This is a genomic window from Nocardiopsis chromatogenes YIM 90109 (genome assembly GCF_000341185.1).
Taxonomy (GTDB): Bacteria; Actinomycetota; Actinomycetes; order Streptosporangiales; family Streptosporangiaceae; genus Nocardiopsis_A; species Nocardiopsis_A chromatogenes.
The window spans coordinates 1-42,264 of sequence record NZ_ANBH01000032.1; the positions used below are offsets into that span (position 1 = coordinate 1).

Annotated in this window: 30 protein-coding genes and 1 pseudogene; 13 read left to right on the forward strand and 18 right to left on the reverse strand. The window is 73.2% G+C overall.

Annotation, left to right across the window (positions count from 1 at the left end):
• The 5 genes from D476_RS0102750 to D476_RS0102770 all read right to left on the reverse strand — a co-directional run.
• On the reverse strand, positions 1-773 hold a 773-nt coding region (locus tag D476_RS0102750; RefSeq protein WP_026123164.1), incomplete at its 3' end, for a metal ABC transporter solute-binding protein, Zn/Mn family.
• 77 nt (positions 774-850) lie between these two features.
• On the reverse strand, positions 851-1,519 hold the full coding sequence (locus D476_RS0102755; protein WP_017622458.1) for a potassium channel family protein: 669 nt from the start codon (positions 1,517-1,519) through the stop codon (positions 851-853).
• 20 nt (positions 1,520-1,539) lie between these two features.
• A complete protein-coding gene (locus tag D476_RS0102760) occupies positions 1,540-2,940 on the reverse strand; it encodes a TrkH family potassium uptake protein (RefSeq protein ID WP_051061566.1) in 1,401 nt (466 codons plus the stop codon).
• A 146-nt stretch (positions 2,941-3,086) separates the two neighbouring features.
• The gene (nhaA, locus tag D476_RS0102765) at positions 3,087-4,355 is read right to left on the reverse strand and encodes a Na+/H+ antiporter NhaA (RefSeq protein ID WP_017622460.1); all 1,269 of its coding nucleotides are present in this window, start codon (positions 4,353-4,355) and stop codon (positions 3,087-3,089) included.
• A 475-nt stretch (positions 4,356-4,830) separates the two neighbouring features.
• Entirely contained in the window at positions 4,831-5,748 is a 918-nt protein-coding gene (locus D476_RS0102770) for a cation diffusion facilitator family transporter (protein WP_017622461.1), read from the reverse strand.
• A 97-nt stretch (positions 5,749-5,845) separates the two neighbouring features.
• Between D476_RS0102770 and cmtR the strand changes: the two genes are divergently transcribed.
• The 3 genes from cmtR to D476_RS38150 all read left to right on the forward strand — a co-directional run bounded on the left by cmtR (position 5,846) and on the right by D476_RS38150 (position 10,290).
• The gene (gene cmtR, locus D476_RS0102775; RefSeq protein ID WP_026123165.1) at positions 5,846-6,193 is read left to right on the forward strand and encodes a Cd(II)/Pb(II)-sensing metalloregulatory transcriptional regulator CmtR; all 348 of its coding nucleotides are present in this window, start codon (positions 5,846-5,848) and stop codon (positions 6,191-6,193) included.
• Positions 6,194-6,625: 432 nt separating this feature from the next.
• Positions 6,626-9,892, forward strand: coding sequence for an efflux RND transporter permease subunit (locus tag D476_RS0102780; protein ID WP_017622463.1), 3,267 nt, complete (start codon positions 6,626-6,628; stop codon positions 9,890-9,892).
• Positions 9,893-10,113: 221 nt separating this feature from the next.
• The gene (locus tag D476_RS38150; protein WP_017622464.1) at positions 10,114-10,290 is read left to right on the forward strand and encodes a hypothetical protein; all 177 of its coding nucleotides are present in this window, start codon (positions 10,114-10,116) and stop codon (positions 10,288-10,290) included.
• Positions 10,291-10,582: 292 nt separating this feature from the next.
• On the opposite strand, the pseudogene D476_RS31875 reads toward D476_RS38150, so the two are convergent.
• Positions 10,583-11,041 (reverse strand): annotated as a pseudogene (locus D476_RS31875) (ATP-binding protein); the annotation flags it as partial.
• Positions 11,042-11,621: 580 nt separating this feature from the next.
• Here D476_RS31875 and D476_RS0102795 point away from each other — a divergent pair.
• The 3 genes from D476_RS0102795 to D476_RS0102805 all read left to right on the forward strand — a co-directional run bounded on the left by D476_RS0102795 (position 11,622) and on the right by D476_RS0102805 (position 15,619).
• The gene (locus D476_RS0102795) at positions 11,622-13,724 is read left to right on the forward strand and encodes a PhoX family protein (protein ID WP_017622466.1); all 2,103 of its coding nucleotides are present in this window, start codon (positions 11,622-11,624) and stop codon (positions 13,722-13,724) included.
• Positions 13,725-13,854: 130 nt separating this feature from the next.
• On the forward strand, positions 13,855-14,937 hold the full coding sequence (gene mgrA, locus D476_RS0102800) for an L-glyceraldehyde 3-phosphate reductase (RefSeq protein ID WP_017622467.1): 1,083 nt from the start codon (positions 13,855-13,857) through the stop codon (positions 14,935-14,937).
• Between the two features lie 112 nt (positions 14,938-15,049).
• Positions 15,050-15,619, forward strand: a complete 570-nt coding sequence (locus tag D476_RS0102805) for a GNAT family N-acetyltransferase (RefSeq protein WP_017622468.1) — start codon at positions 15,050-15,052, stop codon at positions 15,617-15,619.
• 179 nt (positions 15,620-15,798) lie between these two features.
• Here D476_RS0102805 and D476_RS0102810 read toward each other — a convergent pair whose 3' ends face one another.
• Positions 15,799-17,313, reverse strand: a complete 1,515-nt coding sequence (locus D476_RS0102810; protein WP_017622469.1) for a sodium/proline symporter — start codon at positions 17,311-17,313, stop codon at positions 15,799-15,801.
• Positions 17,314-17,889: 576 nt separating this feature from the next.
• Between D476_RS0102810 and D476_RS0102820 the strand changes: the two genes are divergently transcribed.
• The 5 genes from D476_RS0102820 to D476_RS0102840 all read left to right on the forward strand — a co-directional run bounded on the left by D476_RS0102820 (position 17,890) and on the right by D476_RS0102840 (position 25,890).
• On the forward strand, positions 17,890-19,035 hold the full coding sequence (locus D476_RS0102820; protein ID WP_017622471.1) for an NDMA-dependent alcohol dehydrogenase: 1,146 nt from the start codon (positions 17,890-17,892) through the stop codon (positions 19,033-19,035).
• A 970-nt stretch (positions 19,036-20,005) separates the two neighbouring features.
• A complete protein-coding gene (locus D476_RS0102825) occupies positions 20,006-20,989 on the forward strand; it encodes an ABC transporter permease (RefSeq protein WP_040725040.1) in 984 nt (327 codons plus the stop codon).
• 67 nt (positions 20,990-21,056) lie between these two features.
• On the forward strand, positions 21,057-21,968 hold the full coding sequence (locus D476_RS0102830; RefSeq protein WP_017622474.1) for an ABC transporter permease: 912 nt from the start codon (positions 21,057-21,059) through the stop codon (positions 21,966-21,968).
• Positions 21,969-21,982: 14 nt separating this feature from the next.
• Positions 21,983-24,109, forward strand: coding sequence for a dipeptide ABC transporter ATP-binding protein (locus tag D476_RS0102835; RefSeq protein ID WP_017622475.1), 2,127 nt, complete (start codon positions 21,983-21,985; stop codon positions 24,107-24,109).
• Between the two features lie 56 nt (positions 24,110-24,165).
• Positions 24,166-25,890 (forward strand): ABC transporter family substrate-binding protein, encoded by a 1,725-nt coding sequence (locus D476_RS0102840; RefSeq protein ID WP_017622476.1) that lies wholly within the window; start codon positions 24,166-24,168, stop codon positions 25,888-25,890.
• A gap of 126 nt (positions 25,891-26,016) precedes the next feature.
• On the opposite strand, the gene D476_RS0102845 is transcribed toward D476_RS0102840, so the two are convergent.
• The 11 genes from D476_RS0102845 to D476_RS35415 form a co-directional block, all read right to left on the reverse strand.
• Positions 26,017-27,036, reverse strand: a complete 1,020-nt coding sequence (locus D476_RS0102845) for an exonuclease domain-containing protein (RefSeq protein WP_017622477.1) — start codon at positions 27,034-27,036, stop codon at positions 26,017-26,019.
• 253 nt (positions 27,037-27,289) lie between these two features.
• A complete protein-coding gene (locus D476_RS38705) occupies positions 27,290-28,126 on the reverse strand; it encodes a hypothetical protein (protein WP_017622478.1) in 837 nt (278 codons plus the stop codon).
• Between the two features lie 814 nt (positions 28,127-28,940).
• The gene (locus tag D476_RS0102855) at positions 28,941-29,582 is read right to left on the reverse strand and encodes a response regulator transcription factor (protein ID WP_017622479.1); all 642 of its coding nucleotides are present in this window, start codon (positions 29,580-29,582) and stop codon (positions 28,941-28,943) included.
• Positions 29,583-29,806: 224 nt separating this feature from the next.
• Positions 29,807-31,153: an MFS transporter gene (locus tag D476_RS31885; protein ID WP_017622480.1), complete on the reverse strand. Its 1,347-nt coding sequence runs from the start codon at positions 31,151-31,153 to the stop codon at positions 29,807-29,809.
• 234 nt (positions 31,154-31,387) lie between these two features.
• On the reverse strand, positions 31,388-31,972 hold the full coding sequence (locus D476_RS0102865; protein ID WP_017622481.1) for a DUF5825 family protein: 585 nt from the start codon (positions 31,970-31,972) through the stop codon (positions 31,388-31,390).
• On the reverse strand, positions 31,969-33,840 hold the full coding sequence (locus D476_RS0102870) for a RiPP maturation radical SAM C-methyltransferase (protein WP_017622482.1): 1,872 nt from the start codon (positions 33,838-33,840) through the stop codon (positions 31,969-31,971). The genes D476_RS0102865 and D476_RS0102870 overlap by 4 nt, the downstream gene beginning before the upstream one ends.
• A gap of 79 nt (positions 33,841-33,919) precedes the next feature.
• Positions 33,920-34,117 (reverse strand): hypothetical protein, encoded by a 198-nt coding sequence (locus D476_RS0102875; RefSeq protein ID WP_017622483.1) that lies wholly within the window; start codon positions 34,115-34,117, stop codon positions 33,920-33,922.
• A 78-nt stretch (positions 34,118-34,195) separates the two neighbouring features.
• A complete protein-coding gene (locus tag D476_RS0102880; RefSeq protein WP_017622484.1) occupies positions 34,196-35,206 on the reverse strand; it encodes an aspartyl/asparaginyl beta-hydroxylase domain-containing protein in 1,011 nt (336 codons plus the stop codon).
• On the reverse strand, positions 35,203-36,345 hold the full coding sequence (locus D476_RS0102885; protein WP_017622485.1) for a cytochrome P450: 1,143 nt from the start codon (positions 36,343-36,345) through the stop codon (positions 35,203-35,205). The genes D476_RS0102880 and D476_RS0102885 overlap by 4 nt, the downstream gene beginning before the upstream one ends.
• 109 nt (positions 36,346-36,454) lie before the next feature.
• Positions 36,455-37,870: a hypothetical protein gene (locus D476_RS0102890; RefSeq protein ID WP_017622486.1), complete on the reverse strand. Its 1,416-nt coding sequence runs from the start codon at positions 37,868-37,870 to the stop codon at positions 36,455-36,457.
• A 603-nt stretch (positions 37,871-38,473) separates the two neighbouring features.
• Complete coding sequence (locus tag D476_RS35415; RefSeq protein ID WP_051061567.1) at positions 38,474-40,186, reverse strand: serine/threonine-protein kinase; 1,713 nt, start codon at positions 40,184-40,186, stop codon at positions 38,474-38,476.
• 740 nt (positions 40,187-40,926) lie between these two features.
• On the opposite strand from D476_RS35415, the gene idi reads away from it, so the two are divergent.
• Positions 40,927-41,478, forward strand: coding sequence for an isopentenyl-diphosphate Delta-isomerase (idi, locus tag D476_RS0102900; RefSeq protein ID WP_017622487.1), 552 nt, complete (start codon positions 40,927-40,929; stop codon positions 41,476-41,478).
• A 124-nt stretch (positions 41,479-41,602) separates the two neighbouring features.
• The coding region (locus D476_RS0102905) for a nucleotidyltransferase domain-containing protein (RefSeq protein ID WP_017622488.1) at positions 41,603-42,264 on the forward strand (662 nt) is incomplete at its 3' end.

Here is a 42,264-nt window from a genome sequence, read left to right on the forward strand (position 1 = left end):
GCGTCGGCCAGGTAGCCGAAGGCGGCGTGGTTGACCACCAGCTCGCGGCTGTCGCACTCGGCCAGCCCGTCGTCGTAGGAGGCGCCGATCTCCTCCAGCTCGCCGCGGACCTCCTCGGCATTGGCCCGGTAGGCGTCCGCGCCGTCCGGGTCGGCCTCGGCCAGCCGGTCGGCGAGCCCGTCGGCGGTCTCGGCCATCCGGTCGGTGTCCAGCCACATGTGCGGGTCCAGCTCGCCGTGGTCGTGGCCGTCGCCCTCGGAGTGCTCCCCGCCCTCCTCGGCGTGCCCGTCCCCGTCCCCGTGCTCCCCGTCCTCGTGGTCCTCGTGGCCGTGGGCCTCGTCGGCGTGCTCCCCGTCCTCGTGGCCCTCGTCGCCGTGGCCCTCCTCGCCGGTGTCGTTGTGGCGCAGCTCGACCAGGTCGGCCACGTCCAGCGCGGTGCCCTCGGCGGCGACCTCGGCGACGGCGTCGTCCACGGCCGGCTGCAGCCCGTCCACGTAGAAGACCACGTCGGCGTCGGCGACCTCGCCGGTCTGCCGCCCGGTCAGCTCCAGGTCGTGCGGCTCGGTTCCGGGTTCGGTGAGGTTGGAGACCTCGGTGCGGTCCCCGCCGACCTGCTCGGCCAGCCACTGCAGGGGGTAGACACCGGTGACGACGGTGACCTCGGCGCCGCCCCCGCCCCCGTCGGCGCCCCCGTCGGTGCTCCCGCACCCGGTGAGCGCGACCGCGGCGGCCGCTCCGGCCGCCATCACCTTGACCGTCGTCCTGGTTCTCATAGGACGATGATCGGGAAAATGAAAATGATTGTCAATTTTGCCGATTCGCCCGGTCCCGGGCGCGCATCCGCGGCGGCTCAGTTGATCTCGGCGAACCGCTCCACGTCGTCGGTCTTGCCTGCGACAACGATCACATCGCCCTTCTGCGGCACGGTGTTCTCGGTGGCGTAGGTGAACTGCTCCCCGTGGTGCTTGATGCTGACCACCGTGATGCCGTACTTGGCGCGGATGCCGGTGTCGCCCAGGCGGCGGCCGATGACCTCGCGCGGGGCGCGCGTCTTGCCCAGGGCGAAGCCCTCCTCGATCTCGACGTAGTCGAGCATCCGGCCCGAGACCAGGTGCGCCACCCGCTCGCCCATGTCGTGCTCGGGCAGCACCACGTGGTGCACCCCCACCTGCTGCAGGATGCGCCCGTGGCGGCGGCTGACCGCCTTGGCCCAGATGTGCGGCACCCCCATGTCCACCAGCAGCGAGGCGGCCAGGATGCTCTCCTCCAGGTGGGTGCCGATCGCCACCACCGCACGGGTGAACTCCTGGGCGCCGATCTGGCGCAGGGCCTCCTCGTCGGTGGCGTCGGCGACCACGGTGTGGGTCAGCGACTCGGCGTAGGCCTGGACCAGCCGCGGGCTGGAGTCCATGCCCAGGACCTCCCAGTTGTGCGCCACCAGCTCCAGGGCCAGGGAGCTGCCGAACCGGCCCAGCCCGATCACGAGGACGCGCTTGTCGTTGGTCTTGCTGCGCGGCACTGGCGTTTCTCCTTGTTCGACTATCCGATGATGGGGCGCGACTCGGGCAGGTCGTAGCGCTTGGCCCGCTCCCGCAGGGCCAGGGCCGCCGCGAAGGTCACCGGCCCGATCCGGCCGGCGACCATGAGCACGACCAGCAGGATATGCGCGCCCGGGGGCAGGTCGGCGGTGATGCCCATGGACAGGCCGACCACGCCGGAGGCCGAGATGACCTCGAACAGCACCGGCACCAGGTCGAAGGAGGTGGCGGCGACGAGCGCGACGGTGGAGACCACCACCACCGTCATGGACAGGAAGAGCAGGCTGAGCGACTGCCGGATGACCCCGGGCGAGAGCTTGCGGCCGAAGACGTGCACGCTCGGGTTGCCGCGGATCTCCGCCCACACCACGAGGAAGATCACCGCCAGGGTGGCCACCTTGATGCCGCCTGCGGTCCCGGCGCTGCCCCCGCCGACGAACATCAGCATCATGACCACCATCAGGGTGGACTGGTTCATCGCGCCGACGTCGACCACGTTGAACCCGCCGCTGCGCGGCATGATCCCGTGGAACGTGCCGTCCAGCACCCGCTGCCACCAGCTCATCTGTCCAAGGGTCGCGGGGTTGTTCCACTCCAGGGCGGTGACCGCGACCGCGCCGCCGACGAACAGCAGCGCCGTGGTGACCACGGTGAGCTTGGCGTGCAGGGTCCACCGCCGCGGGCGCGCCAGGTGGCGGCGGAGCTCCAGCAGGACCGGGAAGCCCAGCCCGCCCAGGATGGTGGCCAGCGCCGCGGGCAGGACCACCAGCGGGTCGGCGGCGAAGCGGGTGAGGCTGTCGGTGTACAGGGACAGCCCGGCGTTGTTGAAGGCCGACACCGAATGGAACACGCCCCGGTACAGCGCCGAATGCGGCTCCATTCCGTGCTCCAGCCAGAAGCGGGGCACCAGGACGGCGGCCACGGCGGCCTCGCACGCGAGGCTGACGACCACGACCCGGCCCACCACCCCGCGCAGGTCGCCCACCTGCAGGGCCCGCGTCTCGGCCTGCACGCTGAGCTGCATGCGCAGGCCGAAGCGGTGGATCACCACCACGCCCAGCACCGAGGCCAGCGTCATGATGCCGATCCCGCCGATCTGGATGAGGACCGCCACGGTGATCTGGCCGAAGTGGGAGAGGTCGGCGCCCAGGTCGATGACGGTCAGGCCGCACACGGCCAGGGCGGTGGTGGAGGTGAACAGCGCATCGACGAAGGTGAGCCGTTCGCCCTCGGCGTGCGCGGCCGGGAGCATGAGCAGTCCGGCGCCGACCAGGTCCACTGCCAGGAAGCACAGGACGAAGATGCTCGCGGGCCGTTTCCACAGGCTGCGCAAGGGGTCGTCGCGCCGGCTCCGGGGCTGCGATTCCTCGCCGAACCCAGAGGCGGCCGTTCTCCGTCGCATCGCTCGCTCCGTGTCCTGGTGGCCTGTGTCCCGGCCCGCCTCGGAGCCCGGTCCGTTCCGGCCGTCAGTGTCCTATGAAACCGCGTCGTGGGCGGGACGGGGGTCCCTCGCGGGGCGTGTCGGGCCGCGCCCGCCCGGCCCGCGGATCACTCCGCGGGCCGGGCGGGCTCGCCCTCGCCGTCGGTCTCGGCCGTCCGCGCCCCCAGGCGCCGGTAGTGGGCGCTGCGGGTGGCCAGCACGCAGGTGGCCAGCACGGTGGCGATGAGGGAGGCGATGATCACGCCGGACTTGGCGTCCTCCAGCATCTGCAGGTCGTCCGGGAAGCTCAGCTCGGTGATGAGCAGGGAGACGGTGAAGCCGATCCCGGCGAGCATCGCCATCCCGGCGATGTCGATCCAGCTCAGACTGGGGTTCAGTTCGGCGGAGGTGAGCTTGGTGGTCACCCAGGACCCGCCGAGGATGCCGATCAGCTTTCCGGCGACCAGGCCCAGGATGACGCCCAGCGCGGCGGTGTCGGTGAAGATGGTGCCGAACCCGGTGAAGACCACCCCGGCCGACATCAGCGCGAAGACCGGCAGCACCAGCCCGTGCGCCCAGGGGCGCAGCAGGTGCTCGGCGTGGTGCGAGGGCGTCTCGTACTCGTCGGCGTGGGCCGTGGTGCGCATGAGCATGCCCATGGCCACCCCGGCGATGGTGGCGTGCACGCCGCTGCCGTGCACCAGCACCCAGATGGCCGCGGCCAGCGGCACGTAGACGGTCCAGTTGGGCAGCCGGGAGGCGTTGAGGCGCGCGGCCAGGCCCTTGCCGCGCTGGAGGTAGCCGAACAGGGCCAGCAGGGCGATGGCGCCCAGCAGCGGGAGGAAGGAGACGTGGTCGGTGTAGAAGACCGCGATGACGATGATCGCGCCGAGGTCGTCGACGATGGCCAGGGTGAGCAGGAAGGTGCGCAGCGCCGGGGGCAGGTAGCGCCCGATCACGGCGAGCACCGCCACCGCGAAGGCGATGTCGGTGGCCATCGGGATGCCCCAGCCGCCCAGCGCCTCGGGGCGGCCCAGGTTGACGCCGGTGTAGATGAGCGCGGGCACGGCCATGCCGCAGACCGCGGCCACGATGGGCAGCACCGCCCGGCGCGGGTTGCGCAGCTCGCCGTGGACGAACTCCTGCTTGAGCTCGTTGCCGACGATGAAGAAGAAGACCGCCAGCAGGGCGTCGGAGGCCCAGGCCTCCACCGACAGGTCCAGGTGCAGCCCGGAGGGGCCGAAGGTGAAGGACCGGATGGCCTCGTAGGCGCCTCCGGCGGGGGAGTTGGCCCATATCAGCGCCGCCGCCGCGCCGATGATCAGCAGGAACCCCGCGACCACGTCCTCGCGCAGAAGCTCGGCGACCCCTTTGAGGCCGCGGCGTTGTGAGGCCATGTGTTGCGCTCCCCCCGAACCGGCTCGGCTTTCCTGCTGCGGCGTGTGCCGACGTCGTCCCGGAACCGGCCGTGCGGGGGGCGTCGCGGCCGCGGGCGTTCAGCCGCGCCCCCGGAACGCCGCGCGGCGCGCCGCGCGGATGCGCCGGGCCGCGTGGGCCTGCCGTGGACGGGGCGCCGTCGACCCGACCTCGTCGAGGATACTCACGGGGCGGTCCGGATCGGACCACCAGGGCGTGTTGCGCGGGATCAGTCCCGTAGAGGGCACCGGCGGCGCCATGTCCATCGCACGGCCGCCGTGGTCCCGGGAGGCAGGGGGACTGGGCCCGGTCGGCCGTCGACCGATGAGGACACGGCGAGGGGCGTGCCCGGGCGTTGCGCAGCAGGTCTGACCCGTGCGACTCGCCCTGGGCCAAAGAGGGCGGGCCCGGAAGTGTCGCGCCTCCGGCGGCGTTCCCGTCGGGGCCGCCGCCGGGCTACCGGTGGCGCGCGCCCTCGTGTTCGGCGTGGCCGGCGGGTTCGAGCTGGAGTGTGGAGTGCTCCACGTCGAAGTGGCCGTCCAGGCAGGCGTGCAGCTCGTCCAGCATGCGCCCGGCGTCGGCCAGGTGGTCGTCGGTGACCACCACGTGGGCCGAGAGCACCGGCACCCCCGAGGTGATGGTCCAGGCGTGCAGGTCGTGCACGTCGATCACGCCGGGCTGGCGCAGCATGTGCGTGCGGACCTCCTCCAGGTCCACCCCGCGGGGCACTGCCTCCAGCAGCACGTGCACCGATTCGCGCAGCAGCGACCAGGCGCGCGGCACGATGATGGCGGCGATGATGAGCGAGACGGCGGTGTCCACCGCCGACCAGCCGGTGGCCCAGATGACCACGCCGCCGACGATGACGCCGACCGAGGCCATGGCGTCGCCCATGACCTCCAGGTAGGCGCCGCGCACGTTCAGGCTCTCCTGCTGCCCCGAGCGCAGCACCAGCAGCGCCACGATGTTCATCACCAGCCCGAACGCGGCCACGCCGACCACCCAGGGTCCGGCGACCTCCCGGGGCTCGGTGATCCGCTCGATGGCCTCGTAGGCGATGTAGGCGCACAGCAGGAAGAGCAGCACCGCGTTGAGCGCGGCGGCCAGCACCTCGGCCCGCTGGAGCCCGAAGGTGCGGCGGCTGTCCGGCGGCCGGGCGGCGATCCACACCGCGAACAGCGCCAGCATCACCCCGGCCGAGTCGGTGACGGTGTGCCCGGCGTCGGCGAGCAGCGCCAGGCTGCCGGACAGCGCGGCGCCGGTGACCTGGACGACGGCGACGGACAGCATCAGCCCCAGGACCAGGGCGAGGCGGCCGCGGTGGGCGCCCCCGGCGGTGGCGTGCCCGTGTCCGTGTCCGTGGCCGGCTCCCATGGTGCCTCCTGGCGGTCGGGGGCGGCGGAGCGCCGCCGAACAGTTCAGCCGTCACTGTTTATACAGCTTCGGCTGTCTATACAGCAAATACTGTAAAATGGTTTTCATGTTGACCTCCGAGCAGCGCCTCTCCGCGATCCACCGCCTCGGCCGCGCCCTGGCCGACCCGACGCGCTGCCGCCTGCTGCTCGCCCTGCTGGAGGGGCCCCGCCACCCCGCCGGGCTCGCCGACACGCTGGGTCTTACCCGGCAGAACGTCTCGAACCACCTCGCCTGCCTGCGGGAATGCGGCCTGGTCCAGGGCCGCCAGCGGGGCCGCCAGGTCACCTACGAGCTGGTCGACGCCTCCCTCGCGCACGCCTTGGAGGACCTGCTGGGCGTGGTGTGGGGCGTGGCCGAGGAGCACACCCCGCCGGGGGAGACCACCCCCGTTCCCGCGGGCTGACCCGCCCGCGCGGCCCACCGGGCCGCCCTAGCTGTACTGACCACAGAGGTTGGGTACAGCCCGGCGGCCGGTCCCGGACCGGCCGGTTCCGGCCCCGGACACGGCCGGGTAACGCCAACCCTGACACAGGGCTGACACACCCCTGAGAGACCCCTGAATCCGGCCCGAACCGGCCCACCTTGCTCCGAGACGCGAAGTATCGTGTGGTTCGCGTGCCCGGCACACCCGGCGGCCCCGTTCCCGCCCGCGGGTGAGACCCAACCGCCCGGCGCGGCACCGCGCACGGTCGCGCGGTCCGGCGCGGCGGCGACCGCACGATCTGAACTTCCGTCGAGGAGCACCGACTCTCATGTCCTCATCTGCCGAGAACGCTCTTGGCGACCCCGCGACCGGCCGCCCCTCCCCGGGCGCGCCCGTGAGCGGAGGCGCCCGATGAACCGACTGGTCACGACGTCCTTGGGCAACCGGGCGCTGATCCTGCTGGTGACGCTGTCGGCCGTGGTCTTCGGCGTGCTCGCCGCCGGCTCGGCCAAGCGCGAGCTGATGCCCTCCATGGACCTGCCCATGGTCATGGTCGGCGCCCAGTACCAGGGCGCCTCACCCGAGGTGGTGGAGAACGAGGTCACGCTGCCGCTGGAGCAGGCGGTCAAGGGCGTGTCCGGCGTCTCCTCCTACACCTCCACCTCCGCCAACGGAAGCGCGCAGGTGGTCGCCGAGTTCGACTACGGCGACAGCACCGACGACGTGGTGCGCGACGTCCAGCGCGCCGTCGACCAGGTCGAGGGCCAGCTGCCCGACGACGTGGAGCCCAGCGTGCAGTCCTTCGGCCTGGACGACATGCCGGTGGTCATGCTCGCGGTCGGCGCGGGCGACGACGACGCCCAGGCACTGGCCGAGCCGCTGCAGGAGACCGTGGTCCCCGACATCGAGTCGATCGACGGCGTGCGCGCCGCGATGGTGACCGGCGTCGAGGAGTCCTCGGTCTCGGTCACCCCGGACGAGGACGAGCTGGAGGACGCCGGGCTCAGCGACGCCGACGTCACCGCGGCCCTGCAGTCCAGCGGCGTGCTCTCGCCCGGCGGCGACATCACCGAGGACGACCGCACCCTGACCGTCACCACCGGCTCGCGCCTGGAGTCCCTGGAGGACATCGAGGACGTCCGGGTGGTGCCCGGCGCCGGGGGCGGCGGGGCCGCCGCCGGCGGGCAGGGCGCCGGAGGCGCCGCGGGCGCGGCCGGTGCGGCCGGTGCGGCCGGGGCCCCGCAGGACGCGCCCGAACCGGTGCGCCTGGGCGAGGTCGCCGACGTCGCGCTGGAGACCGAGGACAACGGCTCCATCACCCGCACCGACGGCAAGCCCAGCCTGGGCCTGATGGTGCTGAAGACCCCCGAGGGCAACACCGTCGAGATCTCCGAGGCGGTCCAGGACCGCATGGACGGCATCGAGCAGGCCCTGGGCGGCGGCGCCGAGGCCAGCGTCGTCTTCGACCAGGCGCCCTACATCGACGAGTCCATCGTCGCGATGTTCGAGGAGGGCGTGCTCGGCCTGGCCTTCGCCATCGCGATCATCCTGGCGTTCCTGCTGTCGGTGCGCTCCACGCTGGTGGCGGCGGTGTCCATCCCGGTCTCGCTGCTCGTGGCGATGATCGGCATGGAGGTCTTCGGCTACAGCCTGAACATCCTCACCCTGGGCGCCATCACCGTCTCCATCGGCCGCGTGGTCGACGACTCCATCGTGGTGCTGGAGAACATCCGCCGCCACCTGGGCTACGGCAAGGAGAAGATGGAGGCGGTCGCCACCGGCACCCGCGAGGTCGCCACCGCGATCACCTCCTCCACGCTGACCACCATCGCCGTCTTCCTGCCGATCGGCTTCGTCGGCGGCATGGTCGGCGAGCTGTTCCGGCCCTTCGCGGTCACCGTCAGCATCGCGCTGGCCGCCTCCCTGCTGGTGGCGCTGACCATCATCCCGGTGCTGGCCTACTGGTTCATGAGGCCGCGGCCGGTCCCGCCGGAGGAGGCCGAGCGCATCATGGCCGAGGAGCGCGCCAAGGAGCTGCGCTCCCCGCTGCAGCGCGCCTACCTGCCGGTCATCCGCTGGACCACCCGCCACCGGGTGCTCTCCCTGACGGCCTGCGTCGCGCTGCTGATCGGCACGTTCGCGCTGGCCTTCAGCCCCGCCCTGAAGACCAACTTCCTGGGCGACGAAGGGCAGAACACCTACCAGGCCACCCAGGAGCTGCCGCCCGGCACCTCGGTCGCCGAGGCCGACGCCGAGGCCGAGAAGGTCGAGGAGAAGCTGGACGGGCTCGCCTGGGTGGAGTCCTACCAGGCCTCCGTCGGCGGCGGCGGGGACCCGATGGCCGCGATGGCGGGCGGCGGCGGTGCCGGGTCCACCAGCTTCACCATCACCACCGACCCCGACGGCGACCAGGAGGCCTACAAGGAGAAGCTGCGCCAGGCCTTCGCCGACGTGGACACCGACCACGAGGTGGCCCTCGCCGACTCCGGCGGGATGGGATCGGCGCTGGAGGTCCAGGTCACCGCGGACGACCCGGAGACGCTGGAGGAGGCCGCCGCCCAGGTCGAGGAGGCGGTGCGCGGCATCGACGGCGCCGCCGACGTGGAGAACAGCATCTCCGCCGCGCTGCCCATGCTCCAGGTGCGCGTGGACAAGGAGGAGGCCGCCGACGAGGGCCTCAGCGAGGTCCAGGTCGGCCAGGCCGTCTCCCAGGCCTTCCGGGGCGAGACCGTCGGCAGTGCCACCATCGACGAGCGCCGCCACGACGTGGTCGTGCACGTCCGGGCCGCCCCCGACTCGGTGAAGGACCTGGAGGAGCTGGAGCTGGCCGCGCCCGCGGGCGGCACGGTCGAGCTCAAGGACGTCGCCGACGTCGAGGAGGTCGTGCAGGCGCCGGAGCTCAACCGCGTCGACGGCGTCACCAGCGCCACGGTGTCGGCCTCGCCCACCGCCGACGACCTGGGGCGGGTCAGCACCGAACTGGCGCAGGCGCTGGACGGGCTGGACCTGCCCGAGGGCGCCTCGGCCGAGATCGGCGGCGTCAGCTCCGACCAGACCGAGGCCTTCGCCCAGCTCGGCATCGCCATGCTGGCCGCGGTGGTGATCGTGTACCTGATCATGGTCGCCACCTTCAAGAGCCTCATGCAGCCCTTCATCCTGCTGGTGTCGATCCCCTTCGCCGCCACCGGGTCGCTGGGCCTGCTGATGCTCACCGGCCAGCCGCTGGGGCTGCCCGCCATGATCGGCCTGCTGATGCTGATCGGCGTCGTGGTCACCAACGCCATCGTGCTCATCGACCTGATCAACCAGTACCGGGCCCGCGGCATGGAGCTGCGCGAGGCGGTCGTGGAGGGCTCCCGGCACCGGCTGCGCCCGATCCTGATGACGGCGCTGGCCACCATGGGGGCGCTGACCCCGATGGCGCTGGGCATCACCGGCGGCGGGGCGTTCATCTCCCAGCCGCTGGCGCTGGTGGTCATCGGCGGCCTGTTCACCTCGACGCTGCTCACCCTGGTGCTCGTGCCGGTGCTCTACACCATGGCCGAGGGCCGCAAGGAGCGCCGCGCCAAGCGCCGGGCGGCCAAGCACGAGGCGGCGCTGGACAAGGTCCGGGCCGAGCGGGAGCGCGAGCGCGCCGGAGCCGCCGCGGCCCCGGGCGAGGGTCCCGAGGCCGGCTGACCGGGTCCGGCCGCGGCCGGACCGGAACCCGCGTGAGCGGGGAGCCGGATCCCGGCCCGCGGGGCGGCGGGCGGGGCGCACCGCCCGCCGCCCCCGTGCGCCTGTGCGCTGGGGCGCCGCCCCGCAGGCCCCCCGACCTGGCCCGCCGCCTCCGCGGCGGTGTCGGGCGGCACCGCCGCGCCGTTTTGCGATCCGCTGTTATCCCAGGCAAGCTGCCCCTTATGGATAGCAGGGACAGGGACCTCGACGACCTCGTCCGCCAGGAGCTGGGGGAGGAGCCGTCGCAGGAGGCCAAGGACTACGCCCGCGAGCTCTATGAGAAGTACCGGGCCAAGGTGTTCGGCGCCGAGACGGGCGAGCAGGACGAGAAGACCGACGGGGCCGAAGGGAGCGAGTAGTGCTCGGGCCTGGGCCCAGCCGCAACGGACCACAGCGACGACGTACCGACGACGGACGGGGTCTCCCCCGCGGGGGAGACCCTTCGTCGTGTCCGGTGCCCTTCGGCCGGGCCCCGGGGACGGTGCGGGCGGTGCGGGCCGTGCGGCCCCTTCAGGCGGTGCGGCGGGCGGCCTCGGGTTCGGTGCCGGGCGCGGGACCGGTGCCGGGCGTGCTCCCCGCGTCGCCTCCGGCCCCGCCGGGGAGGTCGTCGAGCGGGTCCTCGGGGTGCTCCCCGGGTGCCTCGGCGAGCGGGTCCGCGGGCGGGGCGGCCTCGTCGGCCTCCTCCCAGACCAGCTCGTACCAGACGGTCCGGCCCAGCCCGCCGCGGCGGTGCTCGGTCCCCCACTTGGCGGCCAGCGCGTCCACCAGGTCCAGCCCCCGCCCGTGCTCGGCGGTGTCGTAGGGGTCGCGGTGCTGGGCCCGCGGGTGCTCGGGGCTGCCCAAGTCGCGCACCTCCACCCGGGTCCACCCCGGGGCGGTGTGCACGGTGACCTCGAACTTGCCCCCGGAGGTGCCCGAGGCGCTGTGGGTGATGGCGTTGGTGGCCAGCTCGCTGGTGAGCAGGGTCGCGGTGGCGGCCTCGGGGCTGTGCGCCAGCGCCCGCTCCACGAAGCGGCGCGCGTGCTTGATCTGGTGGGCCAGCCCCGGGAACCGGCGGCGGGCCGGCGGTCCCGGGGCGTCGGGCTCTGCGGGGTGCTCTGTCATGGTCATCGCCGGACGATCGATGGACGGATGGATCGTGCCCGGGCGCGGGGCGCGTCCGAGCGGGTCCTCGCCGGGCGGCGTCCGATGCCCGCGCGGGTCACGGCGCTGGAGGAATCGGCCGAGGACCGCTCGTCAGGGGGACGGTGTGGACTTGTCGGGCGGTCGGCGCCGCCGAGGGAGGGCACCGGTCGCGGTCAGGGGAGACGAATCCAACCGACAGGATACGCCCGCTGACGTCCGGTGAGTCGCACGGGGGGTGGTGTGGAGCACAGAACCCCCGTGCCCCAGGGGGTGCGGCCCGCACGCCGGGGTGGACGCGGGGACGCTCGCGGGTAGCGGGCGGGCGACAGGCCGGTGAAGGGGCCTCCACGCCGAGAGGTGTTTCGGCTACGGTGCGTCTCAGATGTGGGCCCGCACACACGAGGAGGGCAATGCGTGCCGGGGTGTTGGCGGTGCATTCACCGCGCCTTCACCGCCGCGAGCGGCGCCTTCGCCAGTGTCGGGACGGTCCGGGCGCCGCCGGCCGCGGCTCGCACGGCCGACGGGGCCCGCACGCATCACCCCGTTGACCTCCAGGAGGAGTTCCGTGCCCGATTCCGCGCCCCGACGCTCCCTGCCGATCATCGGTCAGGCGGGCGGCGGGAGATCCAGGGCCACCTGCCGCCTCCGATGCGGCGACGCCTGCTTCCACGAGGCCCCCAACACCAGCGCCAACCCCTATTTCGGCGACATCTTCGGCGCCATGGTCTCGCGCCGGAACGCGTTGCGCGCCGGGGCCGTGGGCACCGGCGCGGCCGCCGGGTTCGCCGCCCTGGGCGGGCTGTCCGCGCCCGCCATGGCCGACCCCGCCAACGGCAGGGGCAACCCGCGCCTGCGCTTCGAGGGCCTGCCCCCGGGCGACACGGACGCCGTCGAGGTGCCCGAGGGCTATGAGCAGAGCGTCGTCATCAGCTGGGGCGACCCCGTGCTGCCGGACGCGCCCGAGTTCGACTTCGACAACCAGACCGCCGAGGCCCAGGCCAAGCAGTTCGGCTACAACTGCGACTACGTCGGCTTCCTGCCGCTGGACCGCGGCCACGGCCACGGGTACGGCCACGGCCGTGGGCACGGCCGTGGGCACGGCAAGGGGCGCAAGCACCGGCCGAAGCGCGCGCTGCTGTACGTCAACCACGAGTACACCAACGAGAACATCATGTTCCGCGGGTACTCCGACGACACCGCCACCGAAGAGCAGATGCGCATCGCCATGGCCGCCCACGGCGGCTCGGTCGTGGAGATCGAGCGGGTGGGCCGCACCGGGGAGTGGAAGCCCGCCGACGGCGAGCGCCGCTTCAACCGCCGCATCACCGCCTCCACCCCCTTCGAGGTCACCGGTCCGGCCGCCGGCAGCGAGCTGCTGCGCACCGAGGCCGACCCGTCGGGCACCGAGGTGCTGGGCATGCTGAACAACTGCTCCGGCGGGACCACCCCGTGGGGCACCTTCCTCTCCGGCGAGGAGAACTTCAACCAGTACTTCGTCAACGCCGACTCCGCCCCGGAGGACGTGCGGGAGAAGCTGGCGCGCTACGGAATGCGCGGCGGCGAGCAGGGGCGCCGCTGGAACCGCGTCGACGAGCGGTTCGACCTGTCCAAGCACCCCAACGAGGCCAACCGCTTCGGCTGGGTGGTCGAGATCGACCCGACCGACCCCGACGCCAAGCCGCGCAAGCGCACCATGCTGGGCCGCTTCAAGCACGAGGCCGCCAACCCGCGCGTCACCGACGACGGGCGCGTGGCCGTGTACATGGGCGACGACGAGCGGTTCGACTACATGTACAAGTTCGTCAGCGCCAAGCGGATCCGGTGGGGGTCGGCCCGGCACAACGCCACCCTGCTGGACACCGGGACGCTCTACGTCGCCAGGCTGAGCGGGAACAGCCCGGACGAGGAGTTCGACGGCTCCGGCGAGCTGCCCTCGGACGGCGCCTTCGACGGTGTGGGCGAGTGGGTCGCGCTGTGCACCGACACCGAGAGCTTCGTCGAGGGCATGAGCGTGGCCGAGGTGCTGGTCTACACCCGCCTCGCCGCCGACAAGGCGGGCGCCACCAAGATGGACCGCCCCGAGGACTTCGAGCCCAACCCGGTCACCGGCAAGGTCTACTGCGCGCTCACCAACAACAGCGCGCGCGAGCCCGGCCAGGCGGACGAGCCCAACCCGCGCGGGCCCAACAAGCACGGCCACATCCTGGAGATCACCGAGGCCGGGAACGACTCCGGGGCCACCGAGTTCACCTGGGACGTGCCCATCCTCTGCGGCGACCCCGACGACGAGAGCACCTACTTCGCCGGGTTCGACAAGTCGAAGGTGGCGGCGATCTCGTCGCCGGACAACCTCACCTTCGACGAGCACGGCAACCTGTGGATCTCCACCGACGGCCAGGGCAAGCTGGACATCAACGACGCCCTGCACGCGGTCCCCATGCACGGCAAGTACAAGGGCGAGCTGAAGACCTTCGCCACCGTGCCGCTGGGCGCCGAGTGCTGCGGCCCGCTCATCACCGAGGACCAGAAGACGGTGTTCATCGCTCCGCAGCACCCCGGTGACGGGGGCACGGTGGAGGAGCCCGAGAGCACCTGGCCGAACGGGGACTTCCCGCGCCCCTCGGTCGTGGCCATCTGGCACTCCCGGGGCAAGGACATCGGCAGCTGACCCGGTGGCCGGACCACGGGGCGGGGCGGCCGCGCGGCCGCCCCGCCCCTTCGCCGCTCTTCTCGGGGCCGACGCGGGTCCGGCGCCGTCGGTGCGCACCCCACCGTTCCGAGGTGGAATGATGGGATCCATGGTGCGAGAAGCAGACATTCCGCGGCTGGACGTTCCGAGCGCGGGGGTCCACCGCGCCGCCCCCGAGCGCTACGACGGGCGCATGCCCTACCGGCGCACCGGGCGCAGCGGCCTCGACCTGCCCGCGATCTCGCTGGGGCTGTGGCACAACTTCGGCGACGACCGGGCGCTGGCCGACCAGCGGGCGGTGCTGCGCCGGGCCTTCGACCTCGGCGTCACCCACTTCGACCTGGCCAACAACTACGGCCCGCCGCCCGGCTCGGCCGAGCTGAACTTCGGCCGCATCCTGCGCGAGGACTTCCGCGCCTACCGGGACGAGCTGGTCGTCTCCACCAAGGCGGGGTACGAGATGTGGCCCGGCCCCTACGGCAGCGGCGGGGGCTCGCGCAAATACCTGCTGGCCAGCCTGGACCAGTCGCTGGCCCGGATGGGCCTGGACCACGTCGACATCTTCTACAGCCACCGGTTCGACCCCGACACCCCGCTCGAAGAGACGATGGGCGCCCTGGACGCCGCCGTGCGCTCGGGCAAGGCGCTCTACGCGGGGATCTCCTCCTACTCCCCGGAGCGCACCGCCGAGGCGGCCGCGATCATGCGGGGGCTGGGCACACCGCTGCTCATCCACCAGCCCTCCTACTCGATGGTGAACCGGTGGATCGAGGACACCGGCCTGCTGGACACCCTGGAGGCCGAGGGCATGGGCTGCATCGCCTTCTCGCCGCTGGCCCAGGGCATGCTCACCGGCAAGTACCTGGACGGCGTGCCCGAAGGGTCGCGGGCGGCGTCCGGCAAGAAGTCCTTCCGCCCCGAGTGGCTCAACGACGACACCCAGGCGACGGTGCGCGCCCTGAACGGCATCGCCGCCGACCGCGGGCAGACCCTGGCCCAGCTCGCCCTGCAGTGGGCGATGCGCGACCCGCGGGTGACCTCGGTGCTGATCGGCGCCAGCAGCGTGGAGCAGCTTGAGGACAGCCTGGAGGCGGTGCGCGGCCCCGAGCTGACCGCCGACGAGCTGTCCGCGATCGACACCCGCGCCAAGGAGCTGGGCGTCAACATCTGGAAGCGCTCCAGCGACGGCTGACCGCCCCGTTCCGGTCTCGGGACACCGGCCTCGGGGCGGGCCCGCCCACGGCCGGCCTCCCCGAGGCCGGCGGGCAGGGCCGCGACGGACCGGGGAGGGGCGGAGGGGGCCGATGGGCGGCACGACGATCGCGGTGCGCGGCGCGCAGCCGGGGGACGCCGAGGCGATGGCGGAGGTGTTCCGTGAGGCGGGGGCGGTCGGCTGGCGCCACTTCCTGCCGGAGGAGGAGCTGCGGGCCGAACCGCCGCGCCCGGGGGTCTACGCCGCGGGGATCGGCGCCCCGGAGACGCGGGTGTTCGTCGCCGAGGCGGCCGGGCCCGAAGACGGGGACGCGGACGGCCCGCACGGGCCGTCCGGGCGGCCCTGCGGCCGGATCGCCGGTTTCGCCCTGTGGCGCCCGCCGATCGACCCGGCCGCTCCGTGCGACGAGGCCGAGCTGCACCTGTTCTACGTGCACCCCGACCACTGGGGCGACGGAACGGCACGCCTCCTGATGGGCGCGGTGCTGCGGTCGATGCGCTCCGAGGGGCGGCGCAGGGCCACCCTGTGGACGGCCGAGCCCAACCACCGCCCGCGCGCCTTCTACCACCGGGAGGGGTGGGCGCCCGACGGCGGACGCCGCTCCAAGACACGCAACGGGGTCACCTTCACCGAACTGCGCTACGCCCTGGACCTCGACTGAGACGCTCCGGTGCTGATCCCGGGGGAGGCGCCCCTGTCGGCGTTTTCGCGTCCTCCCCCGGGATCGGCCGGAGGCGTCCGTGCGGGTACGCGCGGGGGGCGGGCGCATGGCGCCCGCCCCCCGCGGCGGTCCGGTCCGGCGCGCCTCCCGGTGCCGCTCGGGGACGCACGTGGACACGGTCAGCCGTGCACGTCCTCCCGCTCGCCCGAACCGCCCTTGAGCAGGCTCATCATGCGGTCGGCGCCCTCCGGCCCCCGGGTCATCGCGCTGACCGCCAGCACCGCCAGGGTCGAGGCGATGGAGCCGGGGATCAGCTCGTAGAGGTAGTCGGACAGGGTGTAGTACCAGACCACGGTGACCACGGCCCCGGCGATGATGCCCGCGGCGGCCCCGGCGGCGGTGGTGCCGCGCCAGAACAGGGCCAGCAGCAGGGGCGGGCCGAAGGCCGCGCCGAGCCCGGCCCAGGCGAACAGCACCAGCCAGAACACCAGGTCCTCCATGCCCGGGACATAGAGCAGCCCCACCGCCAGCAGGCACAGGACCAGCACCACCGCGCGGCTGACCCGCACCAGGTGGCGCGGGTTCAGGTCGTCGGCGTCCTTCTTGACGAGCCGCTGGTAGATGTCGCGGACCACGCCGGAGGTGGCCACGAGCAGCTGGGAGTCGGCCGAGGACATGATGGCCGCGAAGACCGCCGCGATGAGCAGCCCGGCGACGATGCCCGGCAGGTAGGCGTTGGCCAGGAAGGGGAAGAGCTGCTCGCTGTCGGCCCCGGGCAGGGCGTCGATGTCGCCGTAGACGGCGCGGCCGGACAGCCCGATGAACACCGCGCCCCAGCCCATGAGCACGTTCCAGACCGTGCCCCACAGGGCGGCCGGGCGCAGGCTGCGCGGGTCGTCGATGGACATGTAGCGCACGACGATGTGCGGCTGGCCGGGCGAGCCCAGGCCGATGCCCACGGCGGCGATGATCCCGCCGAAGCCGATGGCGTAGGGGTCGAGCAGCGCGGGGTCCAGGGCGCGCAGGGTGTCGAACATCGGCCCCCACCCCAGCGAGGCCACCACCACGACCGGAAGCACCACCAGGCCGACGATCATGAAGATGGCCTGCACGGCGTCGCTGAGCGCCACGGCCACGTAGCCGCCCAGCAGGGTGTAGACCAGCACGACCCCGGCGGTGATCCACACGCCGGTGGTGTCGGTGACCCCGAAGGTCCCGGCGAAGGCCTTGCCCCCGGCGGCGAACTGGGAGGAGACGTAGGCGGTCATGAACAGCACGATGACCGTCACGATCAGCACCCGCAGGCCCTGCCCGCCGCCCAGGCGGCTGGCGAAGAAGTCGGGCAGGGTGATGTCCTTCATCCGGCCGGTGAACCGGCGCAGCCGGGGCGCGGCGAACAGGAAGAGGAACAGCTCGACCGTGGTGTAGCCGACCACCGACCACACGGCGGCGGCGCCGTCGACGAAGGCCAGGCCGGTCACGCCGAGCACCAGCCACCCGCTGCGGCCCGAGGTCACCGCGCTCATCGCCACGACGAAGTGCTTCATCGCGCGGCCGCCGAGGAAGAAGTCGGTCATCGAGCCGGACCGCGACCCGGCCGCGTACAGGGCGATGCCGACCAGGAGCAGGAGGTAGAGCCCGAACGAGGCGATGACCGCCCAGTTCGCGTCCACCGAGACGGCGGTGTCGTTCACCGTGTCACCCCCTTGTCCTTCGTGGCCGCGTAGCCGAGGACGGCGGCGACCAGTACCAGGAGCGGTAACACGAACAAGGCGAAGCTCATCGGGGGGTCCTCCGGTTCAATGGGGAACGGCCGCCTGTGCGGGCGGGGAGGCCGCGGCGGACGTCACGCAAGGTAGTGGTCCGGACTCCGGAACACGACCGCGCCGAAGAAGGACGTCTGTGGCCAAGAGTGATCCCCGGTGACATTCGCGGCGCCCGGTTCGGAAGATCGCCAGGGGTGGTGATCGCCGCGTTTTGGAAAGGCCGCCGAATCGTGACCCATACCCCCCGGTCGGTCGACCCGGGCACCGGGCGGTATGGGGTAGGGGTCCCGTGGTCGTGTCGTCCGACCTGTCGGCGGCGGGCGGGTGCGCGGCGCCCGGCCCCGGCCGTGCCGCCCGGCCGCGTGCGCGGACGGTGTGGGGGCGGGGCGGGGGCGGGTATTGACACCCCGGGGCCCCGGTGGTCCACTGACGGCGTATGGCCTGCCAACCAAGCACTCGCTCGGCGCGACGTTTCCACCCCCTCACGGAAGGCCGAACGCCACGATGCCGAACACCGCGATGACGGCGCGCGCCGCCGCGATCATGGAGCAGCCCGGATCCTGGCAGATCGTCGACGTCGAACCGGGCGAGCCGCGCGTCGGCGAGGTCCTGGTGCGCTTCAAGGCCGCGGGGCTGTGCCACTCCGACGCCCACGCCGCCTCCGGGGCGATGCCCGTATCGCAACTGCCGCTGATCGGCGGGCACGAGGGGTCCGGGGTGGTGGAGCGGGTCGGCCCCGGGGTGGACCGGCTGGCCCCGGGCGACCGGGTGGCCGCCCAGTTCGTGCCGAGCTGCGGGCGGTGCCCCAACTGCCGGCGCGGCCGGATGAACATGTGCGACCTGGCGGTCTTCGGCCTGGCGGGCTCCATGCCCGACGGCACCTACCGGGCCCGGATCGACGGGCGGGAGGCCGGGCAGATGACGATGCTCGGCACCTTCGCCGAGCGGGCCGTGGTCTCGCAGTACTCGCTGGTGCCCATCCCCGACGACGTCTCCTTCGAGGCGGCCGCGCTGGTGAGCTGCGGCGTCCTCACGGGCTGGGGCTCGGCGGTCAACGCCGCCGGGGTGAGCGCCGGGGACACGGTCATCGTCATGGGAACCGGCGGCGTGGGCATGAACGCCCTGCAGGGGGCGGCCGCGCGCGGCGCCGCGCACGTGATCGCCGTCGACCCGGTCCCGTTCAAGCAGGAGGCGGCGCGCGAGTTCGGCGCCACGGCCGCCTTCGGCACCGTGGCCGAGGCCGCCGACCACGCGCGGCTGGCCACCGGCGGGCAGGGGGCCGATTCGGCCATCGTGTGCGTGGGGAACCTGAAGCCCGGCCACGTGGCCGAGGCGGTGGCCGCGATCGGGCGCGGGTCGACGGTCGTCGTCACCGGGATCGGCGACGCCTCCGAGGTGGGGCTGCCGATCAGCCTCTGGGAGCTGGCGATGACCGAGAAGCGCATCCAGGGCACGCTGTACGGGACCCACACCCCGGGCGACGGCATCCCGCGCCTGCTGGAGATGTACAAGGCGGGGCGGCTGAAGCTCGACGAGCTGATCACCCGCCGGTACAAGCTCGACGAGATCGGCGCGGCCTATGAGGACCTGCACGCGGGCCGGATCATCCGCGGCGTGGTCCTTCACGGCGACGAGGCCGGGGCGGGCTAGATCATTGAATGGGAGTGTGTGCCCCGGTCATTGGCCGAAGACCACCGGCGACCGCTTGGCCGGGGCGCCGATCGGCCGGTCGTGCCCGTTCGCGGCGTAGGGCGCGCGGCCTTTCCGGCACACCCCGGCCACGGGCGCCCCTCGGCATGTCCGCAGCCGATGCAGGGGTTCCCATCAACGATCCAGGGGCGTGGTGTGGATCACGGCCCACTGCGCGGCCCGGGTGCGGCCCTCGACGCGTTCTCAGCGTTCTCGTCGGTCGACAGTCCGCTGACCGGCTTTTCCCCGGCCGCATCGCCGCCGGTGCCTTCTCGGGCCATGATTCACGCATCATCCCCTGGGGCGTGGTGCGCGGGCACGCCATGCGGCGTCCGGGCCGGTGTCGACGCCTTCGGAGGGCGTGCGCCGTAATGCCGGGGCCGCAAGTAAGTGCACGCTAACAACGGCGGAAACGGTCGCGGGAACGGCCGATATCGGAGCGCCGGATCGGGGGTGGGGCCTCTTCTGGGGAAGAGTCCCCACTCCGGGGCCGGGGTGTCCGCGTCCGTGCCGACGTGCGGCGGGATGATCATGGAGGGGCGGCCCGCCGCCCGCATTCCGGGCCCGGAGGCCGCAATTTCGGACATCCGCCTGTGCGCTGGGACGCCATGAGACGGAAGGGCGCCCGGGGTCCATTGAAATTGGACGATCTGCCGCTCGTTGTGCTTTCTTGATGTCACGGTGACCGGTCGGTGTCCTGTGATCCAGCACACTCGTTGAAATTCCGGGCACGGATCGTGAATCGGATGAAAAGCACGTTTCGGTGGTCGTCGGGAGCGAACCTCGCCGGTGGCGCACGGGATCCCCACCCCCTTGATCGCCCGCGGTCGCGGGGGAGCTCCCCGCGGCTCCGGTCCCCCGCGCGTCCGGCGGCCTCCGACGCACCGGTGCGCTCGGCGCGCGCCGCTCCGCGCAGGGTAGGAGGCCCACTTTGTGGTTGTTCCTGGTCAGACGACTAGTGAACTATCTGGTCCTGATCGTCGTGGCCACGACCTGCGCCTACCTGCTGGCGGCCTCCGCGCTGAGCCCCCGCGTCAACTACGAGAACCAGAGCCCGCGCCCCACCGAGGCCGCCGTCGACGCACGCCTGGACGAGCTCAACCTCAACGACAAGACCCCGCTGGCCGAGCGGTGGATGGTCTGGGCCGGCGACGTCGTCACCGGTGACTTCGGCAAGACCGTCACCGGCGGCTCGGTCAACGACCAGATGGAGATCCGCGTCCTGGTCTCGCTGCGCCTGATCGTCGCGGGCACCGTCCTGGGCGCCACCGCGGGCGTGGCCATCGGCGCCTACGCGGCGGTCAAGCAGTACGGGTGGTTCGACCAGTTGTCGACCGGCGCGGCCTTCACCGTCCTCGCCGTGCCCGCCGTGGTCGTGGCCATCTCCCTGCAGGTGCTCGCGATCTGGCTGAACGACGCCGCCGGAGAGCAGCTCCTGGTGTTCAACGGGGAGGCCACCCCCAGTCTGGACGCCGGGTTTTTCGGCACCCTCTGGGACCGGGCCAAGCACATGTTCCTGCCGACGGTGGCCCTGGCGCTCGGCCAGTTCGCCGTGTTCAGCCGCTACCAGCGCAACATGATGCTCGACGTCCTGGGGTCGGACTTCGTGCGCACCGCCCGCGCCAAGGGGCTGACCCGGCGCGCGGCCCTGCTCAAGCACGCCCTGCGCACCGCGCTGATCCCCACGGTCACCTACTTCACCTTCACCTTCGGCGTGATGATGGCCGGGACCACCTTCACCGAGAAGGTCTACAACTGGAAGGGCATGGGGTCCTGGCTGATCGACTCCATCGTCACCAACGACGTGCACGCCGTCGTCGCGGTCTCCTGCTTCATGGCGGTGTGCGTGATGGCGGCGGCGTTCCTGTCGGACCTGCTCTACGCCTGGCTCGACCCGAGGGTGAGGGTGGGCTGATGGCCGGGCAGAACAGCGCACCGACCGGGCGCACCGCGCCCCCGACCCCCGCCCAGGAGCCCATCCGATGAGCATGTCCGCAGAGCTCGCCCCGGACGCGCCCGTCGAGGGACCGTCGCCGGCCCGCACCCCGGGCCGCTGGTCCTCCGTATTGCGCCAGATGCTTCAGACGCGCCGCGTCGTGTTCGGCGTCGTGACCATCGTGCTGATGGTCGTCATGGCCTGGGTGGGCCCGCTGCTGAGCCCGTGGGACTTCGGCGAGCGCGACTACGCCGCCTTCCTGCAGCCGCCCTCGCCCGACCACTGGTGGGGGACCGACAACACCGGCCGCGACGTCTTCGTCAGCACCATGGTCGGCCTGCAGAAGTCGGTCATCATCGGCCTGCTGGTGGCGGTGCTGTCCACCATGGTGGCCGCCGTCGTGGGCGCCTTCGCCGGGTACTTCCTCGGCGTCACCGACCGGGTCCTGATGTGGATCACCGACCTGCTGCTGGTGCTCCCGAGCTTCTTGATCCTGGCGATCCTCTACCCGGTCCTGCGCGACCAGGGCTGGGTGGTGTTCGTCGCGCTGCTGGCGGCGTTCCTGTGGATGGTCACCGCCAAGATGGTGCGCGGCATGACCATCTCCCTCAAGGAGCGCGAGTACGTGCTGGCCGCCCGGTACATGGGTGTGCCCGCCTGGAAGATCATCTTCCGGCACATCATCCCGAACATGTCCTCGCTGCTGATCGTGGACGCCACGATCAACGTCAGCTCGGCCATCATCGTCGAGACCAGCCTCTCCTACTTCGGTTTCGGTGTGCAGCCGCCCGACGTCTCACTCGGCTCCCTCATCTCCGACGGGGCCGGCCAGGCCGTCACCCATCCGTGGACCTTCGTGTTCAGCACGGGCCTGCTCGTGCTGCTGGTCCTGGCCGTCAACCTGATCGGGGACGGGCTGCGCGACGCCCTCGACCCGCAGTCGAAGCGCCGGGCCTAGGGGGAGAAGGAGACATGACCGAGACCATCACCGCGAACGGCACCGGCGGCCCGGAGGCCGCCGAGACCGACGTGCCGGTCCTGGAGATCGAGGACCTGCACGTCACCTTCCCCGGACGGGGCAGGGAACCCGACGTCAGGGCGGTGCGCGGCGTCGGCTACAGCGTGCGGCGCGGCGAGATCCTGGGGATCGTCGGCGAGTCCGGTTCGGGCAAGTCGGTGTCCTCCATGGCCGCCATGGGGCTCCTGCCCGACAACGCGCGCGTCAGCGGCTCCATCCGGCTCCACGGCGAGGAGCTGCTCGGCCTGGACGACAAGGCCATGTCCGCCAAGCGCGGCAACCGGATCGCCATGGTGTTCCAGGACCCCCTGTCCGGGCTCACCCCCGTGTACACCGTCGGCGACCAGATCATCGAGGCGGTCCGGGTCCACAACCCCAAGATGACCAAGGAGCGGGCCGCCGAGCGCGCGGTGGAACTGCTCGACCTCGTGGGCATCCCCAACCCCGCCCAGCGCGCCAAGGCGTTCCCGCACGAGTTCTCCGGCGGCATGCGCCAGCGCGTCATGATCGCCATCGCGATCGCCAACGACCCCGACGTCATCATCTGCGACGAGCCCACCACCGCGCTCGACGTCACCATCCAGGCCCAGATCCTGGAGGTGCTCAAGGCCGCACAGCGCGAGACCGGCGCCGCCATCGTCATGATCACCCACGACCTGGGCGTGGTCGCCGGGCTCGTGGACCGCATGCTGGTCATGTACGCCGGGCGGCCGGTCGAGGTCGGCGCCGTCGACGACGTCTACTACCGCACCCGCATGCCCTACACCATGGGCCTGCTCGGATCGGTGCCCCGGCTGGACACCGATGAGCACGCCCCGCTGGTCCCCATCGAGGGCAACCCGCCCTCGCTGAGCGACCTGCCGCCCGGGTGCCCGTTCTCTCCGCGCTGTCCCATCGCCACCGACGAGTGCCGCGCCGAGGAGCCGGAGCTGCTGGAGGTCGGCGGGGGCGGGCACACCGCCGCGTGCATCCGCGCCCCCGAGATCGAGCGCGAGGGGTGGACCGCCGCCGACGTCTACCCCGTGCCCGACTTCGGCGAGGCCGCCGGGGTCCGCACCCGCCGCGCCGACCGGGAGACCGTGCTGCAGGTCGACGGGCTGGTCAAGCACCACCCGCTGATGAAGGGCGCGGTGTTCAAGCGCCGCGTGGGCACCGTCTACGCCGTCGACGGGGTCAGCTTCGACATCGCCGAGGGCGAGACGCTGGGCCTGGTCGGCGAGTCCGGCTGCGGCAAGTCCAGCACGCTCATGGAGATCCTCAGCCTGGAGCGCCCGCAGGGCGGGACGGTCGACCTGCTGGGGCGGCGCTCGGGCACGATGAGCGCGCGCGAGCGCTTCGCCGTCCGCCGCGACGTGCAGGTCGTCTTCCAGGACCCGATGAGCTCCCTGGACCCGCGCATGCTCGTCTTCGACGTCGTGGCCGAGCCGCTGCGCACGCACAACCACCCCAAGGACCGGCTGCGCGCGCGGGTGAACGAGCTGCTCGACCTGGTCGGGCTGGACCCGGCGCACGCCGGGCGCTACCCCCAGGAGTTCTCCGGCGGGCAGCGCCAGCGCATCGGCATCGCCCGCGCCCTCGCGCTGGAGCCGCGCCTGCTGGTGCTGGACGAGCCGGTCTCGGCGCTCGACGTGTCCATCCAGGCCGGGGTCATCAACCTGCTCGAAGAGCTGAAGGTGCGGCTCGGCCTGTCCTACCTGTTCGTGGCGCACGACCTGTCGGTGGTGCGGCACATCGCCGACCGGGTCGCCGTGATGTACCTGGGGCGGATCGTGGAGATCGGCGAGGTCGGGCGGATCTTCGGCAACCCGGCCCACCCCTACACCCAGGCGCTGCTGTCCGCGATCCCGGTCCCGGACCCGGAGAAGGAGCGCGCCCGGTCGCACATCGTGCTGGAGGGCGACCTGCCGAGCCCGGCCGATCCCCCGTCGGGCTGCCGGTTCCGCCCCCGCTGCCCCAAGTTCGCCGGGCTCACCGGGGCCGAGCGCACCCCCTGCCTCGAAATCTCCCCGGACCTGGAGCCCACCGGCGAGGACGACCACGCCGCCGCCTGCCACTACGCGCAGGGGCGCAGCGTCCTGTGATCCCCCGCATCCCCCGCTCCGGCCGCGGCCGGCAATCCAAGGAGGAATGAGCAGTTATGCGTACGAGACGGACAGCGGCCTACGCCGCTCCGGTCCTGGCGCTGGCGCTGGCCGCCACCGCGTGCGGCGGCGGAGGCGATGACGGCGGCGGCGGAGACGCCCCGTCCCTTGAGGACATCGCGGCCTCCGACCTCAACCCGCAGCCGCGCGAGGAGCTCGAAGAGGGCGGCATCTTCATCTGGGGCAGCTCCCAGGCCATCGAGCAGTTCATGAGCCACCACACCGACGGCAACCTGGCGGCGGCGCTCGACATCCTCAAGGCGGTCATGCCCAGCGCCTTCCGCTACACCGACAAGGGCGAGGCCGAGCCCAACCCCGCCTACGTCGAGGACTTCCAGCAGAACGACGAGGGCACGGAGATGACCTTCGTGCTCAACAAGGACGCCGAGTGGTCCAACGGCGAGCCGATCACCTGGGAGGACTACGAGCAGCAGTGGAAGACGCTGTCCGGGCAGGAGGACGGCGACTTCGGCGCCCCGGGTGAGGTGTACGCCTACCAGAGCGTCGAGGACATCGAGGAGGGGGCGGACGAGTACGAGTTCACCGTCACCTTCTCCGAGCCGTTCGCCGAGTACGGCATGCTCTTCGAGCAGCTCTACCCGAAGGAGGTGATGGAGGACGCCGACAAGTTCAACGAGGACTACATGAACGACATCCCCATCACCGCCGGGCCGTTCGACTTCAAGGAGATCGACAAGAAGTCCGACACGGTCATCCTTGAGCGCAACGACGACTGGTGGGGCGAGAAGGCGCTGCTGGACGAGATCCACTTCCAGCCGGGCGACCCCGAGGGCCAGGCGCAGGCCTTCGCCAACGGTGAGATCGACGCCTTCTACGTCGGCTACACCGCCTCGACCTACGAGACGGCGTCCTCCCGCGAGGACGGCCACGTCACCCAGGCCATCGACAACGGCTACCGGTACATCGAGATGAACGCCGACAGCCCGATGCTGTCCGACGTCGACGTGCGCCACGCCGTCATGCTCGGCATCGACCGGAGCGCGCTGGCCCAGCTCTCCCTGGAGGGCATCAACTGGCCCAGCGACCCCACCGCCAACCGCCTGCTGCGCTCCTCCGACCCCGCCTTCCAGGACAACTCCGGCGACCTGGGCGAGCAGGACCAGGACCGGGCCCGGGAGCTCCTGGACGGGGCGGGCTGGACCCTCGACGGCGACGCCGAGGTGCGCACCAACGAGGACGGCGAAGAGCTGGAGATGCGCTACTTCTGCCCGGCCGGCGTGAAGGCGTGCGAGTCCGAGGCCGAGGTCACCAAGGAGATGCTGGGCGAGGTCGGCATCAAGGTCACCACCGACTCGATCCCGACCGAGGCGTTCTTCAACGACCACATCTACACCGGCGACTTCGAGCTGGCCTCCTTCGTCCAGGTCGGCACCACCCCCTACGTCGGGGAGAGCTTCGAGAACTTCACCGGCCCGTTCGACGAGGACGGCGAGGACTGGGGCAACAACAACGCCCGGACCTCCACCGACGAGATCAACGAGAAGTTCGACGAGCTCCGCCAGACGGTCGACCCGGAGGAGTACGGCAAGCTGGCCAACGAGATCGACGCGCTGCTGTGGGAGAACGGCCAGGGCATCCCGTTCTTCCAGCGCACCGGCACCTACGCGGTGGCCGACGGGCTGGCCAACGTCGGCGGCCCCGGCCTGCAGTCCAACTGGCACTACGAGGACATCGGCTGGACCGAGCTGCCCCAGCGGTAGCCCCCGGGCCGGGCGCACGGCCCCCGGCCCGAGGCGCCCGCCGTGACACAGCGGTGCGGCCCCGCCCCGAGACCGTCTCGGGGCGGGGCCGCACCGTTTCGCGCTCCCCGGCCCCCCGGGGTGCGCTCACGCCCCTTCGCGCAGAATCTGCTCCAGCTCGGCCTCGTCGATGATGGTGATGGCCTGGCCCTTGGCGCGGTACTCCTCGGCCTTGCGGCGCTTGCTGGTGGCCTGGGCGTGGTCGCCCACCACCAGCACGGTGACCTTCTTGGTGACGTTCTTGGCGATGGCGCCGCCGACGGCGGCGATCTCGCCCCACAGCTCGATCTTGTCGCGCCGGGTGTCGCTCAGGCAGACCACCGCGCCGTACAGCGGGCCGTCGGGGTCGGCGTCCAGGTCGGGGGCGGGCGGCTCGGCCCTGCTGTGCTCGCTCCACCGCGCGAAGCGGCCGTCGGGCCGCTGGGGCCGGTCGCGCCTGCGGCACCACAGCGGACGCTGCCCCGGGGACATGCGGCCCGGCAGGACGTTCTCCGCCGAGTACAGCTCCTGGAGGGTGCGGGCGCCCCGCTCGCGCATGAGCGCCAGCACGATCTCCGCGCTGCCCTCGGCGTCGGACAGCGGGTTGTGGTGGTCCAGCGGGAAGCCGATCCGCTCGCACAGCGTGGGCAGCTTGTGGTTGCGGCTGTCCGGCCACACGGCGTCGGCCAGCACGTAGGAGCAGCAGAAGCGCAGCTCCGGAACGTCGACCGAGGTGTAGGCGCAGGCGCGGTCGATGACGTCCATCTCCATGCGGGCCCAGTGCGCCACCACGGGGTCCTCCCCGGCGAAGGCGGTGATGCGCTTGAGCGCCTCGGGCCACTCGGGGGCGTCGCGCACGTCCTCGGCGGTGACGCCGCCGTTGTAGGGCGCCAGGGCGGGGTCGAACCAGTCGGCGGGCGCGGGCGGCCGGACGTACTCCAGGTGGCGCTCGGCGACGCGGCCGCCGCGGACGCGGACCATGCCGACGCGGCACACGCTGCCGTTGTCCTCGTTGGCCGTCTCGAAGTCCAGCGCGACCCAGGTATCGGCCGGGTCGATTCCGGGGGACCCGCCCTCCGTGGGACCGAGCCCCTCCAAGGGGAGCGGTTCGGGGATCCCGTCAACCATCTGCGCACCTCCACAGCCGCACACCCGACGAAGCCGCGCGGCCCTCGCCTGCGGCGGCCACGGGGCCCGCGGCACCCACGGATCGTCCCGCACACCGGTGACGTCTCGGGCCGGGGCGGGGGACCCTTCCGAGGCGACGATATGCGGTGCCGACGATATGCGCTCGGGGACCGGGAAAACGCCGCCGCGGCGGGGTCCGGCCCCGATTGCGGATCAGGCCACACCGGCCCGTCGGACCGCGGCCGCCCGGCGGTCAGGCCACGGCGGGGTAGGCGGTGGCGGTCCCGTCCTCGGCGAACCGCAGCCCCACCACGCCGTCGGTCAGGTCCGGCGCCGTCCCGGGGTCCAGCTCCAGGTCGTTCTGGAAGTCCAGGCTGTATATCCCGGGGGAGCCGCCGTTCAGGCCCTTGTCGGTGTAGACGACCCCGTGCCACACGCCCCGGATGCCGGTCGGCACCCCGCCGCCGAAGCCGGGGTCGTTCCACAGGCGGTCCCCGCCCTCGGCGGTGTAGACGTCCACCTCGGGGGAGGTGCGGCCGCCGTTCCAGCACACCAGCATCGACTGCGCGTCGTAGCGGCACACCTGGTCGCTCAGGCGCTCGGTCCAGTAGGCGACCTCGCCCGCCGCGGCGTCGACCACCGCCCACTCGGGGGCGGGCTCCGCGCCCGTCTCCGGGGGCGCCTCGCGGCCCACGAGGAGCCGGGAGCCGCCCATGGGGGAGATCCGCAGGGGGCGGCTCCCGGCGCCGCCCTGGCCGTCCTCCGCCTCCCACAGGCTCCACCGGCGGGCGCCGTCGGCCGAGCCCGCGGCCGCGAGCACCCCCGCGGCCCCCGGGCCCTCCGCGTCCTCCTCCGCCCCGGCCGCCGACCAGCCGACGACGGTGCCCTCGGCGAGCGCCCCGGGGCGCATGCCGGGGTCGGTCCACAGCAGGCCGCCGTCGCCGGGGGAGAAGGCGACGGCCGTGCCGTAGGAGACCACGACGGCGTCGTCGTCGGCGCCCACCGCGAACACGTCCGCGGGGTCGGGCGGGGGGCCCGCGGGGATGTGCTCGGCCCGCCACAGCGGCTCGCCGTTGCGGGCGGCGGCCACCNGGCGTCGGCCACCAGGACCTCCAGACGCTCCTGCGGCACGGCGCTGCCGCGGCCGGGGTTGCGCGTCTCGAAGGCGCCCACGACCACGGCACGGCCGCCGATCTCGGCGAGCACGGCGCTGTCGGCCCGGGTGTCCACGACCGGCTGGCGGGTGGGCACCGACCACAGCTCGCGGCCGCCCTGGGCGTCCACGGCGTGCAGGCCGTCCTCGTCGCCGTAGTAGACGGTGCCGCCGTCCATGGCGGGGCGCAGCGCACGCCCCTCGGCGCGCGAGCCGGCGCCGAGGTCGATCTCGACGCCCCCGCCGGTGTCGAACTCCGTGGGCGGGTCGAACACCCGGTCCTCGGCCCCCTGCTGCTCGGCGGTCCCACCGGGGCCGTCCGCCGCGGGGCCGGTGCAGGCGGGGGCGGCGAGGACGGCGACGGCGGCCAACAGGGGAGCGAACCGGCGGATCGGCCGGTGCGAGGGCTCTCCGGTCTGCACGGGACACCTTCGGACGGAGGGAACGGGGCGGCGCCGGCGGTTCCGGCGGCGACGCGGGGGCAGGGGTCCCTCACTCTAGAGAACTCCGCGCGATCCGTCGCGAATCGGGTGTGCGGAGTCGGGGAGGGCCCACGGCCCTCCTGCCGCCGGGCCCTGTACCGGCCCTGTACCGGCCCTGTGCCGGGCCCATTCCGGCCGCATCCGTCCGGGCCGCGTCCGTCCCCCGCGGGACGCACACCCCGCCGACCGCCCCCGGATGGGCGGGGTGTGCCTCGGGCCCATCGGCCCCGGCGCCGCCCGGAAGGCGCGTGGGGCCCTGCACCGGCCGCTCAGACGCCGACGGCCTCCGACGCGCGCCAGCGCTCGATGGCCTGCGTGCGGTTGCGCACGTGCAGCTTGGCGTAGATGTGGTTGATGTGGTTCTTGACGGTCTTCTCCGACACCACCAGGTGGTCGGCGATCATCGCGTTCGACATGCCGCCCGCCACCAGGCGCAGCACCTGGGCCTCGCGCCCGGTCAGTCCGCTGTCGGCGCGCAGCGCCGCGGCCGCCGCCGGGCCGCGCACGCCGGTGATCGCGTCCACCTCGTCCTGCCCGGCCCCGGAGCGGGCCACCGCCCGCACCGCCTCGGCCAGCTCGGGCGGGGTGAACGATCCGTAGACCAGGGAGGCGGTGGCGCCCTGGGCCAGCGCCTCGCGGACGGCCTCCCCGTCGCCGGGGAATGCGAGCAGGACCACCGGCGCCACCGCCGAGAGGTCCTTGACCGCCCCGGAGGCGCCGAGCGCGGGGATGCGGGCGCCGACCAGCGCGGCGTCGGGGCCGGTCTCCTCCGCGATCTTGACGGCCTCGGCGCCGCTCGCCGTCTCCACGACGGTGAGGCCGGACCCGCGTTGAAGGGTGCCGGCGAGTCCGGCGCGCAAGACGAGATCGTCGTCGGCGATGAGGACGGTGAGGGGAGACGAGTGGGTCATGGGGGCTCCTGGATCGTCGCTCGGGTGCAGCGTCGCTACTCTCCGCAGTCGGGCCGGACGGCGGAGTCCCAGGGTTCGGGACCCGACCGTCCGCGCGGGCGACGTTTGTGGGGTTGTGGGGGGTCTGTCGCGGGGGTTGCCGGTGTTGCGGTACTTGTGCCCCGGATTGTCCGGAGGTATGCCGCGCCGCCGTATGACCGGAAGTGGCCGCGTCCGCGTGTCGCTCACACCGGCGCGGGCCTCTCGGAGCCGCGCGCGGCCGCCGCCAGGGCCCTGCCGAAGACGGCGAGGACCACCAGCGCGGCCCCGCCAGCGACGAACATGGGCAGGTGGAGGTCGACGCGGGCGAGCAGCCCGCCCCCGACGGCGAAGAGCGGGCTCAGCCCGCGCGTCAGGGTGCGGCGGACGCTCACCACGCGCCCCAGCACGTGGTTGGGGGTGATGCTCTGCAGGACGGTCACCGCCTGGATGTTCACGACGGTGATGGCGAAGCTGACGGCGGCCAGCGCCAGGGCCCCGGTGAGGAATCCGGTCGCCAGCGCGAGCGAGCCCAGCGCCAGGGCGAGCAGCGCGTGGCCCCCCACCAGCAGGACGGACCGGCTCAGGCGCGCGGCGGCCGTCTCGACCGCCACCGCGGCGGCCAGCGCTCCGACCGCCGCGGCGCTGAGGAAGACGCCGTAGAAGCGCTCCGGCACGTGGAGGGCGTCGACGGCGTAGATGACGAGCACCGCGTTGAACACGGCGGCAGCGGCGGCGGCGACCACGGCCGACAGCAGGAGCGTCCGCTGGTCCGGGGTGCGCCGGATGAACGCGAGCGCGGCGGCCGTCTCCCGGAACAGGCCCGCAGGCGCCCCTGGAGCCGGGTCGGGGCCGTCCGGTGGCCGCGCGCCCGTGTCCCGGGGGCGGGGGGCCTGAGCGGCCCGCGGGACCGCCCGGGGCGCCCCCTCCCTCCGCCGCCGGGGGACGACGGCCAGCAGGACGAGGGCGCTCGCCAGGTACATGCCCGAGTTCAGGGCCAACGGCAGCGCCGCGGCCACGGCGAAGAGCAGTCCGGCCGCGGGGCTGCCCAGGAAGTCCTCGGCCACGCTCCGCCCGGCTTCGAGCCGACCGTTGGCGCGGTCCAGCGCGGGGCGGTCGACGAGCTGCGGCAGGGCCGCCTTGCCTGCGGTGTCGTACAGCGTCTCGCAGGTCACCAGCAGGAACATCGCCGTATAGAGCAGCAGGATGTTCGCGTACCCGAAGAGCGTGAGCAGGAACAGCGCCAGGCCGATGGCGGCGCGGACGGCGTTGGCCGCCGCCATGGCCGCCGCCATGGAGCGCAGCCGCGGCAGCCGGTCGGCGAGGGCGCCCGCCGGAAGGCCGAACAGCAGCCACGGCAGGTACCAGACCGCCGTCAGCCCCGATATGAGCAGCGGGTCGTCGGTGAGGGCGACCGCCAGCAGGGGGAGCGCGGTGAGCAGCACGCCGTCGGCCAGGTTGCTCGCCGAGTAGCCTGCCCAGAACGTGAGGAAGGGCGCCCCCAGGGAGGGGCGCCCGCCTGCTCTCGTGCGGTCGCGGGACGGCCCGGTCATGGTCCTCTTCTCAGGGTTCTGCGGCGGGGCGGCGGCGGGGCGGCGGCGTGGTGGCGGAGACGGGTAGGGCGTTTTTCCTGGGCGGCCCTACCGCGCGGCGCCCGGGCACGCCCCTCGCTGCGTTCTCATCGGTCGACAGCCTCCTGACGGGTTCTCCTCCCCGGCCTTGCGATGGACATGACGCCGCCAGTGCCTTTCTCCGGCCATGACCCGCGCAACACCCCCTATACCGCGCTATACCGCGTTGTAGGGGACCGGCCAGTGGAGCATCCTCGGCGGCAGCGCCACCGTGTACGCGCCCGACGCCAGCAGCAGCCCCTCGTCGAGGAGGGCGTCCACAGCCTCCCGCGGCGCCCCCTCGACCGCCTCGGGCCGGACCGGGGCCAGGGCGCCGGTGAAGGCGCGCACGTGCTCGGGGCGGTCCAGGGTGAAGGCGGCGACCGCGTCCGGATCGCGCGCATCCTTGACGAGCAGGAAGGAGGGGCCCACCCGGTAGTAGAACGAGCCGTACCGGTGCGCCGCCCGCCACCGCTCGCCCTGCGGACAGGCGTCCTCCGGCGGCGCCTCCGGTACCGGCGGCGGAAGGTGGTGCAAGGGGGCGGTGTCGAAGCCCTCGCGCACCCGCGCCCGCCAGGTGACGGCCACCCGGTGGGCCTGGCACTCGCGGAGGAGCCGGACGACGTGCGCCGTCAGGAGCGGGTCGGCCCCCAGCTCCACCGGCCGGAGGAGTTCGACCGACCCGTCCTCGTGCAGCCGGTGGTCCGGCACCGGCGCCAGGGCCGCCGCGATCGCGGGCCCGGCCGCGTCCCGGCGGGTCATACGGGCTCCGCCGCGAGCGCGCCGTCGGCGGCCCCGACGCGGACCGGCCCGCCCTCGGTCGCCAGGGCCACGTAGGTGTCCCCGTCCTTGAAGACCAGGCCCCTGGCGTACAGGTCGGCCGCCCAGTCCCCGAGCCGGTCGCCGGGGATCGGCCTCCCCCGCGCGTGCAGTTCCGCGCCGAGGGCCTTGAGCGTGCGCCCCTGGTCGAGCAGGCGGTAGGCGAGGGCCTGCCAGCCGTCCAGCCGGTGGTCGCGGGCGGGCCAGCCGCAGCGGCGGTCGCGCAGCACCAGCTCCTCGGGCGCCTCGGCGGCGATCTCCAGCCGGGAGACCGGGTGGGCCGCCTGCCAGTACCGCACCGCCTCGTGCAGCCACTCCTCGACCGGCCCGGCGATGCCCCGCTCGGGCGTGTCGAACAGGTAGACCAGGTCCTCCAGCTCGCTCTCGGGCAGGTCGTAGACGTGCCCGTAGACCACTGACGGGGACCGCCGGTCCATGCCCAGCTCCGGCCGCTCGAAGTAGGGGCTGAAGCGCTCCAGGGCGATGCGCGAGGCCCCGCCCGGCGGCTGCAGGTGGACCAGCGCCGAGACCTGGCCGAGCACGTCGAGGTAGTCGGCGTCGGACTCGCCGGGAAAGCCGTACAGGTAGTTCCAGCTGACCGTGAGCCCGTGCGTCTGCGAGTCGCGCAGGAGGCGCACGTTGCGGCCCCCGCTCACGCCCTTGTCCATGATCTGCAGCGCCCGGGAGCCGAGGCTCTCGATCCCGGGCTGGATGTGCAGCACCCCGGCGTCGGCGAGCAGCTCCACCTGGCTCTTCTTGAGGTTGGACTTGACCTCGTAGTGCACCCGCAGGTCCCAGCCGCTCTCGGCGAACCGGGGGAGGAGCCGCTTGAAGTACTCCATGTCGATGATGTTGTCCACCATGATGATGTCGAGGATCCGGTGGCGCTCCACGAGGCCCGCCACCTCCTCCCAGACCTGGTCGGGGGACTTGCTGCGGAACTCCATGTAGGAGCCGTTCAGCCCGCAGAAGGTGCACTGGTGCTTCTCGCCCCACCAGCAGCCCCGCGCGCTCTCCAGGACGAGCTTCGGCTCGACGTAGGGGCGCACGGCGGAGGTGTCCAGGGCCCGCCGCCACTGGTCGAAGTCGGGGGCGGGGATGCTCCGCGGCGGGACGACGGCCTCCGCCTGCGGGTTGGCGACCGCCCGCGGCCCGTCGCGCCAGCACACGCCGTTCACCTCGGCGGGGTCGGTCCCGCGGTCGATGTGGTCCAAGAGCGCGGGGAAGGCGAGTTCGCCCTCGCCCCGGACGACGAAGTCGACGAAGCCGTGGTTGCGGTGCAGCGCCTCGCCCATCGGGCCGTCGCAGTTGGCGCCGCCCATCACGGTCAGGACCCCGGGGCGGGCCTCCTTGATCCGCCGGGCCACGGCCAGGCTCGGCACGTTCTGCATGAAGGTCGTGGTGAAGCCGACGACGTCGGGCGCGGCCGCCAGGATCCGCTCCGTGCAGGACGCGACGAACGCGTCCGCGTGCGCGCGCATGGCCAGCACGTGCCCGATGCCGATGCCCTGCTCGGCGGCGTAGGCCTCCAGCCTGTCCCGGCGCCAGTCCGGGTCGCCGTACAGCGCCCCGGAGAAGACCCAGTCGCCCAGGCCGTGCGGGAGCCCCTCCTCGGCGACGTCGGTGTAGGCGAAGGGCGTGATCCCGCCCCCGCTGCGTTCCAGCAGGAACTCCGCCCAGGCCAGGCCCTCGTGGAACTCGGTGACCCCGTCCTGCGGCCGGGTGTCGCGCACGCGGCCGTGCAGGATGCCCAGGGCCAGCGAGGGCACGTCGAGCAGCTGCCAGGGCATCGATACCAGCGCGATGCGCATGGTCCTCCCCTTCCCGGCCGGGGCGGCGCGTCGGCGCCGCCCCGGCCGGTTCTCTTCTGTGCCGCCGTGACCGCGCGGGTCAGTGTGCGGCGCTTCGGATCATGGGCGTCGCGGCGCTCCGGATCATCGGCGTCGCGGCGCTCCGGATCATGGGCGCGGCAGCGCTCCGGATCATGGGCGTCGCAGCGTTCCGGATCATCGGCGTCGCGGCGCTCCGGATCATGGGCTCCGAGCTCTGCGGTGCCGCGGACTTGAGGACGACCTTGTCGACCGGCATGGGTTCACCTCCCTTCGCCAGGTGGCCCGACTCCGGCGCGTCGGCGCCGGGGCGGGGTGGGACCGGGGGTTCTGTGCATCACCGGGCGGACTCGGCCGCCGGGATGCGCAGGCTCCGCTCCGCCGCGCCCGACCGGACGCGGGCGACGACCACGGGGCCGTGGGCGTCACCGGAGGGTTCGAGGGTCCGCTCGCGGCGCCACCCCGCGAACCGGTACTCGCCGCCGCCGACGGGCACCAGGCGGAAGCGCGGCTCGCCGTCGACGAACAGCGCGGCGTGCCCGTCGTGCTCGCCGATCTCGGCGTCCAGCGGGGACTCCTGCCCGAGGAAGCGCTCGTCGTCCTCCTCGAACGAGGTGAACGCGGCGGGCAGGGGGAACCGGATGCGGCCGTGGGGGAGCGGGTCCTGCCGGACGGGGGCCTCGGGCTCGAAGACGGTGCTCCGGAGCACCGGGGCGGTGCGGAACTCCTCCGGAAAGAGCTCCATCAGGCGCTCGGTGACCAGGCAGTCGATGACGAGGTGGATCCGCGTACTCGTCCCGCGGTTCTGCACCTGGTGCAGGCGGGTGAAGTCGGCGTACCAGAGGCTCCCCGGCTGCCACGTGTAGGTGTCGGCGCCGAAGGACAGCGTGGCCTCGGGCAGGGTGACGACGGGCGCGTGCAGCCGCACCATGCCCCAGGGGAGCCCGAGCTTGGTGTCGCAGTGCCGCGGGCTCTGGGCGCCGGGCCCCAGGGCCATGAGCCGGACACAGCCCTTGGGGGCCGGGATCGCGTCGACGATCTCGCCCAGGTAGGGCACGTGCTTGAACCAGTGCGTGTCGGCGAAGTCCTCCAGCGACGGCCCGCCCGGGTCCGTCCGGTCGGCGTCGCCCCCGATGCTGCGCAGGGGCAGCGTCTTCCAGTCGAGGTCGGTCACGTAGCTCCCGACGCCCTCCCCGGAGAGGATGCGCGGCTGCGTCCACGAGGCCGACTCCTGGAGGTTCTGCAGCTCGGTGACCAGCCTGTGCGGATCGAACGCGCGGTCGAGGCGGGCCACCTGGGGAAGGTCGCGCAGGACCGGCGCCTGCGGCCAGTCGTCCACGGTGCTCATGTGCTCCTCCGGTCGTCTGTGTCGGGGCCCGGCGCCGGCTCCAGGCGCAGGGGGATGCGGTCGAGCCCGCGAAGGGTGGCGGTGGGGCGCCGGACCGGGTCCCCGGTCCGCACCAGGCGCGCGCCCTCGGTCAGCCGGCCCAGGACGGCGGTGCCCAGCCGCAGCGCCATGTGGGAGCCGAGGCAGGCGTGGGGGCCGCGCCCGAACCCGAGGTGGCCCCGGGAGCGGCGGCCGGGGCGCAGCCGGTCCGGTTCGGGGAAGGCCCGCTCGTCGTGGTTGGCCGAACCGAGCACGACCACGGCCTCCGCGCCCCGCCGCAGGCGGCGGCCGCCCAGCGTGACGTCCCGCACCACCCCGCGGCTCTCGGCCTGGACCGGGCCGTCGTAGCGGATGAGCTCGTGGAGCAGGCCCGGGGTGATCCTGCGCGCGGCGCGAGGGCCGTCCGGGTCGGCGGTCAGCGCGGCGACGGCGTTGCCGAGCATGCTGCTGACCGAGGAGTACCCGGCGACCAGGATGGACCGCAGCGAGTTCACGAGCTGGCGGGAGTGCAGGTCGCCCGGGTCGGAGCCGACCCGGGCCAGCGGGCCGCGCGCGGTCCCGTCGGCCAGGGCGCGCTCGATCAGGGCGCTCAGGCGGCCCCGCGCCCGCACCCCGGCCTCCGCGCGCTCGGGGGCGAGCCCGGCGTCCATGCTCAGCATCAGGTCGCGCTGGGCGGACCGGAAGCCGGTGTCCTCGGCCGCCAGGGGGATGCCCAGCAGGGTGCACATGCTCGCGGCGGCGAGGGGCTCGGCGAAGTCGCCGGCGAAGTCGAACTCGGCGCCGGAGGCCTTCTGCGCGAGCTCGTCGGCGATGCGCAGGCTCTCCTCCAGCCACGCCCCCAGGTCGAACCCGCGGACCGCGTCGGTGACCGCGCCGCGCAGCGCGTGGTGGTCGGCGCCGTCGACGGTCTGCAGGCTGAGCAGCTCCGGGGGCACGTCCTCGCCGATCCGCCGCAGGTCGGAGACGAACACCTCCGCGTCGTCCAGGACGCGTTCGCAGTCGGAGTAGCGGGTGATGATCCAGGCATTGAGGCCCTCGTGCCAATGGACCGGGTCGGTGTCGCGCAGGGCCGCGTAAACCGGGTAGGGGTCATTGAGCATGGAGGGGCCCAATGGTGAGAATATCTCCATCGCGATTGCACGGCCTCCGCTTCTCTACGGCGTTCGACCCGTTTCTTCCATCCTGGAATGCGGTGTGTTCCGGCTTCGTTCAGACGAAGAAGACGGGACCGATTCCGCAGCGTTTCACCTTGCGCGTGAACTCTCCGGCGGGTGCGTTCTTCCTGACCGCTCCGGTGGGGACGCGGCCGCCCGCGGAGAAATACCCGTAGTCGACGTAGGTCTCCTCGCGGGCGAGGCCGGACCCGTGCACCGCGGCCACCGGGTGCGGGGAGCTCCGGGCGAGTTCCTGGACGATCCAGCATTCCGAGGACTTCTCGGCCTCGTCGAGGGCGGACCGCCATTCCTCCTCCGGCGTCTCGCAACCGAGGAGGACGCCCCGCCCGCAGAATCCGGCGCCGGGCTTGAGCACCAGGGCGTCCTGTTCGCGCACGCACCACCGGAGCAGGTCGACCGTCTCCCCGCGGAAGGACGTGGGCCCGTCCCGGACGATGCGCGTCCAGGGGACGAACCCGTCCAGGGCCGCGGTGAGGGCGGCGGGCAGCCGTCCGGCGTGCAGCTCCTCCGACAGCGGGGCCAGGACGGTCTTGTTGCCCGCGATCTGGTCGCCCAGGTCGTCGACGAGCACGACCCGCCCGTCCCGCCAGGCCTCCAGCAGCGGCGCGAGCTTCGGCAGGTGGCCGACCGGGTCGGGCTCCTCGGCGCAGATCCGGTAGACCAGCGAGCAGCGCTCCCCGCGGCAGGCCACCCCGCTCCCGCCGACGTCGAGCTCCTCGGTCGCGCAGACGTCGGCCCGCAGGCCGTGCCGCCGCAGCTCACCGGCGAAGACGTCGCAGTGGTAGAAGTCGGGGTCGCTGAGCTCGAAGCGGATCCCGGAGGGGTGCTCGACCGTCTGCTCGCCGAACTCGCTGACCACGATCAGGCCGTCCTCGGGCTCCCCGGCGGCGCGCAGGCGGGAGCGCAGGTAGGCGGCCATGGCCGCCATCGTGCTGGGGCGGCGCGCCCCCATGCGCTCCAGCTCCGCGCCGATGACCGGGGCGGACTCGAAGAGCCGGCCGAGGATGTCGGCGTCGGGCATCACGCCGCAGGAGGACCCGGCGTTCGGCTCGACCACGGTGAACCGGTCGCCGTTGAGCACCACGTCCGGCCGGGAGACGGTCAGCCAGTGCGGGCGCCGGTCGCCGTGCAGGTAGCGGCGGGTGGGGGCCTCCAGGCCGAGTTCGTCGGCGAGTGTGTCCCAGGAGGCGCCCATGCGCCGGTCGAAGACCAGGTCCATGGCGCGGCGGAAGGCGCGGTGGGCCCTGCCGAAGGCGTCGAGCGCCTCGCGCGGGAGCAGGGCCGGGGGGACGGGCAGGTGCTCGCCGATGGAGTAGAGCCGGGCCTGGCGGATCCCCGCCATGCCGGGCCCCAGCGGGTCGAAGTGCCCGGCGACCTCCCCGGAGCGCTCGGCGACGAATTCGGCGAACCGGAGGTTCAGATCGTACGTGCGCGATTCAAGGGTATCCAATTCCACTCTCTTCAGTGCCCGGAAACGGGCGGGCGTCGAAAGGGCCCGGCCAGACCGTCCGCACCCTTGGCCGCAGGTGCGGCCAAGGGTCTGAGTACGATCAGTGGATGTAGCGCATGATGGAATCCCTTTCTTTTCCGGAATGCGGGCGAGCACATCGTAAGCAAGCCTAAATCGCACTGTCAAGGGCGCCTAAATGATCTTCAAAAGGCGTGGTGGCGCCGGGGGTCCGTGCGGACTCCGCGCGGAGGCGATCTTGCGGTGAAAGTATGCGCGGCCGTTCCGTAATGCGCATTACGGCAGGGGGGGGGCCCGGCCCCGCGTGGCNCGGCGCCCATAAAAAACCCGTCCCGTCCAGACGGTTAATTGAAATCGACGGTGTCCGGAAGCGGACGCGCATTCCGAAGGTGTGGAAATTGACGGTTCGGCGCCGAAAAGCGTCCCGCCTCCCGCGGGGCCGGTGACCTCGTGGATACGCTCCGTCATCCCCCGTGGTCGCTGCGTACGGGCCCGGAGCGCCCGGCGGGCGCGGAGGCGGGGCGCCGAGAGGCCCGCCTCCCCGGCCGATCCGGGGGGGCGGGCCTCAGGCGCGCAGAGGAGGGCTCAGGTGCACTGGCTGTAGTCCGTCGTGAAGTAGGCGCCCTGGGCCGTCGAGTAGCACAGCCCCACCGGCCCGGGCTGCGCCCCGGCGACCTCCGGGGTCTGGAAGACGAGCAGCCCCGTCTCCGGGGCGCCGGGGAACACCAGGGTGTTCTCGTTGGGCTCCTGCTCCATCGGGTAGTCGAGCTGCGGTGTATAGGTGAACGCCTGGGAGGGGTCGATCCGCTCGCCGTCGGCGATGACGTAGAAGTTCGACTGGTCGAACGAGGGCACCTGCTCGCGGACGCCCATCGACTGGCCGTTCACCGTGATCTGCACACCGTCCGGGCCGGACACCACGTTGTAGACGTTGGCGTGCAGGGTGGCGACGCCGTCAGCGGAGAACACCCCGATGGTGCCGTCGGCCGAACCGACCGCCGCGCCGGCGCCCACCCCCTGGTCGGTGGCCTGGTCGACGGCCTCGGGCGGCGGCCCGGAAGGCGCGTCGCCGTCCTCCCGGCCCCCGGTGTCGCCGTCCTCCCGGCCCCCGGTGTCGCCGTCCTCACCGCCGCCCCCGCCGTCGGAGTCCTCGGCGCCGCCGCTGTCGGCGCCGTCGGCGCCCACGCTCCCGTCCCCGCCTCCGTCGTCACCGGCCTGGCCGCTCTGCCCGCCCTGATCACCGGTGACGCCCCCGGCCAGGGCCTCCAAGGCGGACGGGGCGGCCACGGCCGCGGTGCCCGCCAAGGTGAGCACGGCGACGGCGGCGGCACCGACCGCCAGGCCGCGCCGCAGGCGCCTCAAACTCCGGGCGGGGGCCGGGACCGGGGTCGCCATCCCGGTCCAGACCTCGGTGAGCATCGCCTTGACGCCCGCCAAGGCCGTGGCCGGCCTGCTCCCGGACCACTGCTCGACGAGCACGGGCACCAGCTCCACCGCGTCCGGCCGCTCCCGGGGGGCCTTGGCCAGTGCGGCCCGGACCAGCGGCAGGAGCGGGCCCGGCACCCCCTCGATGTCGGGCTCGTCCTCCATCACGCGCTCCGCGAGGGTGTCCACGGGCCCGGCGCCGAACGGCTCGCGCCCCGTGGCCGCGAAGGCCATCAGGGAGCCCCAGGAGAACACGTCGGACCGGCCGGTGAGCTCACCGCCCGCACAGGCCTCCGGGCTCATCCATCCGGCGGTGCCCGCGGCGCCGCCGCTCCGGGCGAGGGCGGTCTGGTCGACGGCGCGCGCGATGCCGAAGTCGACCAGCTTCGGGGCGTGCGGGCCGAGGATGATGTTGCCGGGCTTGAGGTCCTGGTGCACGACACCCTGGGCGTGGATGCGCGTGAGGGCGTCCGCCAGGCCGACACCCAGGGCGGTGAGGTGGTCGCCGGTGAGGGGGCCGCGGTTCCGGACGTAGGTGCGCAGCGACGGCCCGGGAATGAACTCGGTCGCCAGCCAGGGCATGTCCGCTTCGGTATCCCCGTCGTAGTAGCACGGCAGGCACATCCCCGACGCGCGTTTGGCGAGTACGGTCTCGCGGGCGAAGCGCGCGCGGAACTCGGCGTTTCCCGCCAGTTCCTCGCGGACGGTCTTGATGGCGGCGTGGCCGGGGATGCCCGGCTGGTGCCCGGCGTAGACGGCGCCGATGCCCCCGATGCCGATACGCCCGTCCAGGGTGTACGGGCCGATCCTTCGCGGGTCCTCCCTGCGCAGTGGAGCGAAGCGCGAAGGGGTGAGGGGGGTGGTATCGCTCATGGCTCGCTTGTTCTCACGGATTTCGGTGGCCGGCATCGTGGACGGGGGTGGGGTCCCTCAGGTCCGCCGTCGACGGCCGCGTGGTCCTCGCCGGGGAAACGGTAGCCGCTCCCGCCCACAGGGCCGCTCTCCGGTCCCGAGGAGGGCCTTGTCGATTCCGTCACCTCGGGCGGAGCCGCGGCTGCGGAATGCGGGAGGGGAGGCCCCGGCCCGTTCCGGATTCCGCGGTGCGGGCTCCACCGTATCGGGGCGGGCGGCGGGCGCCCGAACCCGGAGACGGGCGGGGTGTCGCCGTGGACGGCGCCTGCGGGGCCGGTGGCGCCCGACGGCGCCGGAGGGGCGGACACCGGTCGGGGCGGCCGCGGTGCGTGGGCCCCACAGGAGGCCGAGCGTTCCTGTCCCGTCTCCACGTGCGTTCTCCGTCTCCGTGCCGCCGAGGACGCTGCCGAAGGCCCCCGGTGCGGGGAGGCCTCACAGGCGATTCGACGCCGTACCGCCCCGATCGGTTGTGACGGAATGGCCACGACGGGGGAACAGGAGGGGAACCGGCACCGGCCGCCGCGCGCGATGCCGCGCGGGCCGACGCGTCCGGCGCCCTCCGGGCCCCGTGGGTGCGGACGGGCGCCCCAGGGCCGCCGTAGCGGGTTCGCGGCTTCCGCCCCACCGCCGGGGCGGCGTGTGCGACGGTGGAAGGGCGGTGCGCACGGGCGCGCCGGTCGGCGAGTGAACAGGGAGGCCGTGTGGCGGGCCAGGTGGGGGAGAAGCCGTCGGAGACCGCGATCCGGGTCGAACTGGTGGACCGCGACGGGACGACGGTGGGCACCGAGGGGAAGCTGGACGCGCACCTGGCGCCCGGACTGCTCCACCGCGCCTTCTCCGTCTTCCTCTTCGACACCCGGGGCCGCCTGCTGCTGCAGCGGCGCGCGGGCGGCAAGTACCACTCGCCCCTCGTGTGGTCCAACACCTGCTGCGGCCACCCCCACCCCGGCGAGGCCCCGTTCCTCGCGGCGGGCCGCCCCNCTCCCGCGATGCTGGCGGAGGCCGGGACGGTCGTCTACGAGCTGCAGGACCCCGACTCCGGACTGGTCGAGCGCGAGTTCAACCACCTGTTCGTGGGCGAGGCGCCCGAAGGGCTGCGCCCCGACCCCGACGAGGTGGCCGAGACCGTGTTCGCCTCCCCGGTCGAGCTGGCCGCGCTCCGCGAGCGCTCGGTCTTCTCCGTCTGGTTCACCACCGTGCTGGAGGCATCCCTCCCCGAAATCCGCAGGCGGTTCCCCGAGGCGGGCTGGTAGCCTCCCGGACGTGAAGCACTGACCCCCCGTCCCCGGTCCCGGCGCCGTCGAGCCCGACTCCGGCGCCCGCCGCGCGTGCCCGCAGGGCCCACGGCACCACCGAGACCCCAGGAGTGCTTCCCATATGTCCGACGACGACTTCCTGACCCGCACCGCCGACCTCCTCGCCGGGCTGCCCGCGGTCGAGGCCGTGACGCTCGGGGGCTCCCGCGCCCAGGGGACCGCGGGCCCCGGCAGCGACTGGGACCTCGCGGTCTACTACCGCGGGGCCTTCGACCCCGGGCACCTGCGCGCCCTGGCCCGAGAACAGGGCTGGCCGGGCGAGGCCTCCGAGATCGGGGGCTGGGGCGGCGGCGTGTTCAACGGCGGGGCGTGGCTGACCATCGAGGGGCGCAAGACCGACGTGCACTACCGCGACCTCGACGTGGTCGAGCACGAGCTGGCCGAGGCGCACGCGGGCCGCTTCCACCACGAGCCGCTGATGTTCCACCTCGCGGGCATCCCCAGCTACCTGGTCGTGGGTGAGCTCGCCCTCAACCGCGTGCTCCGGGGGCACCTGCCGCGCCCGGAGTACCCGGAGGCGCTGAGGACGGCGGCCTTCGACCGCTGGAGCGGCACGGCGCGGCTCACCCTGCTCTACACGGAGTCCAACCACGCGCCCAAGGGCCTGCGCACCGAGGCGGCGGGGGCCGTGGCGACCGCCGCCATGCAGGCGGCGCACGCCGTCGCCGCCGCACGGGGCCGATGGGTGACCAACGAGAAGACCCTGCTGGCGGGCCACCGGCC

Excerpts from the sequence above, each read along its gene's own strand:
- D476_RS0102760 (WP_051061566.1), bottom strand. The coding sequence starts at position 2,940 with ATGCGACGGAGAACGGCCGCCTCTGGGTTCGGCGAGGAATCGCAGCCC.
- nhaA (WP_017622460.1), bottom strand. The coding sequence starts at position 4,355 with ATGGCCTCACAACGCCGCGGCCTCAAAGGGGTCGCCGAGCTTCTGCGC.
- D476_RS0102770 (WP_017622461.1), bottom strand. The coding sequence starts at position 5,748 with ATGGGAGCCGGCCACGGACACGGACACGGGCACGCCACCGCCGGGGGC.
- cmtR (WP_026123165.1), top strand. The coding sequence starts at position 5,846 with ATGGTTTTCATGTTGACCTCCGAGCAGCGCCTCTCCGCGATCCACCGC.
- D476_RS0102780 (WP_017622463.1), top strand. The coding sequence starts at position 6,626 with ATGAACCGACTGGTCACGACGTCCTTGGGCAACCGGGCGCTGATCCTG.
- D476_RS38150 (WP_017622464.1), top strand. The coding sequence starts at position 10,114 with ATGGATAGCAGGGACAGGGACCTCGACGACCTCGTCCGCCAGGAGCTG.
- mgrA (WP_017622467.1), top strand. The coding sequence starts at position 13,855 with ATGGTGCGAGAAGCAGACATTCCGCGGCTGGACGTTCCGAGCGCGGGG.
- D476_RS0102805 (WP_017622468.1), top strand. The coding sequence starts at position 15,050 with ATGGGCGGCACGACGATCGCGGTGCGCGGCGCGCAGCCGGGGGACGCC.
- D476_RS0102820 (WP_017622471.1), top strand. The coding sequence starts at position 17,890 with ATGCCGAACACCGCGATGACGGCGCGCGCCGCCGCGATCATGGAGCAG.
- D476_RS0102830 (WP_017622474.1), top strand. The coding sequence starts at position 21,057 with ATGAGCATGTCCGCAGAGCTCGCCCCGGACGCGCCCGTCGAGGGACCG.
- D476_RS0102835 (WP_017622475.1), top strand. The coding sequence starts at position 21,983 with ATGACCGAGACCATCACCGCGAACGGCACCGGCGGCCCGGAGGCCGCC.
- D476_RS0102840 (WP_017622476.1), top strand. The coding sequence starts at position 24,166 with ATGCGTACGAGACGGACAGCGGCCTACGCCGCTCCGGTCCTGGCGCTG.
- D476_RS0102845 (WP_017622477.1), bottom strand. The coding sequence starts at position 27,036 with ATGGTTGACGGGATCCCCGAACCGCTCCCCTTGGAGGGGCTCGGTCCC.
- D476_RS0102855 (WP_017622479.1), bottom strand. The coding sequence starts at position 29,582 with ATGACCCACTCGTCTCCCCTCACCGTCCTCATCGCCGACGACGATCTC.
- D476_RS31885 (WP_017622480.1), bottom strand. The coding sequence starts at position 31,153 with ATGACCGGGCCGTCCCGCGACCGCACGAGAGCAGGCGGGCGCCCCTCC.
- D476_RS0102865 (WP_017622481.1), bottom strand. The coding sequence starts at position 31,972 with ATGACCCGCCGGGACGCGGCCGGGCCCGCGATCGCGGCGGCCCTGGCG.
- D476_RS0102870 (WP_017622482.1), bottom strand. The coding sequence starts at position 33,840 with ATGCGCATCGCGCTGGTATCGATGCCCTGGCAGCTGCTCGACGTGCCC.
- D476_RS0102875 (WP_017622483.1), bottom strand. The coding sequence starts at position 34,117 with ATGCCGGTCGACAAGGTCGTCCTCAAGTCCGCGGCACCGCAGAGCTCG.
- D476_RS0102880 (WP_017622484.1), bottom strand. The coding sequence starts at position 35,206 with ATGAGCACCGTGGACGACTGGCCGCAGGCGCCGGTCCTGCGCGACCTT.
- D476_RS0102885 (WP_017622485.1), bottom strand. The coding sequence starts at position 36,345 with ATGCTCAATGACCCCTACCCGGTTTACGCGGCCCTGCGCGACACCGAC.
- D476_RS35415 (WP_051061567.1), bottom strand. The coding sequence starts at position 40,186 with ATGAGCGATACCACCCCCCTCACCCCTTCGCGCTTCGCTCCACTGCGC.